Source organism: Scandinavium sp. (genome assembly GCF_032012665.1).
Taxonomy (GTDB): Bacteria; Pseudomonadota; Gammaproteobacteria; order Enterobacterales; family Enterobacteriaceae; genus Scandinavium.
Genome location: NZ_DALZVG010000001.1, coordinates 128,773 through 174,228, shown reverse-complemented (window position 1 = coordinate 174,228; position 45,456 = coordinate 128,773). Strand labels below are relative to the sequence as shown.

Sequence of the window (45,456 nt, the reverse complement as noted above, 5' to 3'; positions counted from 1 at the left end):
GCGTGGATGCCCTGACGAAGAAGGTCGCGGATCTGAACGCGATCCAGGAAGTAAACGCTAAAGCGCTGGCCGCTGCGAAAGCCGGAGACAGCAAAGCGGTTGCCGATCTGAAGCAGTCGCTTAGCGCGAGCCAAAGTGAAGTGGCCGGGCTGAAAAAGAACGTCAGTGAAAGCCAAATTTCAACAGAGGATCTGAAAAAACAGATAGCCCAGCTGACGGCTAACCTGTCCGAAGGCGCGAAGTCGCTGACGCAGGTTAAGCAGCAGCTGAGTGAGAGCCAGGCTCAGACTGCGGCGCTGACGAAGCAGCTGGCAACGGTGAATCAGTCTCAGGATCAAAACGCGAAGTCCGCGGTGCAGATGAAAGCGTCTTTAAAAGAAAGCCAGGATCTGGCGAAGGATCTGCTGGCGAAGAATGCGGATTTGATCGCCGAGGACAAGCGTAAAGCGGAGCAAATCGCATCGGTGCAGCAGTCGTTAGTGGAAAGCCAGAAGCAGCGTGAGGCAGCGGAGAAAAACTGGCAGGACGCCAGCGGGAAACTGAAAGAGCAGGAAAAACAGCTGGCCGCTCTTCGCAACCAGAAGCCAACTGCCGTCGACACGCCGGAGCCCAAATCGCAAAACGAAGTGCGTTCCTACGCGCTCGGCACGCTGTGGGGGCAGGAAGTGAACGGTGCGATGAAGAAGGTGAAATCCGATGGTATTCCCCTGGAGCTCTCGCAGGTTATTAATGGGGTCAGCGATTCGCTTAAGGGCCAGTACCGGGTCCCTGAGCAAAAAATCATGGATCAGCTGGAGGCGATGAACAAGCAGGTATTGGCTAAGAATCAGCCGGCTGAAAGCAGCAGAGGTCCTGATAAATTCCTTCAGTCTTTCAGCCAGAAGCCGGGGACCAAACGCGCTGAAATGGGCTATTACTACCGGATGCTGAACAGGGGAGAAGGGAAAATTACCGACGGTGACGTGGTGGCGATTTCCGTTAAGGAGAGCCTGGCAAACGGCAAAGTGATTAAGGATATGACGAAGACGGGCAAGGTGCTCGCGCTGCCGCTGGCAAACTTCCCGCCGCTGTTCTCATCGGCTATTCGCCAGATGAATAATAAAGGCAAGCTGAGGATGGCGGTACCGCCAGAGCTGGCGTACGGCGTGCAGGGTCGACCGCCGGAGATCCCGCCGAATTCAATCATGGTGTATGACATTACGGTGGTGGACGTGCGCCCCGGCGAGGGGAAATAAAGGTCTGTTCAGGCCCGGCTCTGCCGGGCTTTTTTATGCCGATTCCCGGGCAATCAGCTGGCCGGAAAGCGTGATGCGTTGGGTCTGTAACTCAGGCTCTTTCAGCTTGCGGATAATCACCCCGGCAGCCTGACGGCCGGTCTCTTCGCTGGCGGAGGAGACATAGGTAAACGACGGTGAGGTGAGATTCACGTGCAGCATATCTTCGAAGCCTATCAGCGCCACCTGCTGAGTCAGAAACACGTCCTTCCCGATAGTTCGCCCGACCTGATGAATGCCGTTGATGCAGCCAATCATGGCGTTCGGCGAATGGCAGAGCAGGGCGGTGATGGTGTTGTGTTTTTCCAGCAGCTGTCGGGTGGCAAGGCCTGCAGCCTGGGTATCGTCGTTACAGGCCGGAGCGAAGTCTTCTTTCCACACCATGCCATTTTGCGTCAGCGCGCTGCGAAACCCCTGTAGCCGCTGCTGGCGGATCAGGCAGTCGGCCTGGCCGCCGATGTAGCCGATGCTGCGGTGCCCACGTTCAATCAGATAGCGGGTGGCGAGACTTGCAGCCTGGCGGTTATCGCGCATCACCATGTTGCAGTTTTCTTCCATCAGCGACTGAGAAACGACCACTAACGGCAGAGGACAGTCGCGAATCAGCTCCGGCAGCGCTGCACGCGTGGTGTCAGACGCGAGATAAATAACGCCTGCCACGCCCTGCTGCTTAAAGGAGAGCAGACAGCGTTCGAGGCTTGAATGATCGTCAAGCGGCTGGCCGAGAAAGACCATATATCCCTGTTTTTCCAGCTCCTGAACGACGCTCGCCATCACCTTGATGGAAAAGCTGTCGCTGAAGTCGCGCAGGATAAGGCCAATAAGATTGGAGGTATTGGCGCGAAGGTTTGCTGCGGCAACGTTATGCACATAGCCGAGTTGAGTAATAGCAGCCTGAACTTTCTCGATGGTGGCGTCGGAAATCTTTCCCTTCTGGCGCAGGACCAGCGAGACGGTTGAGACGGACACGCCCGCCTGCTTCGCCACATCAATAATGCTGACTTTTTTCAAACCTGCTCCCTGAAAAACCGCCCTAATCAGTCAGTTAAAACACCGTCTCCTGCACAGGCAGGAGACGGTGGACAGCGTAACATTTTCCGCTTATTTGCCAATCATCGTCGACATGGTTTGTGCGATAAATTGCGCTCTGGCACCAAAAATCACCTGAATACCTTTGTCGCCGACAAACACCACGCCGCGCGCGCCGACGGCATTGAGGCCATCTTTATCGACGATGTCACTCTTCGCCACTTCCAGACGCAGACGGGTGATGCAGGAACCGACGGAGTCGATGTTCTGTGCGCCACCCAGCAGGCCGATGATTTCGGTAGCCAGTTCGGTGTCCGTTTTGTCATTGGCGTTGGCGGTCACGCTGGTGCGACCCGGCGTTTTCACGTCAAAGCGGCGGATCACGAAGCGGAAGGTGAAGTAGTAAATCAGGCCCATCGGGATGCCGATGATCACCGCGCTCAGGAAGTTGGTCTGGTAGCCGTTGAACGATGGCAGGATGCCGAACGACAGGTAATCGATGAAGCCCGCCGAGAACGACTTAGCGATGTGCGCATGCATCAGGTACATCGTCATATAGGCCAGACCGGCCATGATGGCGTTGAAGACGTACAGCACCGGCGCCACGAAGATGAAGGTGAACTCTACCGGCTCGGTGATGCCGGTCAGGAAGCAGGTCAGGGCCGCAGAGAACAGGATACCGGCGGCAATTTTTTTGTTCGCCGTGTGTGCTTCGTGGTACATCGCGAGACACGCCGCAGGCAGCGCGAACAGCATCAGCGGGAATTCGCCCTGCATGAACTTACCGGCATTCTGGTAGCTGTCGCTGCTGAAGGACTTCACGCCTTCTTCCAGCATTTTGAACCAGATGGTCTGGTCGCCGTGAATCACCTGGCCTGCCTGAGTGGTGTAATCGCCAAAGGAGTACCAGAACGACGGATACCAGATGTGGTGCAGCCCAAGCGGGATCAGCGCACGTTCCACCAGGCCAAAGATAAAGGTTGATGCCGCCTGATTGTCGCCGTTTACCACCACGGAAAGCGCGTCAATGCCGGACTGAATGTGCGACCAGATGTACGGCAGCAGCAGGCCCATAATGAAAGAGAGGAAGGCGGTAGCGATAGCCACGAAGCGCTTGCCGGAGAAGAAGCCGAGGAATTCCGGCAGCTGCATCTGGTGGAAGCGGTTGTAGCACCAGGCCGCCAGCACGCCGCAAATCAGGCCGCCGAAGACGCCCATTTGCAGCGTCGGAATGCCGACCACCATCGCATATTTCCCGCCCTGAGAAGCCATTTCCGGCGTAATGCTCAGCACTGTGCTGATGGTGATGTTGGTGACGAACACCGAAACCGCCGCCGACAGCGCCGCAATGCCGGATTCGGACGCCAGCCCCACGGCGGAACCGATGGCGAACAGCATCGGCAGGTTATCGAAAATGACGCCCCCGGCGTTCATCATCAGCGGCAGATGGAACTTATCGCCGAACGCCAGCAGCAGACCGGCGGCGGGCAGAAGCGAAATTGGCAGCATTAAGGCGCGGCCAATCATGGATAGTTTTGACAATGATTTAACAAACCCTGAGAACAGACTCATGCTGTTTTCCCCCGACCTGAGATCTGAGATGCACTGATTACGTGCTGTTATTGTGAGTAGAACGTTTTAGTAGAACGTTCTACTTATCGTCTGAGAAGTAGCCAGGTTACGCAACTTAAATTTCACAACTGGTCATAGGATTTACTGATTTTTTTGAAGTGGATCTAAAAAATGTGCGGAAGGTGAGGGCTGAACAAACTGCCGGATGGCGCTGCGCTTATCCGGCCTACGGGGTAATACAGGCTTGAGAGAAATCGTGTGCCCCGATGGCGCTGCGCTTATCTGGCTAACGGAATCATGCAGGCTTGAGGAGAAACGTAGGCCCGGCAAACGCCGTGCCGCCGGGCAAAAAAATGCCGGATGGCGATAAGCGCTCATCCGGCATGCAAATACATTCTATTACGCGGTAACGGTAATGCTCTGCCCGGCAAAGCTCACGGTCTGCCCGGCGACGATTTTGCAGCGCTTGCGGGTTTCGACGGCGCCGTCAACGCTCACCAGGCCGTCGGCGATGACGTTTTTCGCCTGCGCGCCGCTTTCGGTCCAGCCTTCGAGTTTTAACAGATCGCACAGCTCAACGTGCGGGTGTTTGCCAAGTGAAAAAGTGGCCATTATTTTACTTCCTCTGGATCATGATATTCTTCGCACGCCTGCAGCGTGTTCTGGATAAGCGTGGCAACCGTCATTGGGCCCACGCCGCCAGGTACCGGAGTGATGTAAGACGCGCGCGCGGCGGCATCTTCAAAAATCACATCTCCCACCACTTTCCCGCTTTCCAGACGGTTGATGCCCACGTCGACCACAATCGCGCCTTCTTTAATCCACTCGCCTGGAATAAAGCCAGGTTTACCGACGGCCACGACCAGCAGGTCGGCGTTTTCAACGTGCTGACGCAGGTTTTTGGTGAAACGGTGAGTCACGGTGGTGGTGCAACCCGCCAGCAGCAGCTCCATGCTCATCGGGCGACCGACGATGTTGGATGCGCCAATGATCACTGCATTCAGCCCGTAGGTGTCGATATTGTAACGCTCAAGCAGGGTCACAATGCCGCGCGGCGTGCACGGGCGCAGACGAGGAGCGCGCTGACACAGACGGCCTACGTTATACGGATGGAAACCGTCAACGTCTTTATCCGGCGCGATGCGCTCCAGCACCTTGACGTTATCAATGCCCGCAGGCAGCGGCAGCTGAACCAGAATACCGTCGATTTCTTTATCGGCATTCAGAGTGTCGATAAGCTCCAGCAGTTCCGCTTCCAGCGTGGTTTCCGGCAGATCGTAAGAGCGGGAGATGAACCCGACCTCTTCACAGGCCTTGCGCTTGCTGCCGACATAAATTTGCGATGCAGGGTTGCTGCCAACCAGCACTACGGCCAGTCCTGGGGCGCGTTTTCCGGCGGCAATTCGCGCCTTCACTTTTTCCGCAACCTCAGAGCGTACCTGCTGCGCAATCGTTTTACCGTCAATAATCTTTGCTGCCATCAGAGAGAAGATTCCGTCTGTCGAGTTCGAAAGGGGGGATGCGCATATTTTGGCAGAAGCCAGGCGTGATGTCAGTCACCGTTTGCTTTTTTCTGCCGCCGGTCGCATCGGCCTGCAAAAGCCATATAAACGATAAGCTCTTTCCCGGTGAATAAGTATTGAACAGTCTTTTCCTAAGAAGTATTAGGACGCAGCTCATCAGAATCGCAGCCTTTATACGTATTTTGCATCAGGCGAAATGATTAATTTACTGCAACTGCCGCGGGGGTGTATTTCCGCCCAGTGTTGAAGGAACGACGAAAATTATATTCGGATAGTTTCTTCTCCGTGAATAATTAGATTAATCATCAAGGAAAACTCATGAAAGTTAGCAAAATCGCTGCGTCTCTGGTAGCAACTCTGGGCCTGGTTGTTAGCGCGGCTAATGCCGATACGGTCACCGTGAATGGCGGCAACGTCCATTTTAAAGGTGAGCTGGTTAATGCCGCTTGTGCCGTCAGCACGGGATCTTCCAACCTGACCGTGCCAATGGGCCAGTATCGTACTGCGGCGTTTGCTGCCGTGGGTGATACCTCCGCTAAAATTCCATTTGAAATCGTACTGAATGACTGCGATCCAGGCGTTGCTGCCACCGCAGCCGTCGCCTTCAGCGGTCAGATTGATGCAACCGACAAAACCCTGCTGGCGATTACCTCTGGCGATAACAGCGACACGGCATCCGGCGTCGGTATCGAAATCCTCGATAAGGCGTCCGCAACTCTGCCGCCAAACGGCAGCACTTTCTCTGCCACGCAGGATCTGATCAAGGGCACAAACACCCTGCACTTTACCGCTCGCTACAAAGCGACTGCGGCAACCGCAGAGCCTGGTCAGGCTAACGCCGACGCGACCTTCGTGATGAAATACGAGTAAGCGTACGTCGCGCTCAGGATGAGCCTTGCCTCAGGGAAGAGGCATGTTTTCAGCACTCACGGGAACAGAGAATGATTCGGACGTTAGCGCTGCTGGCCCTGCTGTTGGCCGCTTTTTCTGCTCTTGCGCACAGGGTTGTGGTTGACGGAGGCGGTCTCCATCTTCGCGGCGAGCTGGTGAACAGCGCCTGTGCCGTTTCCCCGGAAAGTCAGGATTTACGGGTCGAAATGGGGCAATACCGCAGCAACAACTTTGGTGATGTGGGCAGTTATTCCACGGTAACCGTACCGTTTACCCTGAAGCTTGTGGAGTGTCGCCGCGATATCGCAAGCCAGGTAGGCATCGCCTTTCAGGGCCTGAGCCCGGCGGAAGATCCGCAGGTGTTTGTTGCCACCGCCGGGGCAAACGGCATGCCTGGAAAAACAGGGCTGGGCCTCGCGCTGTTCGACAACCAGCAGCAGTTAATTATTCCCAACGCACCGCCTGACAGTTATTTATCAATACTCTCAGAAGAGATGGCTTTTCACTTTAGCGCACGCTATCGCGTTATTTCATTGCCGCTGGTGCCAGGGAATTTACTTACCGATGTCTGGTTTACGCTGGTTTATCCGTAAATCGTCAAACGGGCCAGGAAATAAGAAAACAGGTTGATGGGTTATGAATCGTTTAATCATAAAAACGCTTTTACTGCCGCTGCTTTTTCTGGCGGGGGCTATTTCTGCTCATGCAGAGGGTGGCATTGCGCTGGGTGCCACAAGGGTGATTTATCCGGCAGATGCGAAGCAGACGTCGCTGGCATTGAGCAACAGCAACAAGCAGGAACGCTACCTTATCAACGCGTGGATTGAGAATGCCACGGGTCAGAAAGAGAAAACCTTCGTTATCACGCCACCGCTGTTTGTGAGTGAGCCCAACAGCGAAAACACCCTGCGTATTATTTACGCCGGACCTGCGCTTGCGACCGACAAAGAGTCGCTGTTTTACCTGAACGTGAAAGCGATCCCATCGGTGGACAAACAAAGCGGCAACAGCCGTAACGTCCTGCAGCTGGCAATCCTTTCGCGCATCAAGCTGTTCGTGCGCCCGAAAAATTTAGCGGTGCAACCCGCACAGGCACTGGATACGCTGGCGTTTACCCGCAGCGGTACGAACGTGACGATCAAAAACCCATCGCCGTACTACGTCACGCTGGTGAACCTTCAGATGGCCGGCAAGAAGCTCGACAACGTGATGATCTCGCCAAAAAGCACGGCTACAGTCACGCTGCCGGGCGGTGTGCAGGGCGCACTGAGCTGGCAGAGTGTTAATGACTACGGTGCAATTACTCCGGCTCGTCGTGTGAACCTGTAATGACTGCGCTCACTCACTCTCAACGCCTACCGCGCCTGAAGTTGCTTACCCTTGCGCTTTCGGGCGTGACCCTGCTTCCTGGCGTACATGCGGAAAGCTACTTCAATCCGGCATTTTTGTCGGACGATACGGCGGGCGTGGCGGATCTCTCCCGTTTCGAAAAGGGCCATCAACAACCCGCAGGTGTTTACCGCGTGGATATCTGGCGCAATGACGAATTCGTTGGCACACAGGATCTTGAGTTTACACCCGCGGAAGGGACAAAGCCCGCAGCAGGCGGATTAGCGCCTTGCCTGACGCCTGCGTTGTTGAAGCGTCTCGGCGTCAATACGGCCGCATTTCCTGCGCTGGCGAAAGAGGATAAAAACGCCTGCGTGGCGCTGAAAAAGGCCATTCCGGGGGCCGAAGCGGCGTTTGATTTTGCCGCGCTGAAGCTGGCGGTGAATTTGCCGCAGGTTGCGATGTTCAACAGCGCTCGCGGCTATATACCGCCTGACGAATGGGATGAGGGTATTCCTGCGCTGCTCGCCAACTACAGCTTTAGCGGCAACCGCGGCAATGATGACGACAGCTACTTTTTAAGCCTGACCAGCGGCCTGAACTATGGCCCATGGCGTTTGCGAAACAGCGGAACATGGAGCTACTCCAACAGCAATAACCAGAAAGAGAATAGCTGGCGTAACGTCGCCACCTGGGCGCAGCGCTCGATTGTGCCATGGAAAAGTGAAGTGGTGCTGGGCGACAGCAACACCGGCAGCGACGTGTTCGACAGTGTTGGTTTTCGGGGCGCACGGCTTTATTCCTCAGACAGCATGTACCCGGACAGCATGCAGGGCTTCGCCCCAACGGTACGCGGGATAGCCCGCACCCCGGCGAAAGTCACCATCCGCCAGAACGGCTTTGTCGTTTACCAGAGCTATGTGCAAAGCGGGGCGTTTGCCATCAGCGATCTGAACCCGACGTCGTCGAGCGGCGACCTCGAAGTGACGGTAGACGAAAAAGATGGCAGCCAGCAGCGCTATACCGTGCCGTACTCTTCCGTGCCGCTGCTGCAGCGAGAAGGGCGCTGGAAATACGATCTGGTCGCCGGGGACTATCGTTCAGGCAACAACCAGCAGGAGACGCCATTCTTCGCGCAGGGCACGCTGATTACGGGCCTGAACGAAGGATATACCGTCTATGGCGGCACGCAGCTTGCTGAAAACTACACGGCGCTGGCTATCGGATTGGGTAAAAACCTGGGCGACTGGGGCGCGGTTTCGCTGGATGTCACCCATGCGCATAGCCGGTTAGTCGACGACAGCACCCACGACGGACAGTCGGTGCGTTTCCTCTACGCTAAATCGCTTAACACCTTCGGGACTAACTTCCAGCTGCTCGGTTATCGCTACTCCACCAAAGGGTTCTTCACGCTCGATGACACGACGTGGAAGAACATGAGCGGTTACCAGTACAGCGACAAAAGCAATGACGACGGCGTGCCGGACATTATCAGCTACCACAACCTGACCCAGAATAAAAAAGGGCGCTTCCAGGTCAACGTCTCGCAGTCGCTCGGTGATTACGGTTCGCTCTACCTTTCCGGCAGCGAGCAGACCTACTGGGGAACTGACGACACCAACACGTGGTATCAGGTTGGCTACTCTGGCGGCTGGCGCGGCGTGAGCTATGGGTTGTCGATGTCCTGGAATCGCTCTATCGGCATCTCGGGCACGGACCGCATTGCCTCCTTCAACCTCTCGGTACCGTTCAGTGTCTTCAACAACGGCGCCGAGCGCCGTAACTCCGCCTTTGACCGGGCCTATGCCACCGTCACCGCCAGCCGTAACAGCGACGGTGACGACAGCTGGCAGAGCGGGATCAGCGGTACGCTGCTTGAGGGCAGTAACCTCAGCTACAGCGTGATGCAGGGCAACGCCAGCGGTCGCGGCTACACCGGCAGCGCGAGCGCTAACTGGCAGGCAACCTACGGCACGCTCAGCGGGGCATATAACTATGACCGCGATCAGCACTCCCTGAACTGGCAGGCGTCGGGCGGCATTTTGGCTCATGCCGATGGCGTGACCTTCAGCCAGCCGCTGGGGGATACCAACGTGCTGATCAAGGCGCCGGGCGCAAGCGGCGTCAGCATCGAAAACCAGACCGGGGTGAAAACCGACTGGCGTGGCTACGCTGTGATGCCGTACGCCACGGTCTACCGCTATAACCGTATCGCGCTTGACACCAACACCATGAACAACAGCACTGATATCGAAAACAACGTCAGCAGCGTGGTGCCAACCGAAGGTGCCGTCGTGCGCGCGGCTTTTGATACGCGTATTGGCGTGCGAGCGCTGGTCACCGTGCGGCGCGGAACGCAGCCGGTGCCGTTTGGCGCCATCGTGCGGGAAACCGCCAGCGGCGTGACCAGCATGGTGGGCGACGATGGACAAATCTACTTAAGTGGTTTGCCGCTCAGCGGTGAGCTGTTGATTCAGTGGGGCGAAGGGCCGGGTGCACAGTGCCGGGCACCGTATTCCCTCCCCGAAAAGAGCCTGCAACAGGCGATCACGCTCACGGAGGTTCGCTGTGATCAATAAGGTTTTCTCTGTTCTGCTGTTAGGGGGCGTGTTGCTCTCCACTTCGGCCTGGGCGACGGTATGCCGCAACGTCAATGGGGTGCCAACGGATGTGTTTTACGATTTAACGGACACCTTCACCAGCGCGAATAACCAGGTGGGGCAAATTGTTACCCTCAGCCAGAAATCGGGCTGGGTGGGCGTGCAGGCGGTTTGCCCGAGCGGCACATCCGGCACCACCACCAAACGTAGCTACGTCACAAGTTTTCCGGTGGTCAGCACGGAAAATAACTTCAAATACCTCAAGCTTAACGATTATCTCGATGGCGCGATGCAAATTACCGACAGCTCAGCGGGCGCTTTCTGGCCACCGGCCAACTACATTCAGATGGGATCGCACCCGAATGTGCCTAAGCAAAAGCCCTTTCCGGTGAATGATTCGAAGCTGATTTTCCGCCTGAAGGTCACCAAGCGCTTTATCAATATGGTGGTTATCCCAAAACAGACAATGTTCACCGTTTATGTGACCACCAACAGTGGAGATGCGCTGACTACACCGGTCTACACCATCAGCTACAGCGGAACGATTAACGTGCCGCAAACCTGCGAAATTAATGCCGGGACCGTGGTGCAGTTTGATTTCGGCGACATCGGTGCGTCACTGTTCAGCCAGGCCGGGGCGGGAAATCGCCCGGCAAACGTGCCGCCACAACAAAAAACGGTCGCCATCAAATGCACTAACGTAGAGTCTCAGGCCTACCTGAGCATGCGCGTGGAAGCGGAGAAAACGCAGGGCAACGCGATGGTGTCTGATAACGCGGATCTGGGCTTTATCGTGGCAGACAGCAGCGGTAATCCGCTGACGCCGAACAACATCAGCAGCAAGATCCCGTTCCGCCTCGATGCAAACGCACAGGCGCAGGTGGCAATTCGTGCCTGGCCCGTCAGCATCACGGGCAACAAACCGGCGGAAGGCAAGTTTACCGCGCGGGGGTATCTGCGAGTCGACTATGACTGAGGGCCAGGCAATGAAGCATCCGTTTATTCGACTCGCGCTGATCGCAGGCTTGCTGAGCAGCCAGGCGCACGCAGACAACTCGCTGGGCGAAGTGAACATTGAGCTGTCAGGTAACGTGGTGGATTACAGCTGCGTCGTGGAGGCAGGCGACAGTGATAAATCCGTCGAGCTGGGGCGCTGGCCAACTAAGCAGCTACGGAACTCGGGAAGCACCACATCGCTGGTGCCGTTTACCCTGAGCCTGACGGGGTGTCCGCCTGGCTCGGCCTCCATCACATTTACCGGCAAAGGCGATCCCAGCGATCCGACGCTGCTTGGCCTGAACAGCAGTAGCGTAGCAAGTCGGGTGGCGGTGGAGCTTCGCGACGCCGATCGCAGCCGGTTACCGCTTCAGCAGGCCAGCCGGACGGTGGCTGTTGACGATCGGGGCAACGCCAGGCTTCAGTTCTACGCCAATTACATTGCCACCGCCGACGACCCGCAGCCTGGCAGCGCCGATGCCGACGCCACTTTCTTAATTAATTACAATTAATCCCTTGATTGCTTCCTGCTAATTTAGCAGGAAGCAATCGTCGCCATTAAACCAGCTCGTGTGATTTGGCGTAATCAATCAATTCTACAATGGTATGCACCCCGAGTTTCGAGAAAATATTTGATTTATGGGCGCTGATGGTTTTATTGCTGAGTAATAATTGATCGGCGATTTCTTTATTTGTCAGACCATTGACCAGATAGCGAAGGACCGTTACTTCACGATTTGAAAGCGGCAGTTCGTTCACTTCTCCACGGCGTGAAGAATTACCACTGAGGAAATTAAGGGTGTCGGCCGGGAAAAAGGAATAACCGGAAAGCAGCATTTCAACCGCTTTGTAGATATCATTGTAATCCTTTCTTTTACTGACAAAACCATTCGCGCCAGCCCTGATAGCTCGCCCCGCGTAATACTCTTCTGACTTAGATGCTAAAAATAAAACCTTGGTCTGAGGACTGATGTCATTGATTCTTTTTAGCAGCATAAAGCCATCGGTGCCGGGGAGCTCAATGTCGATGATGACCAGATCTGTTTTGTTTTTTCTTACATAATCAATAACTTCTCTTCCATCTCCGGATTTCAGAGCAACGCGGATATCACTGTTCTTGCGTAACAGAACCTCTATCGACATCCTGACGATAGGTTGTTCATCCATAATAACAACGGAAGCAGGTTTCATTTTCTATTCCTCAGATTATGTATACAGTTTTTAGAGTTCAGGCCGAACTCTTGTGCCAGCGTGGGGATGTGTTGTAAACGTCTCTGAAATACCCGGCGTCGCGCCAGTGAGCAACACATATGGGAAAACGAAAAACACGTTCCGGCTGGCTGTTCAGTCATTCGTAAAAACGGTGGGTTATCTCAGTTAATACTGTGAGTTATTGAGTATCATCCGCTGGTTTGATGAAGGCTTCCTTTGGTTGGCTAACGACGGGTTATTCCTCTTAGAGATATTATCTCGGACGGTATTTTTGCTAAATTTATTATTAATCTCAGTGCTGCTGATTATACCGTTTAATGTTTTCGGAAAAACCCTCTGAAAACGATAAATAACTTTACGAATTATGATGTTCTGAATGCGATCGGCCAGGAATTTTCTTTTGGCGGGAATTTCTGCGGTTGCTGAATTTGTTAACGGGATGTCTGCATGTCATCATGAAAAACAAAACAAGCGACTGCTTGTTGCCGTAATGTAAATTTTTTTGCAATTTGTTATGCACCAAAACGCATCATCTTAGTGCTGAAAAAGTGTGTATAAATAATAAGTTAGCGTCATTCCCATTTTCAGGCACGGTCAAATCGTGGTCGGCGTCACAGGCAGGTATTTCTGCTGCCGTTGCAAACATCTGCTGCCTTAAAAGGCTCGTCTGCTCACACTCTGCTCGACGATCTCACCTGCAAAGGCCGGTAAGATCTTATTAAGCAGCAGCAAAAACCATAATCTCAGGAAAAAGTGTGCCTTCCTTTCACCAGCAGGCAAACTCCAGGAATAGTTACAATTGTATTTTATTGGTTAAAAAATAACGCTCTATTAACTTTTATTTAAGTATTTTCTTAGTGATAACCAGGCTTCAGCAGCTTATCCCGAGTGATGGCGATCGTGAAGGGCGCTGACCCGTTGTAATACACGCAACAGCTGCTGACGGTGGTTAAGCTGTAGTAAAGACAAAATGCAGCCGACGCGGTAAACGATCCGGTGGTAGGGCCGGATTTGTAGACGGGCAATGTGGCTCAGCGAATGGCCTTGCGCCATCAGCATCAGCACGCTCCACTCTTTGGGTTTAAACAGGCGAACCTGCGCGGGTAAAGCCTCCACGGTACGTTGTAAAGCTTCCCGTGCCAAAGGCAGCGCAAGTCGTTTTTCAATCAACCGGCAGCGTAAGGCCGATTGCAAAAATTGCTGCGTCACCGGATCCAGTTCCGGTGTTATCAGCACCATTTCCACCGCCGGGTAGCGGCGCTGCAAACTCCGAAGATGGTCCAGCAGCGCCAGTACAGGCATTTCCCAGCCTTCGAGATCGACAATCAGATACAGCGGCTGGATCTGCTGGACTGCGGCAAGCGCCTCATCAATATCTGCATAAATGCGGCACAGACAGAGCGGAACCGGGCTGTGGCGAATGCCAGAGGCCAGATAGCTATCTCGCGTGACCAGAATACGATGATCGCTGTAGTGTGCAGTGTGGTTAAGCAACGCACCGCGTTCAACCAACGTGTTGTGCGGCAGAGACAGCGAATATCCCTGAAATTCCATAATGTTTCGCCGCCGTCTTTCCCTGCGTAACATCACACGCATAGTTTCCCTCCCGGCACGTCCGGCATACGCTCGCCACCTTTACTGTTCTATCGGCACGAATGGAAAATGATTGCCTGACAGATGTCGGGCAAAGTCTATGTCATTGGTGTATGACGGAATCCATTGTTGTCATAAGGGAAATCTGAAGGTACCAGGCGTTGCTTAAACCGTAGACGGATTTTTCGTAGCGGAAGGGCAGATTAGAGAGTGTGTTTAAGCTTTAATCAGCTGATGCGGCTTGTTGCGGGGAAGAGTGACGCTGAAGTGTGCTTTGACGGTGAAAGCCATTGACTCACCCGGCTTTGACCGTATAATTCCAGGCGTTCCACACCGCGAAGTTCACCTTCTCAGTGCGCCCTTAGCTCAGCTGGATAGAGCACCGGCCTTCTAAGCCGTAGGTCACAGGTTCGAATCCTGTAGGGCGTGCCACTTCGAAGTAAACAGACGTCAACCGACGTCTTTTTTTATGCCTGAAATTCAGCCCTGAAAAGAGGGCGTTACCATTCGTGCACAATCAGCATGCGGTCTTCTGAGATCCGGACTTCGCTGATACGAGGCGGCAGAGGCGGGGCGACGATGGTTAACGTGACCTGAATTCCCCCTTGCTGGGAGGCAAGCGTAGTCTTGAAGGGTAAAAAAAACAAAACGGCGAGCAGTAATTTCTTCATTGTAAATTAATAAGCAAAAAGTCGGACAGGGTTCAGCATCAACAGGGCGGGCGACACAATAGCCTAAAGCGAAGCGAGAGAAAAAGAGAATTTGGTCTTTTTTAATACGATGGCGGCGGGCTGAGCAGGATTAAATCCGATCTGAAAGCGTTTTTACTGTTGGTACAAGAAGCTAAGCCCCTGTTCAGGCTTAGCTTCATTTTACTCGTCAATTCTTCGCAAATACCCACACATCCTTTTCAGGCAGTGACAGATGGCAATGCTGCGGGTCGCGAACTTCGTTGCCGTAGGCGCGGATCACGAAGTCATCGCCGGAGGTGCGGAACAGGTATTCCCAGCGATCGCCCAGGTACATGCTGGTGAGCAGCGGCAGTTCGAGCTGATTTTCTCCCGGCCCATCGACTAGCGCCACGCGCTCCACGCGAATCACCGCCGTACCTTCCTGTCCAGCCTGCACGCCTTCTCCTGCCTGGCCCCACAGTGTCCAGCCGCTGCCTTCAATGCGTGCTTTGCCGTCGCGCACTTCGGTGACTTTGCCGTGCAGGCGGTTGTTGCTGCCCATAAATTCTGCCGTAAACAGCGTCTTCGGCGAGCCGTACATCTCCTGCGGCGTGCCCTGCTGTTCAATTTTGCCGTTGTTGAGCAGCAGGATGCGATCGGAAATGGACATCGCTTCGTTCTGATCGTGCGTCACCATCAGCGCGGAAAGTCCAAGCTTGATAATGAGCTCCCGCAGGAACACGCGGGCCTCTTCGCGCAGCTTGGCGTCGAGGTTGGAGAGCGGTTCATCCAGCAGGATCACTGGCGGGTTATAAACCAGCGCACGGCCAATCGCCACGCGCTGCTGCTGGCCACCGGAAAGCATATGCGGATGGCGCTTGCCAAGATGCCCGAGCCCCAGCTGATCCAGCACCGCCTGCACGCGCTGGGTGATCTCTTTCGCGGGCACTTTACGCAGCTTCAGCGGGTAGGCCACATTCTCAAAAACGGTTTTGTGCGGCCACAGCGCGTAGGACTGAAACACCAGCCCGAGATTGCGCTCTTCGGCGGGGATCTCGCTGCGCGGCGTGCCGTCGTACACTTTGTTTTTCCCGATGACGATCGACCCTTGGGTTGGCTTTTCCAGCCCGGCGACCGCGCGCAGCAGCGTGGTTTTGCCGCTGCCCGAAGGACCCAAAAGGGAGACCACTTCGCCGCGCTTCAGGTTCATGGAGACGCCCTTCAGCACCGGGTTGTCGCCGTAGGTCAGATGCAGATTTTCAACCGCTAATTCAATCATGTAATTTCACTCCAAAACGAAGGGCAATCCCCAGACCGACGACCACCAGCAGGATATTGATAAATGACAGCGCTGCGACGATATCAATGGCGCCCGCCGCCCACAGGGAGACCAGCATCGAGCCAATCGTCTCGGTGCCGGGCGAAAGCAGGTAGACGCCGGTCGAGTATTCACGTTCGAAAATCAGGAACATCAGCAGCCACGAGCCAATCAGGCCATAGCGTGAAAGCGGAATGGTGACGTGGCGTGTGATTTGCCCGCGCGTCGCCCCTGTGCTGCGTGCTGCTTCTTCCAGCTCCGGCCCCACCTGGAGCAGCGTGGAGGAGATCAGCCTTAAGCCATACGCCATCCACACCACCGTGTAGGCCAGCCACACGCTGAAGATGGTGCTGCGAAGCCCTCGCAGCCAGACGATCAGGTTATCGCGCAGCCACTGCGACCACGGCATGCCCGAAAGCCAGCCTGATTTCAGGGCGTTATCGAGCCACATCGGCAGGAACAGGAACACCCACAGGAAAGCCAGCCCCGCCAGCAGCCCCGGCACGGCGCGCGGCACCAGCACGCTGTAGTCGAGGAAGCGGGTGGTGTTGTCCGGTTTACGATGCATGGCGATGCCGACAAACAGATAGCAGGCCACGGCCAGCGCGCCGCCAAACACACCAATCGCCATGGAGTTGACGATGGCCCTCAACAGATTGGGCTGCGCCCAGATGGTGTGGAAGGTACTGAGCGAGAGTTGATCCCAGACGGACACGCCCACGCCCCAGTTCGAGATAAAGGCGCGCAGCACCACCCCGAGCAGCGGCACGCCAATGGTGACCGTCAGCCAGAACGCGACCACGGCGCCCGCCACCCACCGCCACTTGCCAAGCGGCAGCGCACGCGCCTGAGAAGCTTTGCCTTTCATGGTTACAAAGCGGTTGGCGGTGCTCATCAGGCGGCGTTGCAGCATGACCAGCGGAATGGTGATGCAAATCAGCACCACGGCGACGGCGGCCATCAGATGATAGGAGGGCGTGCCGAGCTTGTTGGTGAGCTGATAGAGATAGGTCGCCAGCACCATGTTGCCTTCCGGATCGCCGAGCACCAGCATCAGGCCGAACACCTCCAGCCCGAGGAAAAACAGCAGCACGATGGCGTAGAGAATGGAAGGGCGCACCATCGGCAGGCTGACGGCGGTCATTACCTGCAAAGGTGATGCGCCGGAGATGCGAGCGGCCTCTTCCACGTCCGAGCCCACGCTGCGCAGCGCCGACGAAATATAAAGGTAGGCGTGCGGCACATGCGTCAGCCCGGCAATCACCACGATGCTCGACATGTCGTAGATGTTCCACGGCACGAAGCCAATCAGCGACTGCGCCCACAGCGACAGAAAGCCCACCGGCCCTGCGGCGACCACGTAACCAAAGCCGAGCACCATCGGTGAGACGAAAATCGGCACGAGGATCAGCGGCTCAATCAGCCGACGGCCGGGTAAATCCGTGCGCACCATCAGGAACGCCAGGATCCCGCCGAGCGGAATGGCGATGGCGACCAGGCCAAAGGCGAGAATAAAGCCGCTTTTCAGCGCCTTATAAAAATCCGGATCGGTGAAAATAAACCCGAACGACTCGAGGCTCCACTCTTTAGAAGGGGCAAAGAACGGTGCCGACAGGAAGCTCTGAATCACGATAAACGACAGCGGAACGTAGATGGCGAGCGTGGTGAGCAGCACCACGACGCCGCGCGGCAAACTTTGCCACTTTCTTGTTAATGCATTCATAGAAAATCCCTGGTCTGGCGGGGAGGCAGATCGGATGCACTGATATCGCCTTCTTATGTAGGCCCGGTAAGCGTCAGCGCCACCGGGCATTTATTGCCGGATGCGCTTCGCTTATCCGGCCTACAAAATCAATGCATTTTGCCGTAAAGGTTATTTCGCCGCGGCTTCGCGCCACTGTTTGATGTAGTCGAGGCGTTTTTTCGGCTGCAGGTACTCCAGCAGGCTTTCATCCACCGGAATCGGCTTCAGCGCGTTGCCGAGCATTTTGGTCATGCCGTCGATGTCGTTTTTCCCTTCGATATCGTTACGGATAGACGGAATATCTGCCTGGTTTGCCAGAATGCTTTGCCCTTTTTCAGACAGCACGTAGTCCAGCCACAGCTTCGCGGCGTTGGCATTCTGGGCCTGCGAGCTGATAAACGACACGCGGGAGAGCACGAGGGTGTAATCCTTCGGATAAGCGATGCCGAGAGAAGGATCGTTTTTCGCGCGGGCCTCGGCGTAGGATCCGAGGATATTAAAGCCAATCAGGTTTTCGCCGGAGGACACGCGTTCCATCATCGTGCCGGTGGAAGACTGCACTGCTAAGCCGCCTTTGGCGACGTCGGCGAGGGTTTTAAAGTAGTTCGGATCGGCTTTGAAATCCTGCACCGAGAGCATAAAGCCGAGTCCGGATTTCTCGATATCGTAGGTGGTGACTTTGCTTTTGAACTTGTTGGCCTGGCCGGCAATCAGCTTCGCCAGCGCGGCGTGGGAGTCCGGCACTTCGTTCGCCGGGATCAGGCGTTTGTTGTAGATGAACACCACCGGTTCGTAGGTGGTGCCGTAGGCTTTGTCGTTCCAGACCGCCCACTTCGGCAACTGGCCTTGTTCCGGCGACTTATAGGCCTGCGCATAATCGGTGGCAAGCTTCAGGGCGGTGTCCATCGACGAACTCCAGACCACGTCGCCGCTGCCGCCGCCCGCAGCCTGTTCGCTGATAAAGCGGTTATACAGCTCGGTGCTATTCATGTCGTTGTATTCGACTTTGATGCCGGGGTAGGTGGCTTCGAACCCCTGAATCAGCGGGCCTGCCGCTTTGGTGTCGGTGGTGGAATAGATAACCACTTTGCCTTCTTTGGTGGCGGCATCGACGACCTTTTGATAGTCCGCCGGGTAGCCCTGCGGCAGCGCCGCGATGGCAGAGGTAGAGAGAAGTACAGCAGCAGTAATCAGAGAGATACGGAAAGTGTTCGACATTATAGTTAACCTTTTAATTACATTTGATGAACTAATGGTCAACATAGCCAAAGATGAAGAGCAGACAAGAGGGCGGAGAAAGGGATGTGCCCGAAGTGTGATTTTCGGCGTCGTTTGGGGAATTAACACCATAAAAACCGCGGGAAGGGGTGAGAGATGCGTTAGTTTTACATCGTGTCACCTGTTGCTCGCTTTTTTTATTTTATTTGTTAACTTGCTAAGGCGAATAAGTAATGACTTTGGTATCACCGTTGTTAAGGTGAACTGTTCCTTCATTTACGTTAGTTGCATCACGTCTGGAGATTTCTGATATTTTATTTTCTAAGTATTATGTTACTATATGTGAAAGTCATAAATAGAAATTACTTATGGAACATTTATCAGAAGTAGGAAAAAGAGTTGAAAGATTACTTTACTCAAGTGTGATTATAATACTTGCTAGTTTCTTTTTTTATTTTTTATCTTCAGCAATTACGTCAGATAATAATGGTTTGAAAAAAGTAATGCTCGCCAACTTTGTTGATAGTATCAATAAAAATAGAGAGTATCTCGACATGGCGAAGATGCTTCAGGAAACATATAAACAGTATGCAGACGATAACAAAAAGAAAACAGAGGCGCAGAAAAAAGAAGAAGAGGACAAAAAACGACTTGAGATCAAAAACATTAATAAAACAAGAGCTAAACTCGGTTTGTCTGAGATTAACATTGATAAAAAGCTTGAAGAAAAACCAAGTTCCTATGATGGACTTGATATCAAAAATATAAACATTATTAGAAATAATTTAGGGCTTAAAAACTCTTCGACTATTGAAGGGGCAAGGGATGTATATAGTGAGTCTTACTATTCAATAATCTACAAAGATCTTTCTGGTGATAAAGGTTTTATGGATATATATCGAGGTAAAGTAGACTCACCAATTGACGAATTAATTAAAGATGCAAAGGATAGAATCAAAGATTTTGATAATGGTTCAGTTAAAGTCTTTGATGTAGATACTCCGATACAAATACCATTTTCTTTCGGAGATATGAAGTCCAAGGTTTCACTTTATAATATTGAAAATGTTGGGGTGATACTGATGCCAGTATTGCTGGTTATCTGGATTGGATCTATCTCGATGACCAGAACTAGAGAGATTTATTATATAAAGAAAGTGGGGAATATTGCGCAGTCATACCCTCACATCCTCAATATATATTATTTCATAGACAAAGATATGCTTGATACCCAGAAGGAAATAGATGATTTCAATCGCATGAGGATTGGGGATCCTGCAGTAATAAAAGCAAATAGATCAATTTCGATAGTATGTTTTTTGTTTAGGGGGTTAATGCTGGTGGCATTTTTGTTATTGATGACTGCTCCCTTTTATATAGGCGCACACAAAATCATGAGTAGTCTAAGTACGCTTAACTTATCAATATTATTTATGTGTCTGATTATTAATGTTATTCAATCCATATCGTTGATTATTTCAGAGTATTCTATTTGTGGCAAAATATTTTTGACTGAGGGTCGAGATAATGAATGTATATAAATTACTTTTGCTTTCACTTATTCTTGTCACGTTTAATGCCAACTCTTATACAGTTTTCAGTTCCTATGGTTCCTGTAAAATATGGAATGAATATTTCAAAAAAGAGAGTGATGATAAAGATGGTTTGTATCAATCAGGCTTACTGACATCTACTTTGATGGGGTGGCTTGCGGGATTTACCACAGCAGTTAACATGAGTACCGGGGAGGAGAATTTTCCAAATATAGATCTTTCAACAATGAAAGAATATATCCTCAATTATTGCAAGAAAAATCCAACGGGTGATGCGTATGATGCAGTTTTTGAAATAAGGAAGAAATTGAATAAATAAACTTATGATCCTTTTAGATGCAACGTAAAAAATATTAGCATTAAGCTAATCACATTTCTGAATAAGAGCGATTAGCTTAAAAAGCGAACCTTTAGGATTTGTGAGTCTATTGATTTATAGTGTTTTTTATAATTCTTAGTGAGGGATGTACCGAATTATAGATTGATTTACGCAAGCCTATTATTGCGCGTAAATAGTTATGTTATGCGAAATAACATGAAAGGTAAATTGGGAACAACATTGCCGGGGGGAATATTTAGAAAAAAATTAGTGAAATTTAACTGATTGGTTAATATATTTAATTTTAGAGAAAACTAACATCCTCTCGCTTAAAAATATTTACTTACCAAATCCCAAAACTCCCGGCCTATCAGCCGGGAGATTCTAACCACACAAACCCTCAGCTCCCCCCACGAATCAAACAATCATTGGGATTACGACGAATCACCGGGACATTACCGGTATCGTTCATCGGGTAGGGGAAGGTTCTGAGCCAGGTGGCGATCCTTTGTTTGTTCACATCGATAATACTCAGCCCCTCCAGGCAGCCCCACAGCTCGCGGGTGTTTTGCGGGGTGATGACGATACAGTCCGGCATCACGCGGATTTTGATTGGCATGCCGTCCAGAAATCCGGCTCTCGTCAGCCATTCTCCTGACAGGGGAATATACTGATGGCGGATCCGGGAATGCAGCTCGCAGCAGGCGGCGCTGGTTTCCGGGGTATTGGCTCTGGGGTGGATCGTTGCGGCGTCGGTGCTTTTTCCGTGCAGGCGACGGGCGTTCTTTTTGTGCGTCACCTCGGGAAAACGAGCATTCGTTTCTGAATCCTGAAGATCTGTTTGGGCCACGGTTGGATCTGGCATACACTTCTGCTCAGCCATAAATAACTCCTGTTCAGTTGTTTGTGGTTAGCGGCGTAGAGGTGTTCCACCACCTTTATGTCGCGTTTCTTAAACCCTTCTTTCTTTATTTCCTGTGAGTTCCTCTTGTCCGAACCTGACTTATTGCGCGCGTGGCTATTATACCTTGCTGGATATAAATACAGGCGGGGGGATTGCGGGCAAAGTTATTAAATGCGAGGGCGCTCCAGAGAAAAATGCAGGGGGAATGTAACTGTTGCAGGAATGGCTGAACGGTGGCCGTAAATACAATGCTTTGTGACGGGTGGCGCTGACGCTTACCCGACCTACGGGGAGCTATTTGTAGGCCCGTGCAAGCGCAGCGCCGCCGGGCGAGCAGGGCGCAGGCAACCTGATGTCCTTCCCCCAGCCTTATGGAGGGGGGGATTAAGTTAAGCGGGTTGGCAAGGAGTGTTCGTGTCTGGTTTTGGTGGGGATGTTTTGTACGTCCGCTCTGTGCCAAGAGCGAAAGTTGGAAGCATTCGTATGCTATAGGATATAGATGGTTATGCCACTGCTTATGTATGCCCTTTACTCTGAGAGTTAATTTACGCAAAATAGCTACCATTAGCTGCTAATTTACTCATTTCAGGGTCGGGTGAACATGTCTAACTGGAGAGATTCCAATTTTTTTATAGTAACGTCGTCTTGTGTGGCTGGTTTTTTGGCAGCCGCAACTATTACTTTTACATATGTTATCCCTCTGTATCAGAAACAAGATGAGAATACAATTAGTGAATTAAACGTAAAAATAAATGAGCAAGATAAACTTCAAAAGAAGGAGATTGATTCACTAAAAAATACAATTGATAAGCAACAAAAGAAATTTAGTGCCTTACAATTAAGTAATGAGAGTCTTGCTGCTGAAAATAATGATTATAAGAATCGGCTATTAACACTTTCAACATTATCCACGTTTCAGCATGGGCAGCCACTACCTATGGGCTTCTCAAGTATTTTGCCAGGGATGAGAATTAGTGATGTCATAAAGAAATATAATAAAGGCATACTAGATATTGACCCTCAAAGCAATGTTATTACCGTTAAAGTTAAAACTGGTGGCATTGAAGATATCATATACTCTACAGGATTAGATGACTTCCCTGAGATTATAACATCTATACTGGTAAGCAAATATAGCATAGAGAATTTATATAATGGTGAAGGTGTAGATGGGAATGAAAATAAACAGTCATTATTAAATTTGTTACAGGAGGTTTTAGGGCAAACAGAAGAATGTAGTGCTGGCGAGTATTTTTGGAAAATTGGTGATTATCGATATGTGTATTACAATGCTAAAATACCATATTTTTATCATATATTTTTTGGCGGCGTATATGCACCAGGCACATCATCAAAATGTTTGAAATTGATTAATTCACTATTTATCAAAGATAAATAAATTCCCCAGACTATTTCAACGTCCGCTTCTCGCTCATAGCGGACCTTGCCGTCTTAACACTCCTGCTTACGATAACTGCATCGTGGCTCAAACATAAATCTAAAGTAAACATCGCATAACCGGCAAACGTAACAGACACAAATGAATATCTATTACCTGAATGTATCGGCCTTCAGCAGCCAGAGAGGGAGATATTTGCCGATGAAAATGTTCAGCTTTTCAGCCTCTGTTCGCAGAACACATTCGATGTGGACCCTAAAACATCGACAAAACAACCCTCTCTGAAGCTGGCCGACTGGCCGTACGCCATCAGTTATTTATCCGCGCTGTTAGCCCTGCCGGCTTTGCGCACCGATATTAAATTTCTGCGCAATCATACCCATTACCACGATAACCGTCGCAAGCAGCAGGGTGTACACCACCTCGTTAAAATAGGTTCCTTCCCAGATCATGACGATGAACGCGGCGATGATCAAAACGATCACTGCGTAGGTCAGCCATGGAAACAGCCAGACCCGGAGCCGGATGTGCTTACCTTCTGCTTCAAGCTTGCGTCGCATGCGCAATTGGGAAAAGGCGATAACCAGGTACACCAGCAGAGCGATAGTCCCGGTGGCCTGCATCAGCACGTCATAGATATCCATCCACTGCAGGGCAGAAAGAACGACGGCCAGCAGAGCAAAAAAACTGGAGACCAGCACCCCGACCCACGGCGTGCCAGTGGTCCTGCCGGTAATTTGCATGACCCGGTGGGCATCACCCCGGCGGGCCATGGAGTGGAGCATCCGTGAAGTGGTGTACAACGCCGAGTTAAAGCAACTACAGACAGAAGTGAGAACGATGAAATTAACAACCAGTCCTGTGTAGGGGATCCCTAATGCGTCGAGGGCAACACGGTAAGAGCCCCAGGTGGAATCGCCCAGACGTGGATCATTCCACGGAACCAGGGCAACCACGATAAAGATGGATCCGATATAGAACAGGCAGACACGCCAGATGACGGACTTGGTGGTTTTGATGATTTCCTTGTCGGGGCTAGCTGACTCAGCTGCTGCAACGGTGACGATTTCTGCACCGAGGAAGGCGAACATCACCCCCAGCAGGGCAACCACCACCGACTTGCCGCCATTAGGGATAAACCCGCCGGTTGAGGTGAGGTGCGACCATCCAGAGGTATTACCCCACGGCCACAGGTGAACAATCGCAAGACATCCTAACGAAATAAAGAGGACGATCGCCACCACCTTGATCAACGCGAACCAGAACTCGAACTCACCGTAGCTACGCACATTCATAAAATTCACTACGATGAGTGAAAGTGTAACGATCAGAGCAAAACCCCATCCCGGCACCATCGGGAACCAGTTGTGCAGGATAGTGCCAGCAACATATGCCTCCCAGCCCATCAGCAGCGCCCAGAAATACCAGTAGAGCCAACCGATAGTAAAACCGGCCCAGCGACCAATCGCTCGATCCGCGTAGGTGGCAAAAGAGCCTGTATCAGGCTGGGCAACGGCCATTTCACCGAGCATCCTCATCACCAGTACCACCAGGATCCCGCCTCCCAGGTAGGCGAGAATAGCGGCCGGTCCGGCGAGTGCGATCGTTTTACCGGAACCGACAAACAGGGCGCCACCAATAACACCGGCAATCGACATCATGGTCAGATGGCGGGATTTAAGGCCGCCTTTTAACTCCCGGTTTGGCGCAGTCTGTTCTTGCCAGGTATTTAATTCGTCTACATTACTCAAAATGACAGGTTCCTTTGTGGGAAATCAGTACCGAGAATGAGAGGGATATCAGGTAGCTACGCCGAACCGTGCCTCATCAGTTATGCCGCGGATTGTTGTTAACATTTTTACAACAAGGCCTAGTTTTACTTCCCAGGAAACCCTGCAATCGAGTACCAATTTTGAATAAATGAAGGATCCAATTATGTTTTTTGGTGTTTGATCGCGTTCAGTGACTGACAGAAAGGTTTGTTTGATGAATCTTTGGAAATAGCCTGCTATTTCTGATGATGGCGGGGGCATATTCAGGTCAAGGTGACTTGATTTTATACATCAGGCGCTGAGCCATTTATCCCTGGCGTTGCGCCATTTACTTCATCAGCGATGAGCTCCCTGAAACGGTATTACTCACTTTTGCGAGCTTCACGGATGCTGCGAGCCGGTGGTTGACCGAACATACGCGAATATTCACGCGTGAATTGCGTCACGCTTTCGTAGCCTACGCCATGGGCAGCGGTGCTGATTGCAGCACCTTCCGCAAGCATACGTCTGCGGGCTTCTACCAGACGCAGCTGTTTTTGAAATTGCAGCGGTGTGAGCGTCGTGACGCTGCGAAAATGCGTGTGAAACACCGAAATGCTCATGCCCGCTGCATCGGCCAGCGTTTTGACTCGCAGCGGCCGGGCATATTGAGTCCGGATGATCCCGACAGCCCGGGCTATCCGGCGGGCATGGCTGTCCGTATTTCCCAGCGCGCGCACAGATTTGCCATATTGCCCCGACAGCAGCCAGTAATGCAGTTCGCGCACCAGCTGGCTGCCCAGCATCTTCAGCGCGTGCGGTCTGTCGAGCAATTTCAGCAGGCGCAACGCGGCTTCTGCAACATCTTCTTCGATCCGGCCAACCTTGACGGGCAAATCCGTAACGGTCTCCCGTTTTTCCATATCACCAACCAGTTCGCTAATCACAGCGGCGTCAAGCTCCACAACCAGTGAATAATATGGCGTGGTGGCGCTGGCGGTAATAACCTGGCTCACTGTCGGCACATCCATAGTAATCAGCAAAGACTCCCCGATGCCAAAATCAAACGTGTGACTGCCCATCGTCACTCGTTTGCGTCCTTGCAGCACAAGTGCGATCAGCGGCTTAGTGACAGCAAACTGCAACAAGGAAGGCGCGGTCTCGCTTAAGATGAATACCCCCGGAATGGGGGTCGTTGCCACACCTTCTTTGTTGAGGTGCGCGCGGGCATAGTTCCGCGCCACCGCCAGGAGCGCCGCAGTCGTCTTCGCACCTTCCGACTCATCAGCGTCTGAGGGGCATCCTTCTTCAGATAATCGGGGTATTGCCGTCATATTTTTAGGCTAAAAAATGTCATTTGAGTATGCACCAATCATAGTGCAGTTCTGGCTGATGAGACATTTCAAAATTATCAGGCAAGTTTTCGGTATTTTCGGGCAACCTGAAATGCGTTGTGATGGGTAGTATTTTATCTCCACTTATCAGGAGACATTTCATGACAACACTTTCTCTTGTGACCGGTGCCAGCCGCGGCCTTGGTCGAAATACTGCCCTGAGCATTGCCCGCCATGGCGGCGATGTAATCATCACCTATCGTAATGGTAAGGAAGCTGCGGAGGCTGCGGTAGCAGACATCCAGGCCCTTGGCCGTAAAGCCATTGCACTGCAACTGGACGTGAGCAACGTCTCCTCTTTTCCCGGTTTCGTGGCTGCCGTACGCGCTGCATTGCAGGACAACTGGGGGCGCGATACCTTCGACCATCTGATCAATAACGCCGGGCATGGTGAAATGGCCGACTTCGCAAACACCACAGAAGCGCAGTTTGACCTGCTCTTTGACGTCCACGTTAAGGGGGTATTTTTCCTGACTCAGTCGCTTTTGCCGATCCTGGCCGATGGCGGACGGATCGTTAATTTTTCATCGGGTTTGACCCGGGTATCGTTCCCCGGTTTTTCGGCCTACTCGGCTGCCAAAGGCGCGGTTGAAGTGCTCAGCGTTTATATGGCTAAAGAATTGGGCAGCCGCGGTATTACCGTCAACACCGTTGCGCCTGGCGCAATCGAAACGGACTTCCTGGGAGGCGCGGTACGCGACATTCCCGATTACAATAAAGCCTTTGCAGGTATGACTGCGCTTGGTCGCGTGGGAGTACCGGATGACATCGGTCCGATGATTGCCAGCCTGTTGGGGGAGGCAAACCGATGGGTTAACGGTCAGCGCATCGAAGTTTCGGGTGGGCAGTCGATTTAACCGCTCCGGGACAGCTCCCGCTTCGGCTGGACGCTGTCTTTTCCTGGTATCTGTCATAAGAGGTTTTACCCCACATTCCAAAACCTCCTGGCCCTGAAGCCGGGATAATCAGAGCCTTTGGGATGTTTTTAGGTACATAAAAACATCCCCGCACAGAGGACATTCTATGAGGGGATTTTATATTTATCGTTTCTTTATCATCGCCGCTAAATAGACCACTATTGAAACTATTAGTAGCGATGCTGTGCACAGGAAGAGAAAATAATACTTATCCCACGTATCACCGGGAATGACACTCGTATATCTTCTAATAAACCAATATAATTTAACCTCTGGCATTAAGACAAAAAGCGAAACAAAAACTGCCATATATAAAAAAGCTTCTCCAATCCATAATAGTACATATTGTATTGGTTTCATCAGTACACCTGTATTGTTCCAAAGGCAGTTAACGAGGCTGTTACTTGTTGTGTAGGTGTGTTGAGTAACGCATCACGTAACAACATAAAATCTGACAGACGAGGCAATGTAATACATCCTTCACTAACCCCCTTATAACCTGCTGGATGTAGTCGAAAGTACCCTCTCTCAACATCTCCGATAAACGTTAGATCATCTATCTGCGAATCCTGTCTGTACAGGGTAAACCATAGGGAACGATCGGAACCAGAAATAAATGATGCTACAGAATCTCTGATGCCGGTTATAATGCCGCCAGTACCACGCGTGACAATATAATAAAGATCTGGCGGTAATGGACCGATATCAGGTATAGCAATAGCAATAGCAATAGCATTAGCATTAGCATTAGCATTATTACGTGATATGCCTGTGCCAGAATAGGCAGGGAAAAAGCCTATCCGCGGGCAGCTGAGATTACTTAGTGCGCCACCGTTCAAGTGGAAGGTGCATCGAATCATCTTTCATTCCAGCTATCCGCGAAGATAATGTTACCGTCACAATGTTTCCATGTGATTTTCTCATAACGCAAAGATACGGCCTCCAGGTGATTATGCTTTTCAGTTGCCGGGTTTTTGCAATCATGCATCATGGGACAAATAGAGATTACTTTTACATTTTCCAGTAACATATTAAAGTACTCTTATTCTTGCCCTGAGTAATTAATCTTGTACCATTTGATTTCAACGCTTTTTAGCGTTTGTCCTTTTGCTACCGCTTTGTAGATGTAGGGGCTGGATGAATCAAATTCTTTTTGAAAAGTTAACGGTGCGTGTAAACGTGTCCCGGTGATCTTACCCGTTCCATTATCTGTAGGTAAATGCAGACCATGGCTAAAGCCAAGAACTTCAATACTCCCTTCCCGGTCGTGTACATCAACCGCTCCCTTAATATCAGCGCCGCCATCATCCTTTATCCATAAGTAAGCCGGAATTGCCATTCTTCTTTATCATTTTACGGTTGATAAAATGATAACCTCACACAAATAAAGAAGGTGTTCAATACAGGAAATTCTGAGAATGGCGCGTGTTCATTAATAACAAAAAATCGCATGGCAGTAGTTTTAAGGATTATATTAACTGGTTTGTTTTACATGTTTTAGTTATTTGATAGCGGGTGTATATGTCTACTTAGCCATAAAAACTCCTGTTAAATTCTTTGTGGTTAGTGGTGTAGCGATGTCCTACCTTCTTTTTACTGCGCTTCACAAATGCCTTTCTTTTTATTTGTTAGTATAAGTCTTATTTATTGTGTATGTGTTTATTATATTTTCTGGTTATAAATGCAGGCGATGTAATTGCTGGCAAAAATATTCAATGTGAGGGCTTTTCAGAGAAAAGTGCAGGGGAGTGTAATGATTGCAGGAATAGCTTAACGATGCCCGCAAATGAAATGCTCTGCCGGGTGGCGCTGCGCTTACCCGGCCTACGGGGCGCTATTTGTAGGCCCGGCAAGCATAAGCGCCGCCGGGCAATCAGGTCACAGTTTCGGTGTACCTGATGCTCTCCCCGGCCCTGTGGGAGAGGTTAAGCAATACGGTATTTACGCTTAACCGGTACTTTCATCAAGGTGAGTAAGTCGCCTGGCCATCCACACACGGGCTTGAAATTCGAGGTTGATGCCAAACTTAGTTTGCTTTGGCGTGATGAGAAATGGCGCTTTAATTATGAGCATTTTTAGATTACGAGACATAGCGTCCGATTCCGATCGCTATTGGTACAATGAAGTGGAGGACTTTTAACCGAAACCGGAAGCCTGTATCGGGGGAGGCTAATACTCGGCGGTAAAGTAAAACACCACTATCGCAGAAGATGGTGTTTTTGGAGGAATTTAACCGGTTTGTCTTAAGTCTGAATCAGGCGTTTAAACAAAAGCTGTTGTATGTCCTGCTTTTGAGCCAGGATAGCATGCGCAGTCACGCAGTTGCCTTCAACTGAATAAAGTACACGATATCCATCTGCGCTGTTGAACTCACGGTACCTGGCACATCCAATCTTTACCAGTTCGGGACAAATCTGGCATCCACTGGGAAACTGACCCACGGTGCTTTCGAACTGCTCAAGGATACCGGTAATGACCGGTCGAGGCTCAACGTCAGCACGGCGAAGAAAACTCACTATATGCTCGATGCAATGCTTTGCTGTGAGCGTGTACTCAAAAACTGGCGGACTTTGATCCTGATTCATTTACAAACCTTAATATCAGGCTGCGCCCTCACCAGTTGAATCCATCAAGCAACTGCTCTTTTGAATACGTTTTCCCTTCAGCCTTGTCCTTCTCTGAGAGAGTCAATAATTTCAAAAGTGCTATGGCGTTCTCTCGCTCCTGCTGCTGGTCATAAGACTCAATAACATAAGCCGGCACGCCATTCTGAGTGACCAGGATGGGTTCAGAAAGGTCGAGCGTAGCTGCGTTTTTTTTCACGAAGCTAATCGTTTCTACTTTCATCGTTGTCTTTATCAGTTATGGATTGAGGTTCAAATATAGACCATATTTGGTCCTTCGGCAAACGCTTCATTTTTGCGATATGCATATCCCTATATCCGAACCTGACTTATTGCGCGCGTGGCTATTATACCTTGCTGGATATAAATACAGGTGAGGTGATGACTGGCAAAGTTATTAAATGCGAGGGCGCTCCAGATAAAAATGCAGGGGAATTTAACGGTTGCAGGAATGGCTGAACGGTGGCCGTATATATAATGCTGACTGCCTGGACCATGCGGCCTGATGCCCTCTTCCCCGGCCCCTCTCCCACAGGGCGAGGGGAGCAAACATTAAAAAATCCTCTGAAGTGAGGATTTTTGCTATTTATTCCGCAGCATCAGGGCACTTCCGGTACAGCCTGCGAGGATGCCCGATATTGCCATACAGCATCTCGATGCTGATAAACCCGCTCTCCACGCAGTATTCCAGATAGCGACGGCTGGTGGTTTTGCTGATCCCGACGACGTCCACCACGTCATCCACGGACCAGTGCGTATCCGGATGATCGCTAAAGAAACGCTTAATTTTTTCCAGCGTATTGGGCTCGATCCCTTTTGTTGAAGGCGCTGAAGAGGATTCGCCCGCGGGCAGATTAAACATTCTGTCCAGCGCGTGCTGATCGACCACCTTCATCTGGCGTATCGCGTTCACCAGCAGCATAAAGCGCTCCAGCGACGCTTGTAAGCGCTGGAAGAAAACGGGTTTGATCAGATAATCAAACGCGCCGCTGCGCATGGCGCGGCTGCACGTCTCCATGTCGCTGGCGGCGGTGATAAATATCACCGAACATTCGTAGCTTTTCAGCAACGGGCTGTCGATAAGCTCCACGCCCTGGCCGTCCGGCAGGTAGTTATCCAGCAGCACCAGCCGCGGCCTGTGTTCGCTGATAAGCGCGTGGGCCTGTTCCAGCGAGGCCGCGATGCCCACCACCCGCAGGTGAAAATTCTGCTCAATGTATTCACGATGCAGCCCGGCAAGGTGCGGCTCATCTTCAACAATGACGACGTCAAGCGGTCTGGAATGCGTCATGAGTTAGCCCTGTCGTATTCGAAGCGTGGTAAGGGATAAACACTGAGAAAAGCGTGCCCTGTGGCGCGTTATCGCTGATTTCGATACTGCCGCCAGCCTGCTCAACGTAGCCTGCCACCAGGTAGAGGCCGATGCCGTGCTCTGCGCCCGCCAGGCTGTCACCGGCGGGTTTGCTGGTCACGCCCTGTTCAAAGAGGTGCGCTTTCATGGCGTCGTCCACGCCGCAGCCCCGATCGGCGACTTCAATCAGCAGCTCCTGATTACGATCTGAAATATAAAGCTCTACGGGGGCGCAGGGCGGCGGGGCGTTCAGCGTGGCGTCCACAGCGTTATCCACCAGGTTGCCGATAACGGACATCAGCGCCGTCTCGCTAATGCCAGGCGGCAGACGGGTCATCTGACAGGCCGGATCGAAGCGAAGCTCAATGCCTTTCTCGCGCGCGCTGACGTATTTCCCGAGCAGAAGGCCGCAGAGCGCCGGGGAGGTAAAGCGGGTCGAGACAAAATCCAGCGCCTGCTGCGCCCCTTCGGACTGCGCCTGAATATAGCGGATCGCCTCGTCGTAGTGCTGCATTTGCAACAGCCCGACCAGGGTTGCCGTCCAGTTCAGCTGTTCGTGGCGCATCATGCGCAGGTTATCCGCATAGCGTGTCACCTGGCTGAGCTGGCTGCTGAGGGTGTTAATGTCATTTTTATCGCGGAAGCTGAACACCCAGCCGTTTTCCCGCCCCGGCTCCAGCTCGATAGGCACGCGGTTGACGATCACCTGGCGCTGATTCAGCACGGCAATCTGGTCGTGGCGGTTGCCGTTTCCCGTTTGCTCAATAAAGCCGGGTGGCACATGCAGAACGTCCGCCAGCGGTTTACCGAGCAGCGTTTTTTCATCCTGCTGAATACTCAGCAGCTCCCTCGCGGCGCGGTTGATCAGGATAAGCTGCCGCTCCTCGTTGACGGCAAACACCCCCTCATACATCGCCTCCAGCAGCGCTTTTTGTTGCAGCACCAGCAGGGCGATATCTTTCGGCTCCAGGCGGAACATCTGCTTTTTCAGGTTGCGGCTGAACAGCCAGGAAAAGAGGAACAGCAACAGCAGCAGCGCGAGGCCGTAAAGCGCGGCCTGCCACAGCAGGTGAGCGTTAATATTGGCGATGTACGAGGTGAGATAGCCCACCGAAACAATGCCAATCACCTGATGCTGTGCGTTAAAAATCGGCGCCTTGCTGCGAAGCGACACGCCAATTCCCCCCTTACGCACGGAGATAATGGTTTTGCCCTGCAAGACTTCCGCGTTGTCACCGCCAATCATCGGCAGGTTCAGGCGCTCCGGCGATTCAGAGTGATAGAGATGCTGTTCGTGGGTATCGCCAATAACAATATAGCTGGCGTCGCTCTGTGCCCGCAGAGGCTGAATTAATTGTGCGATCCCGGCCAGATCGCGGTGCGCGACTTTGTCCGCCAGCCCCGGCATCAGCGCAATTTCGCTGGCCTGCACCCGCGCACGCTGGCCCAAATCGTGATGCAGCTGGCGGTCGATAAAATGAAAAAGAATCACGCCCAGCAGCGTGAGCAGCAGGCAGGAGAACAGCACCAGTGCAAGAAAGAGCTTCACCTGAAACGGGAATCTGCGTTTCATATAACCTGCGTAAAATTTCCGAAACGATGTCAGAGCCTGCCATCTGGCATCAGCGCCCGCAATCTTATGAAACCAGAGTTGTGAGAGGTAACACTTTCTATGAGGAGGGGGAGGGAAGGCGCACGGCTTATTGCTCAGCCGTGCGCAGGGGAAATCGGCTTACTTGTTTAATTCGGCTTTGGCTTCTGCCAGCTCTTCTTTCGCGTCCTCAAGCTTTTCCTGTTTCTTCTCGATTTTATCTGTCCGGCCCGTCGCTTTGGCTTCGTTCAGCTCCTGCTCGCGTTCGGCAACTTTTTGCTCTTTCTTGCGCACGTCGGCTTCGCGATCTGCGCGCAGGGAGGCATCGGTGCAGTGGGCGGATGTTTCCGCCAGCGCTTTCTCAAGGCCCGCAACGCGATAGCTGTTGTCATGCGCTTTGGCATAGTCGATCTGCTGCTGAATCTCTGCTTTTTTCGCTGCACAGCCCGTCAGGCCGGAATTTGCCAGCGCAGATGCAGCAGGAAGGGCAATCAGTGCCAGCGCCAGCGCCGTGTTTTTTGTCATCAGGTTAACATTCATGGTTTCTCTCTCCTTGTGAAGTTTATTAAGCGACATCTTACCTGCAAGATCTTAATGAATGCTTAAATCAACCTTAGAAAAAGCGGGGATGATTCATTTTTTAGCCAACCCTTGACCCTCAACAAGAAAGCCCGCGCGTATCTCTCGCATAATCACCGCCGTTTTTCCTCTTACTGGTGTGATGGAATGGTAAATCAACTGAATCTGAACTGGCCTGAGTTCTTAGAGAAATACTGGCAAAAGCAACCCGTCGTGTTGAAAAATGCCTTCCCGAACTTCGTTGACCCGATCACGCCGGACGAGCTGGCGGGGCTGGCGATGGAGCCGGAGGTGGACAGCCGCCTGGTGAGCCATAAGGACGGTCAATGGAGCGCGAGCCACGGCCCGTTCGAGCAGTTTGACGATCTCGGTGAAAGCGGCTGGTCGCTGCTGTGTCAGGCGGTGAACCACTGGCATATGCCTGCGGCGGAGCTGGTGCGTCCGTTCCGCGTGCTGCCGGAGTGGCGTCTGGACGATCTGATGATCTCCTACTCCGTGCCGGGCGGCGGCGTGGGTCCGCACATCGACAACTATGACGTCTTTATTATTCAGGGCATGGGCCGCCGCCGCTGGCGCGTGGGCGATGCCATTCCGATGCGTCAGTTCTGCCCGCATCCGGCGCTGCTGCACGTCGATCCGTTCGAGCCCATCATCGACGTGGAAATGTCGCCGGGCGATATCCTCTATATCCCGCCTGGATTCCCGCACGACGGCTTCACTTATGAAGATACGCTGAACTATTCCGTGGGCTTCCGTGGGCCGAACGGACGCGATCTGATCAGCAGCTTCGCCGACTACGCACTGGAAAACGATCTGGGCGGAGTGAACTACGGCGATCCCGATCTGACGGTTCGTGACCACGCAGGCCGCGTAGAAGCGCACGAGCTTGAGCGCCTGCGCACGATGATGGTTGAGATGATTAGCCAGCCGGAAGATTTCAGGCAGTGGTTTGGCCGCTTTGCCAGCACGCCGCGTCACGAGCTGGATATTGCCCCGGCAGAACCGCCGTACTCACCGGAAGAAGTGCTGGATGCGCTGCAGGGCGGTGAAACGCTGACGCGCCTGAGCGGTCTTCGCGTGCTGAATGTTGACGGTAAGTTCTTCGTTAACAGTGAAGGCTGGAACCCCGCGGATGCGCAGGCGGCAGATGCGTTAAGCCGTCTGACCGAACTCAGCCAGCACGACCTCGGCGACGCGCTGGAAAATCCGGCGTTTGTTGAAGAGCTCACGGCGTTTATCAATCAGGGTTACTGGTTCTTCGACGAGTAATTGTTGAGGGGCGTGCCGTCTGATGCCCTCTCCCCAACCCTCTCCCACGGGGAGAGGGAGTAAAACCAAAGCTCCGTACAGTTCCCTCTCCCTTCGGGAGAGGGTCAGGGAGAGGGGAAAATATACGATCAATTCGCTGAAACCGGCCTTCTCGTCAAATCCTCACCTTCTGCATCATCTGCCGTAGCATGACGTCTCTCCGCCAGCAGGCGGCAAATCTCCGCGTGCTTCTCTTCCGTAAAGGTAAAGCGTGACATAAAGCCCAGACGAATCAGCGAGCCAATCGCGGGCAGCAGGCAGATGCCGAAGAACAGCCCGTTCAGCACCGCGTCGCTCTGGCTTTGCGCCTGCGGTATGTAGCCAATCATCGTCAGGAACACGCCAATCAGCCCGCCGCCGACGGCCACCGACATCTTGCCGGTAAAGGTCTGCCCGGAAAACGTGATCGCTGCACAGCGCTTATGGGTGTGGTACTCGGCGTATTCGATGGTGTCAGCAATCATCGACGACGTCAGTATGTTGGTCATCATCACGAAGACGGTGCTCAGGCCCAGCAGCAGGAACAGCACCGCCGTGTGGTGATAGCCCGCAAACCACATCACCACCCGTACCGCGATATCCAGCCCACAGAGGATCATAAACAGCTTCCGCTTCTGCATTTTTCGCGTCAGCATCGGTGCCACCAGGCACACCACGGCCGCCACAATCCCCATCAGGCCAATCACCATTTGCAGGCTGGCGTCGCCCATGTTGTAGATGAAGAAGTAGATATAAATGCCGTTGGCAACGTTATGAAACACGCAGAAGAAGAACGACAGCAGGATAATAAACAGCGGCTTGTTCTGCTTCAGGTTGTGGAAGGTATCGCGAATGGTGACCTTTTCCGGGCTTGGCGGCACGCGCTCTTTAATTTGCAGGAAGCCGTTGAGCATCAGCGGCAGGCCGACCAGCATCATCACCAGCGCCGCCATAAAGTAGCCTTTGTCGTTGCTGTACTGTGAGAAGAAGGCCGCCAGCTTCGGGAAGAAGATATTGGCGCAGGCAATGCCCGCATTCACGCCGAGCATCGCCGCGGTGACCGCGCGGGTGCGCTGCCCGGAGTCGTTAGTCATCACCGACGACATCGACCAGAACGGAATATCGGAAATGGCATACAGGGTACCCCACAGAATGTAGGTCACGCCGGCGTAGAGAATTTTGGTGGTGGTGTCGGCCTCGATTTTATAGAACGACAGCAGCGTGACGCCGGTAATCAGCAGCGGCGCAATCAGCATAAAGTGGCGGAACTTACCGAAGCGGCTGTTGATGGTGTCCATGATGCTGGCGAACAGCGGATCGTGGACCGCATCCCAGGCGCGGGCAATCAGGAAAATGGTGCTGGCGGCAAGGGCGGAGATGCCCAGCACGTCGGTGTAAAAATAGTTGATGAACGAACCCACTAAACCAAAGCTAAAACACTGACCTAAACCATAGCCAAAATAGGACCACAACTCGCGAGACGGTATTTTCATTGTATTTGCCATAGTGCGTACCTTAAAGCCCGGCGGCGAACCGCCGGGGCGCTGACATCATTTTTTATGGACGGGCAGGGTGCAGGCCGATTTTGCTCAGCCTGCGGACCAGGCGCATTTCGGCCTGTGAGAACGGAATACCGTTCTCTTCAAACACGTCGTGGAACCACAGACGGCAGTAGTCCGGCGAGTTCGTCATCACCACCGGCCACGGCAGCCAGGTCTGCGTCTTACCGCGCACTAATCCCCACTGATACGGCGCAACGTTGGCGGCGTGCATCAGCGGTAATTGCTCTTCGATGGTGCTGCCGACGTGGCGGGCCAGCCATTCGGTGCAGAACATCGGGCGGTCGAGCTGTTCCAGTTGGTGGATGATGGCAACCATCCGCGCGGTGTTGGTGTAAGCGTGGAAGCTCACCACGTCCGACAGCTCAAGCGCAGTTTGATCCAGCGGATGCTGGTAGAACGTCTCGCCTTCTTCTTCTGCCGGCAAGCGCCACGCGCAGACGGTGAGCGGCTGCTCCGGATCCTCTTCGCGAACCCATTCGAAGGCTTTACGCATCAGCTCGTGGGCGTACGCCTCCAGCTTTTCGTCATACTGCACCTCAACGGTGCCGGTGGCGAAAATGCCGCGGTTGCCGGGTTCGTTGTAAAGATCCCACAGCAGCACGCGCTTATCGCTGCGGAATTCGCGCACGATGTCGCGCACGTAGCGCTCAATCTGCGGCCACTCATCGGGATCGCACACTTTAGCGCGCCCCGGGCTCGCCGCCGCCTGGCTGTTGTGTTTGCCCGGTACCGGCGCTTTTTGCGGGCCGAGGTAGGGCTCATCGCCGGAAAAGCCGCAGTCGTCCATCAGCGTCAGCATGGTGCGGAAACCGTGGCCGTCGGCAATCTGTAAAAAGTGGTGGATGCGTTCGATCAGGCCGTCGCGATCGTGCTCCCAGACGATAAACGGCAGATTGATGCGCAGGCTGTTGTAGCCCGCCTCTGCCGCCCAGCCCAGTTCGCGCGCAATGGTCGGCGCGTCGAAGGTCTCCTTCTGCCAGATATCCGTCCAGTTCACCGCCGTAGAAGGCAGATAGTTAAAGCCGCACAGCCAGCCCTGCTGCTGATACCACGCGTTTGCCTGCTGCTGCGTCCACTGCTGTTTCATGCTCACCTCAATAGCTGATAATATTTAGCTAATAATTATTAGTTGGGGGATAAATGAGCAAATGCGAATGCGCAGAAAAGCGAGAGGCGTCACAAAGTTCAGCCGTCCGGCGTAAAGAAACGTGACCGGAGGCGCATGGCGCTGCCGAAAAACGAAGAGGGCGGGTATGATGTTGATTCTGTTAGCCGCAGGGCAGGGAATATGAAGCGGAAAAATAAGGTCACGATGAACGACATTGCGCGCGCTGCCGGGGTTTCACAGGCTACGGTGTCGCTGGTCCTCAACCAGTCGCGCAATATTAAACTTAGCGACGAGACGCGTCAGCGGGTGATTGCCGTGGCGGGCGAACTCGGCTACGACCGCCTGCCCGCGATCCACTCACCGCACAATCAGGAAGAGATTGCGCTGCTGATTAGCTCTCTGCAAAGCTATGACCCGTTTCTTGACGCCATCAGCCAGGCACGCGAAGCCGCCTGGCGCAGCGAAGTGCTGCTGACGGTCTACGACTACGGCGACGACAGCGAACTGGCGCTGAACATCATTCGCCAGCTGGAAAAGCGCAACTGCGTGGGCATTATTCTGGCCTCGCCGGTGACCTGCGTGGCGGACATGAGCGCGTTTCAGGGCTGTACGACGCTGCCGCTGGTGCTGCTTAACCAGCGCGATCCCGACTCCCCGCTGCTGCCGTCGTTTGTGCCCGATGACTACGCCAACGCCTTCCAGCTGACGCGCCATCTGCTGAGCCAGGGCGTTACCCGCATCGCGCATATTACCGGTGAAAGCTGGATGGAGGCCTCCCGCCAGCGCCTGGCTGGCTATCAGGCGGCGCTGACCCAGGCGGGCATTGAGCCGAAAGCAGAATGGGTGCAGCAGACCAACTGGCAGTTCAACGAGTCGTATCAGGCGACGGTGGCGCTGCTGGCGCTGGACGAGCGCCCGGAGGCCATTTTCTGCGCCAGCGACTGGCTGGCTATCGGCTGCTATCAGGCTTTGTCGACGCACGGCGTGAACATCCCGCAGGATATGCTGGTGGCGGGCTATGACGATCAGAAAATTTCAGAACAGATGACGCCGCCGCTGACCAGTATCCAGCTGCCCTACGGCGAGCTGGGCCGCCTGGCGGCAGAATATCTCTGCAACGCCGAAGACGCGGCTTCGCATTTAACCCTGGCTGGGCGTCTTAAAATAAGGCACTCAAGCGGGCGTTGAAATGCCCGGTGACGGCTTTGCCTGACCGGGCCTGCAGAATGCGGAATTTGTAGGCCCGGCAAGCTTGCGCCGCCGGGCAATAAGGGGGAGAGTTACTTCTGGCTACAGCCCGCGCACTGCTTGTTCTGGATCTGCTGGAAGAAGTCGTTGCCTTTGTCATCCACGAGGATAAACGCCGGGAAGTTTTCGACTTCAATTTTCCAGATGGCTTCCATACCCAGCTCCGGATACGCCACGCACTCAAGGCTCTTAATGCTCTGCTGCGCGAGAACCGCTGCCGGGCCGCCGATACTGCCGAGGTAGAAGCCGCCGTGTTTGCTACACGCATCAGTTACCTGCTGGCTGCGGTTGCCTTTGGCGAGCATCACCATGCTGGCACCGTGGGACTGCAACAGATCTACGTATGAATCCATGCGGCCTGCGGTGGTCGGGCCGAGAGAGCCTGACGCATAGCCTTCCGGGGTTTTTGCCGGGCCCGCGTAGTAGATTGGGTGATCTTTCACGTACTGCGGCAGCTCTTCACCGTTATCCAGCAGCTCTTTGAGCTTCGCATGAGCCATATCACGCGCCACGATAATGGTGCCGTTCAGCGACAGGCGGGTGGAAACAGGATGGGCGGAGAGCTGTTTGCGGATCTCGCTCATCGGCTGGTTCAGGTCGATCTTCACTACGCTGCCTTCGCCCTGCTGGCGCAGCGCTTGCGGAATGTACTGGCCCGGATTGGCTTCCAGTTTTTCAATCCAGATCCCGTCACGGTTTATCTTCGCCTTGATATTGCGGTCCGCCGAGCAGGAGACGCCCATGCCAATCGGGCAGGACGCGCCGTGGCGCGGCAGACGGATCACGCGAATGTCGTGAGCGAAGTATTTGCCGCCGAACTGTGCGCCGAGGCCGAGGTTCTGCGCTTCCTGCATCAGCTCCTGCTCAAGCTGCACGTCGCGGAAGGCCTGACCGTGTTCGTTGCCTTCGGTTGGCAGGCCGTCGTAATAGCGGGTAGACGCGAGCTTCACGGTTTTCAGCGTGGCTTCTGCGGAAGTACCGCCAATCACGAAGGCGATATGGTACGGCGGGCAGGCTGCGGTACCGAGCGTACGCATCTTCTCAACCAGCCAGTTTTTCAGTTTGGCTGGCGTAATCAGCGCTTTGGTTTCCTGATACAGGTAAGTTTTGTTGGCGGAGCCGCCGCCTTTTGCCATGCACAGAAACTTGTATTCATCGCCGTCGACGCTGTAGAGATCGATCTGCGCGGGCAGGTTGGTGCCGGTGTTGACCTCTTTATACATATCCAGCGGGGCGTTCTGGGAGTAACGCAGGTTGTCTTCGGTGTAGGTGTTGTACACGCCACGCGCCAGCGCGGCTTCGTCACCGCCGCCGGTCCAGACGTTCTGGCCTTTTTTACCCATGATGATGGCGGTACCGGTGTCCTGGCAGGTCGGCAGTACGCCTTTAGCGGCGATCTCCGAGTTGCGCAGGAACTGCAACGCCACGTATTTGTCGTTGTCGCTGGCTTCCGGGTCGGTCAGGATTGCCGCAACCTGCTTCTGGTGAGAAATGCGCAGCATGAAGGATGCATCGTGAAATGCCTGCTGCGCCAGCAGGGTCAGCGCTTCAGGCGCGACTTTCAGCACCTCCTGACCGTCAAATTCAGCCACGGAAACGTGCTCGCGGCTCAGCAGATAGTAATCGGTTTCGTCTTTGGCGAGCGGGAAAGGGGTCTGATACACAAACGGTTTATTCGACATACTCAACTCCATAATAAACTTTGCCCGTGACCTGGTTGCGTCAGGGGGAGTTTGAAATGATTGATTCCGGAATCGTTATTTTTGCCTGATGGCGCTTTGCTTATCAGGCCTACAACCTCAAAGAATGATGCGTTTGTAGGCCCGGTAAGCCTGCGCCACCGGGCATTTGTGACGTTGTCTTAGAACATCATCGACATCCACGGATAGCCAATCAGCAGCAGGGCGGCGAGGAAGATGGCCCCGAAGATGGTACCCAGACGCCAGTAGTCTTTGGTTGGCAGATAGCCACTGCCGTAGTAGATAGGGCTTGGGCCGGTGCCGTACGGGGTGATGATCCCCATCACGCCGAGCGAGGTCACCATCAGCAGACAGAACACTTCCATATTCATGCCCGGAATGGTGGAGGCAATGGTCAGCATGGCTGGCAGCAGCGCGGTGGTGTGCGCGGTGGTGCTGGCAAACAGGTAGTGCAGCAGGTAGAACGCCAGCAGCAGCACGATGGTTGCGGTGCCCGGAGAGATGCCGCCCATCAGCGCGCCACCTTCTTTACCCAGCCACGCAATGAAGCCGGTGGAGGAGAGGCCATCAGCCAGTGCGACCAGCGTTGCGAACCACACGAAGGTGTTCCACGCCGCTTTGTTGTTGGTGATATCGTTCCAGTTCAGTACGCCGGTCCACAGCATCAGCACGATAACCAGCAGGGCGGCCATCGCCGGTTCAATAAAGTCGGCGGCGAAGATCCACATCATCAGCGCACAGCAGACGAACACCAGCAGCAGGATTTCGTTGCGCGACAGCTTGCCGAGTTTTTCCAGCTCACGGGCAGCCCACAGCGGCACTTCGTTGTTCACTTTCACTTCCGGCGGGTAGAACCAGTAGGCCAGCAGCGGCATCACCAGAATCAGGATCACGCCGAGCGGCAGGAAGGCGAGGAACCACATGCCCCAGGAGATATTCAGGCCGACGATGCTTTTCACCAGCGCCAGCGCCAGCAGGTTCGGCGCCAGGGCGGACAGGAACATCGAGCTGGTGATACAGGCCGCGGTGATCGCCACCCACATCAGGTAAGAACCGATTTTACGCGCGCTTGGGTCGTTCGGTTTTGAGCCGTACAGCGGTGGCAGGTTAGCGATAATCGGGTAGATGGTCCCGCCGCTACGCGCGGTATTGGACGGCGTAAACGGAGCCAGCAGCAGGTCAGCGAAGGTGATGGCATAACCGAGCGTCAGGCTGCGACGACCGAGGTATTTCACCAGAATCAGCGCCAGACGGCGACCAAACTGGGTTTTGTCATAGCCTGCGGCAAACATAAAGGCACCGAAGATCAGCCACACGGTGGAGTTACCGAAGCCGCTCACCGCCCATTTAAAGGAGGCAGATGCCAGCTTGAACTTCGGCTCCAGCATCTGCTCCGGGCTGAACAACAGCCACTGGCTGCACAGGGCGATGACCACCACGCCGGTCAGGCCAATCACGGCACCCGGCAGCGGTTCGAAGATAAGACCGACAATCACGCCCACGAAGATAGCGAAATAGTGCCATGCGTACGGCGGCAGGCCTTCCGGGACCGGCACGAACAGCAGCAGCACTGCGACGATAATCGGCAGCGCCATCATCAGCAGGCGGTTTTTATTTCCGGCTTTTGCACCAGCGGCAGGCGCTGGTGCGGGGGTTGCAGTTTTGTCTTTCATAGTGAGACTCGACAAGTAGTTAAGAATTCGGTTTGCCGTTCTGAATCACCCGATCGTTTTTTTTAGTTTCTAAACTTACTTTAATTATATATAACGATCGTGAGGCTATTCAGATATAGCGATTTAACGCATTAAACGGTGCGCTAAATTAGATATTTTGGTTATTTATATATTGCGCTTTCAGTACGCGTTGCAATTGATCCAGATCAAAAAAATGAAATAACTGGACGCTTTATTTTGTTTTTATATAACCACTCAGGGGTGTGTGGTTATTTAAGAAAATAATGGATAAATGTTAATTTATAAAAGCAGTGATGATGACGTTTAAGTTTGATTGTTGTGTGTTATATATTGATATTTAGGTGTTTTTTATGTCGTCGGTCATGCCGTTTTATTGTTAATGATGGTTGTGTAATTGTTACTTTCTCTGGCGGTGATGTAAATATCATATTTTTATTTGCTAATACTGTAGTGGTATTGATGTTATGGCAGGTATTAAATAGTTTTATAACTAACGTAATACCTTTAGAAACTAAATAAAGTATTATATTAGAGGCATGAAATCGGACCACTTAATAAAACGAATAAAGCGCCCGTCACCGAATTCTTAAATTTCAATTTTAAAATCTGGAGTTCCATTATGACCAGTAATGAACGCATTCTGAGCCCCTTCACTCTGCCAAACGGCACCGAGCTGAAAAACCGTTTGTTAATGGCGCCGATGACCACCTGCACAGGCTATTTTGACGGCACCGTGACCAGCGAGCTGGTGGAATACTACCGCGTGCGTGCGGGCAGCATCGGCACCATCATCGTTGAGTGCTGCTTCATCGACGATCTCGGTCTCGCTTTCCCGGGCGCTATCGGCATCGATAATGATGAGAAGGTAGCAGGCCTCGCCAAAATCGCCACAGCCATCAAAGCCGAAGGCTCAAAGGCTATTTTGCAGATTTACCACGGCGGTCGCATGGTCGACCCGAAACTGATCGGCGGTCGTACGCCGGTAGGCCCAAGCGCCGTCGCTGCTCCGCGTGAAGGTGCTGCAACGCCCGTTGCGCTGACCACGGAAGAAGTGGCGGGCATGGTCACCAAATTCGGTGAAGGCGTGCGCCGTGCCATTCAGGCCGGTTTCGACGGTGTGGAGATCCACGGTGCGAACACTTACCTGATTCAACAGTTCTTCTCGCCGAACTCCAACCAGCGTACCGACGAATGGGGCGGCAGCCGCGACAACCGCGCAAAATTCCCGCTGGCGGTGCTCGACATCACGCATAAAATGGTGCGCCAGTACGCCGACGACAGTTTCATCATCGGCTACCGCTTCTCGCCGGAAGAGATGGAAGTCCCGGGCATCCGCTTTGACGACACGATGTTCCTGCTGGAAAAACTGGCGGCGCGCGGTCTGGACTATCTTCACTTCTCGCTCGGCGCAAGCCTGCGTTCGTCCATTGTCGATACTCAGGATCCAACGCCGCTGATTGAAAAATTCTGTGCGCAGCGTTCTGAAGTGCTGGCGCAGGTTCCTGTGATGGGCGTCGGCGGCGTAGTGAACGCGAAAGATGCCGAAGAAGGGATCGATCACGGCTACGACCTGATTGCCGTTGGCCGCGCAACCATCGCTTATCCTGACTGGGCGGAGCGTATCGCCAATGGCGAAGAGCTGGAGCTGTTCATCGACAGCACCCGGCGTGAAGCGCTGAACATCCCGGAACCGCTGTGGCGCTTCTCGCTGGTGGAAGCGATGATCCGCGACATGAGCATGGGCGAAGCCAAATTCAAAGCGGGCGTGTTCGTTGAGAACGTGCAGGACGATACCCACGAGCTGGTGATCAACGTCAGCCTCGAAACCGACCGCATTGCCGATATCGAACTGGTGTCCGGCCCGTCGCAGGTCGAATTCGTGACCAGCTTTGAAGAGATCAAATCCCGCATCCTGGACGCCAACACTCCGCACGTTGATGCCATCTCCGGTGCGACCAGCCAGAGCGAAGCGGTGAAAAAAGCCGTTTCCAAAGCGATGGTGAAATCCACTAAAGCGCGCGTGGCGGAAGAGGGCGGCGATGAGCTGGCGCCGAAAAACTACGACGTTGTGGTTGTCGGCAGCGGCGGTGCAGGCCTGGCGGCGGCGATTCAGGCGCACGACGAAGGAGCAAGCGTGCTGATCGTTGAAAAAATGCCAACCATCGGCGGCAACACCATCAAGGCTTCTGCGGGTATGAACGCCGCGGAAACCCGCTTCCAGCGCGTGAAAGGCATTCAGGACAGCAAAGAGCTGTTCTATGCTGAAACCCTGAAGGGCGGCGGCAATAAAAACAATCCGGAGCTGCTGCATCGCTTCGTAGAAAACGCGCCGGAAGCCATCGAATGGCTGGCTCGTCGCGGCATCATGCTGAACGATATCACCACCACCGGTGGGATGAGCATTGACCGTACTCACCGCCCGCGTGATGGATCGGCGGTCGGCGGCTACCTGATCAGCGGCCTGGTGCGCAACGTCACTAAACGCGGTATCGACGTAATGCTCGACACCTCCGTGGACGACATTCTGTTTACCGACGGTGAAGTGAGCGGCGTGCGTCTGCTGACCGAAGAGAAAGAAACCGTGCTGGTGCAGGCGAAAAGCGTCGTTGTGGCAACCGGCGGCTTCAGCGCTAACAGCGCGATGGTGGTGAAATACCGTCCTGACCTCGAAGGCTTCGTGACTACCAACCACAAAGGTGCGACCGGCGGCGGTATCGCATTGCTGGAACGTATCGGTGCGGGCACCGTGGACATGGGCGAAATCCAGATCCACCCGACCGTTGAGCAGAAAACCTCATACCTGATTTCTGAATCCATCCGCGGCGGCGGGGCGATTCTGGTGAGCCAGCAGGGCGAGCGTTTCTATAACGAAATGTCCACCCGCGATAAAGTCTCTGCGGCAATCATTGCCTTGCCGGAACACTTCGCTTACATCGTCTTCGATGAGCACGTGAGAGCGAAAAACAAAGCGGCGGATGAGTACATCGCAAAAGGTCTGGTGGTCAGCGCCAGCTCACCGCGCGAGCTGGCGGCGAAGCTGGGCATGGACGAGCACGCTTTCCTTGCTACGCTTGAACGCTACAATGGCTTCGTGGAGAAACAGCACGATGACGATTTTGGCCGCACCACCGCGCTGCGTGCGCCAATCAACGAAGGGCCGTTCCACGCTATCCAGATTGCGCCAGGCGTGCACCACACCATGGGCGGCGTGACCATCAACACCGATACCGAGGTGCTGAACGCTGAGTATCAGGTTATCCCTGGCGCCTATGCGGCGGGCGAAGTGGTCGGTGGTATCCACGGCGGCAACCGCATCGGCGGGAACGCAGTAGCGGATATCATTATCTTCGGTACGCTGGCGGGCCATCAGGCTGCGGTGAGAGCGCAGCGGTAAAAGCGGCGCTGGCGGTGAGATTTCCCCCTCACCCCGGCCCTCTCCCTCAAGGGAGAGGGAGAAAACCAGACTGGCGCTGTTATTAATTGCGTGCACAATCAGTCCCCTCTC

At 53.3% G+C, this 45,456-nt stretch carries 37 protein-coding genes, 1 tRNA gene and 1 pseudogene; 15 read left to right on the top strand and 24 right to left on the bottom strand.

Annotated features, from left to right (window positions below; all coding sequences use genetic code 11):
• A partial coding sequence (locus tag RTU33_RS00785; protein ID WP_312624641.1) for an FKBP-type peptidyl-prolyl cis-trans isomerase occupies window positions 1-1,235 on the top strand: 1,235 nt, incomplete at its 5' end.
• Window positions 1,236-1,268: 33 nt separating this feature from the next.
• Here RTU33_RS00785 and malI read toward each other — a convergent pair.
• The 4 genes from malI to folD form a co-directional block, all read right to left on the bottom strand.
• Window positions 1,269-2,285 (bottom strand): Mal regulon transcriptional regulator MalI, encoded by a 1,017-nt coding sequence (malI, locus tag RTU33_RS00780; protein ID WP_312624640.1) that lies wholly within the window; start codon window positions 2,283-2,285, stop codon window positions 1,269-1,271.
• Window positions 2,286-2,375: 90 nt separating this feature from the next.
• Window positions 2,376-3,875: a PTS transporter subunit EIIC gene (locus RTU33_RS00775; RefSeq protein ID WP_312624639.1), complete on the bottom strand. Its 1,500-nt coding sequence runs from the start codon at window positions 3,873-3,875 to the stop codon at window positions 2,376-2,378.
• A 399-nt stretch (window positions 3,876-4,274) separates the two neighbouring features.
• Window positions 4,275-4,487: a ribosome-associated protein YbcJ gene (gene ybcJ, locus RTU33_RS00770; protein WP_312624638.1), complete on the bottom strand. Its 213-nt coding sequence runs from the start codon at window positions 4,485-4,487 to the stop codon at window positions 4,275-4,277.
• Window positions 4,487-5,356 (bottom strand): bifunctional methylenetetrahydrofolate dehydrogenase/methenyltetrahydrofolate cyclohydrolase FolD, encoded by an 870-nt coding sequence (gene folD / locus RTU33_RS00765; RefSeq protein WP_312624636.1) that lies wholly within the window; start codon window positions 5,354-5,356, stop codon window positions 4,487-4,489. Before folD ends, ybcJ begins: the two co-directional genes overlap by 1 nt.
• A gap of 360 nt (window positions 5,357-5,716) precedes the next feature.
• Between folD and fimA the strand changes: the two genes are divergently transcribed.
• The 6 genes from fimA to sfmF all read left to right on the top strand — a co-directional run bounded on the left by fimA (window position 5,717) and on the right by sfmF (window position 11,726).
• On the top strand, window positions 5,717-6,268 hold the full coding sequence (gene fimA / locus RTU33_RS00760) for a type 1 fimbrial major subunit FimA (RefSeq protein ID WP_312624635.1): 552 nt from the start codon (window positions 5,717-5,719) through the stop codon (window positions 6,266-6,268).
• Window positions 6,269-6,339: 71 nt separating this feature from the next.
• Window positions 6,340-6,882, top strand: coding sequence for a type 1 fimbrial protein subunit FimI (gene fimI, locus RTU33_RS00755; protein WP_312624634.1), 543 nt, complete (start codon window positions 6,340-6,342; stop codon window positions 6,880-6,882).
• Between the two features lie 43 nt (window positions 6,883-6,925).
• Window positions 6,926-7,618, top strand: a complete 693-nt coding sequence (gene fimC, locus RTU33_RS00750) for a type 1 fimbria chaperone FimC (RefSeq protein ID WP_312624633.1) — start codon at window positions 6,926-6,928, stop codon at window positions 7,616-7,618.
• Window positions 7,618-10,197, top strand: a complete 2,580-nt coding sequence (locus RTU33_RS00745; protein WP_312624631.1) for a fimbrial biogenesis usher protein — start codon at window positions 7,618-7,620, stop codon at window positions 10,195-10,197. Before fimC ends, RTU33_RS00745 begins: the two co-directional genes overlap by 1 nt.
• Entirely contained in the window at window positions 10,187-11,194 is a 1,008-nt protein-coding gene (gene fimH, locus RTU33_RS00740) for a type 1 fimbria D-mannose specific adhesin FimH (RefSeq protein ID WP_312624629.1), read from the top strand. The genes RTU33_RS00745 and fimH overlap by 11 nt, the downstream gene beginning before the upstream one ends.
• A gap of 10 nt (window positions 11,195-11,204) precedes the next feature.
• On the top strand, window positions 11,205-11,726 hold the full coding sequence (gene sfmF, locus RTU33_RS00735) for a fimbria assembly protein (RefSeq protein ID WP_312624627.1): 522 nt from the start codon (window positions 11,205-11,207) through the stop codon (window positions 11,724-11,726).
• Between the two features lie 46 nt (window positions 11,727-11,772).
• On the opposite strand, the gene fimZ is transcribed toward sfmF, so the two are convergent.
• Both fimZ and RTU33_RS00725 read right to left on the bottom strand, forming a co-directional pair.
• Window positions 11,773-12,405, bottom strand: coding sequence for a fimbria biosynthesis transcriptional regulator FimZ (gene fimZ / locus RTU33_RS00730; protein WP_312624626.1), 633 nt, complete (start codon window positions 12,403-12,405; stop codon window positions 11,773-11,775).
• Between the two features lie 900 nt (window positions 12,406-13,305).
• Window positions 13,306-13,980, bottom strand: a complete 675-nt coding sequence (locus tag RTU33_RS00725; protein WP_312624625.1) for a hypothetical protein — start codon at window positions 13,978-13,980, stop codon at window positions 13,306-13,308.
• Between the two features lie 394 nt (window positions 13,981-14,374).
• Here RTU33_RS00725 and RTU33_RS00720 point away from each other — a divergent pair.
• Window positions 14,375-14,451, top strand: a tRNA-Arg gene (locus tag RTU33_RS00720).
• A gap of 68 nt (window positions 14,452-14,519) precedes the next feature.
• Here RTU33_RS00720 and RTU33_RS00715 read toward each other — a convergent pair.
• The 4 genes from RTU33_RS00715 to RTU33_RS00700 all read right to left on the bottom strand — a co-directional run bounded on the left by RTU33_RS00715 (window position 14,520) and on the right by RTU33_RS00700 (window position 18,970).
• Complete coding sequence (locus RTU33_RS00715; RefSeq protein WP_312624624.1) at window positions 14,520-14,690, bottom strand: hypothetical protein; 171 nt, start codon at window positions 14,688-14,690, stop codon at window positions 14,520-14,522.
• 208 nt (window positions 14,691-14,898) lie between these two features.
• Entirely contained in the window at window positions 14,899-15,969 is a 1,071-nt protein-coding gene (locus RTU33_RS00710; RefSeq protein WP_312624623.1) for an ABC transporter ATP-binding protein, read from the bottom strand.
• Window positions 15,962-17,731 carry an iron ABC transporter permease gene (locus tag RTU33_RS00705; RefSeq protein WP_312624621.1) on the bottom strand — a complete coding sequence of 590 codons (1,770 nt, stop codon included), beginning with the start codon at window positions 17,729-17,731 and terminating at the stop codon, window positions 15,962-15,964. The genes RTU33_RS00710 and RTU33_RS00705 overlap by 8 nt, the downstream gene beginning before the upstream one ends.
• Window positions 17,732-17,881: 150 nt before the next feature.
• On the bottom strand, window positions 17,882-18,970 hold the full coding sequence (locus RTU33_RS00700; RefSeq protein WP_312624620.1) for an ABC transporter substrate-binding protein: 1,089 nt from the start codon (window positions 18,968-18,970) through the stop codon (window positions 17,882-17,884).
• Between the two features lie 368 nt (window positions 18,971-19,338).
• Here RTU33_RS00700 and RTU33_RS00695 point away from each other — a divergent pair, with 368 nt between their 5' ends.
• Together RTU33_RS00695 and RTU33_RS00690 are read left to right on the top strand one after the other, a co-directional pair.
• Window positions 19,339-20,511, top strand: a complete 1,173-nt coding sequence (locus RTU33_RS00695) for a hypothetical protein (protein WP_312624619.1) — start codon at window positions 19,339-19,341, stop codon at window positions 20,509-20,511.
• Window positions 20,498-20,842, top strand: a complete 345-nt coding sequence (locus RTU33_RS00690) for a hypothetical protein (protein ID WP_312624618.1) — start codon at window positions 20,498-20,500, stop codon at window positions 20,840-20,842. Before RTU33_RS00695 ends, RTU33_RS00690 begins: the two co-directional genes overlap by 14 nt.
• A gap of 400 nt (window positions 20,843-21,242) precedes the next feature.
• Here the strand turns inward: RTU33_RS00690 and RTU33_RS00685 are convergent, their stop codons facing one another.
• Window positions 21,243-21,725, bottom strand: a complete 483-nt coding sequence (locus tag RTU33_RS00685) for a SymE family type I addiction module toxin (RefSeq protein WP_312624617.1) — start codon at window positions 21,723-21,725, stop codon at window positions 21,243-21,245.
• A gap of 622 nt (window positions 21,726-22,347) precedes the next feature.
• Here RTU33_RS00685 and RTU33_RS00680 point away from each other — a divergent pair.
• Complete coding sequence (locus RTU33_RS00680; protein WP_312624616.1) at window positions 22,348-23,145, top strand: hypothetical protein; 798 nt, start codon at window positions 22,348-22,350, stop codon at window positions 23,143-23,145.
• A 329-nt stretch (window positions 23,146-23,474) separates the two neighbouring features.
• Here the strand turns inward: RTU33_RS00680 and RTU33_RS00675 are convergent, their stop codons facing one another.
• On the bottom strand, window positions 23,475-24,896 hold the full coding sequence (locus RTU33_RS00675) for an amino acid permease (protein ID WP_409438210.1): 1,422 nt from the start codon (window positions 24,894-24,896) through the stop codon (window positions 23,475-23,477).
• Window positions 24,897-25,279: 383 nt separating this feature from the next.
• Complete coding sequence (locus RTU33_RS00670; RefSeq protein WP_312624615.1) at window positions 25,280-26,140, bottom strand: AraC family transcriptional regulator; 861 nt, start codon at window positions 26,138-26,140, stop codon at window positions 25,280-25,282.
• A 251-nt stretch (window positions 26,141-26,391) separates the two neighbouring features.
• On the opposite strand from RTU33_RS00670, the gene RTU33_RS00665 reads away from it, so the two are divergent.
• A complete protein-coding gene (locus RTU33_RS00665) occupies window positions 26,392-27,147 on the top strand; it encodes an SDR family oxidoreductase (protein ID WP_312624614.1) in 756 nt (251 codons plus the stop codon).
• Window positions 27,148-27,566: 419 nt separating this feature from the next.
• On the opposite strand, the gene RTU33_RS00660 is transcribed toward RTU33_RS00665, so the two are convergent.
• The 7 genes and pseudogenes from RTU33_RS00660 to RTU33_RS00630 form a co-directional block, all read right to left on the bottom strand.
• Entirely contained in the window at window positions 27,567-28,067 is a 501-nt protein-coding gene (locus RTU33_RS00660) for a DUF2778 domain-containing protein (RefSeq protein WP_312624612.1), read from the bottom strand.
• Window positions 28,064-28,546 (bottom strand): annotated as a pseudogene (locus RTU33_RS00655) (Hcp family type VI secretion system effector). Before RTU33_RS00655 ends, RTU33_RS00660 begins: the two are co-directional and overlap by 4 nt.
• A gap of 904 nt (window positions 28,547-29,450) precedes the next feature.
• Window positions 29,451-29,792, bottom strand: a complete 342-nt coding sequence (locus RTU33_RS00650) for a type II toxin-antitoxin system RelE/ParE family toxin (protein WP_312624611.1) — start codon at window positions 29,790-29,792, stop codon at window positions 29,451-29,453.
• A gap of 28 nt (window positions 29,793-29,820) precedes the next feature.
• Window positions 29,821-30,054 carry a type II toxin-antitoxin system Phd/YefM family antitoxin gene (locus RTU33_RS00645; RefSeq protein WP_312624610.1) on the bottom strand — a complete coding sequence of 78 codons (234 nt, stop codon included), beginning with the start codon at window positions 30,052-30,054 and terminating at the stop codon, window positions 29,821-29,823.
• A 363-nt stretch (window positions 30,055-30,417) separates the two neighbouring features.
• Window positions 30,418-31,122, bottom strand: a complete 705-nt coding sequence (locus tag RTU33_RS00640; protein ID WP_312624608.1) for a response regulator — start codon at window positions 31,120-31,122, stop codon at window positions 30,418-30,420.
• Window positions 31,100-32,755: a sensor histidine kinase gene (locus tag RTU33_RS00635; protein ID WP_312624606.1), complete on the bottom strand. Its 1,656-nt coding sequence runs from the start codon at window positions 32,753-32,755 to the stop codon at window positions 31,100-31,102. The genes RTU33_RS00640 and RTU33_RS00635 overlap by 23 nt, the downstream gene beginning before the upstream one ends.
• A gap of 159 nt (window positions 32,756-32,914) precedes the next feature.
• Entirely contained in the window at window positions 32,915-33,313 is a 399-nt protein-coding gene (locus RTU33_RS00630) for a DUF1090 domain-containing protein (protein WP_312624604.1), read from the bottom strand.
• Between the two features lie 186 nt (window positions 33,314-33,499).
• On the opposite strand from RTU33_RS00630, the gene RTU33_RS00625 reads away from it, so the two are divergent.
• The gene (locus RTU33_RS00625; protein WP_312624603.1) at window positions 33,500-34,621 is read left to right on the top strand and encodes a cupin domain-containing protein; all 1,122 of its coding nucleotides are present in this window, start codon (window positions 33,500-33,502) and stop codon (window positions 34,619-34,621) included.
• Between the two features lie 128 nt (window positions 34,622-34,749).
• On the opposite strand, the gene RTU33_RS00620 is transcribed toward RTU33_RS00625, so the two are convergent.
• Both RTU33_RS00620 and RTU33_RS00615 read right to left on the bottom strand, forming a co-directional pair.
• A complete protein-coding gene (locus RTU33_RS00620) occupies window positions 34,750-36,144 on the bottom strand; it encodes an MFS transporter (protein WP_312624602.1) in 1,395 nt (464 codons plus the stop codon).
• A 52-nt stretch (window positions 36,145-36,196) separates the two neighbouring features.
• Window positions 36,197-37,288, bottom strand: a complete 1,092-nt coding sequence (locus tag RTU33_RS00615) for a cellulase family glycosylhydrolase (protein WP_312624601.1) — start codon at window positions 37,286-37,288, stop codon at window positions 36,197-36,199.
• A 201-nt stretch (window positions 37,289-37,489) separates the two neighbouring features.
• Here RTU33_RS00615 and RTU33_RS00610 point away from each other — a divergent pair, with 201 nt between their 5' ends.
• Window positions 37,490-38,497: a LacI family DNA-binding transcriptional regulator gene (locus RTU33_RS00610; RefSeq protein ID WP_312624600.1), complete on the top strand. Its 1,008-nt coding sequence runs from the start codon at window positions 37,490-37,492 to the stop codon at window positions 38,495-38,497.
• A 92-nt stretch (window positions 38,498-38,589) separates the two neighbouring features.
• Here RTU33_RS00610 and fumA read toward each other — a convergent pair whose 3' ends face one another.
• Window positions 38,590-40,239 (bottom strand): class I fumarate hydratase FumA, encoded by a 1,650-nt coding sequence (fumA, locus tag RTU33_RS00605; protein WP_312624599.1) that lies wholly within the window; start codon window positions 40,237-40,239, stop codon window positions 38,590-38,592.
• A 179-nt stretch (window positions 40,240-40,418) separates the two neighbouring features.
• Entirely contained in the window at window positions 40,419-41,930 is a 1,512-nt protein-coding gene (locus RTU33_RS00600; RefSeq protein WP_312624598.1) for an anion permease, read from the bottom strand.
• Window positions 41,931-42,570: 640 nt separating this feature from the next.
• Here RTU33_RS00600 and RTU33_RS00595 point away from each other — a divergent pair.
• A complete protein-coding gene (locus tag RTU33_RS00595; RefSeq protein ID WP_312624596.1) occupies window positions 42,571-45,345 on the top strand; it encodes a flavocytochrome c in 2,775 nt (924 codons plus the stop codon).
• Window positions 45,346-45,456: the final 111 nt, after the last annotated feature.

Coding starts and splice junctions, on each gene's coding strand:
- RTU33_RS00640 (WP_312624608.1), bottom strand. CDS start 31,122: ATGACGCATTCCAGACCGCTTGACGTCGTCATTGTTGAAGATGAGCCG.
- RTU33_RS00660 (WP_312624612.1), bottom strand. CDS start 28,067: ATGATTCGATGCACCTTCCACTTGAACGGTGGCGCACTAAGTAATCTC.
- RTU33_RS00630 (WP_312624604.1), bottom strand. CDS start 33,313: ATGAATGTTAACCTGATGACAAAAAACACGGCGCTGGCGCTGGCACTG.
- RTU33_RS00725 (WP_312624625.1), bottom strand. CDS start 13,980: ATGGAATTTCAGGGATATTCGCTGTCTCTGCCGCACAACACGTTGGTT.
- fimA (WP_312624635.1), top strand. CDS start 5,717: ATGAAAGTTAGCAAAATCGCTGCGTCTCTGGTAGCAACTCTGGGCCTG.
- RTU33_RS00715 (WP_312624624.1), bottom strand. CDS start 14,690: ATGAAGAAATTACTGCTCGCCGTTTTGTTTTTTTTACCCTTCAAGACT.
- fimZ (WP_312624626.1), bottom strand. CDS start 12,405: ATGAAACCTGCTTCCGTTGTTATTATGGATGAACAACCTATCGTCAGG.
- RTU33_RS00745 (WP_312624631.1), top strand. CDS start 7,618: ATGACTGCGCTCACTCACTCTCAACGCCTACCGCGCCTGAAGTTGCTT.
- RTU33_RS00615 (WP_312624601.1), bottom strand. CDS start 37,288: ATGAAACAGCAGTGGACGCAGCAGCAGGCAAACGCGTGGTATCAGCAG.
- RTU33_RS00620 (WP_312624602.1), bottom strand. CDS start 36,144: ATGGCAAATACAATGAAAATACCGTCTCGCGAGTTGTGGTCCTATTTT.
- RTU33_RS00600 (WP_312624598.1), bottom strand. CDS start 41,930: ATGAAAGACAAAACTGCAACCCCCGCACCAGCGCCTGCCGCTGGTGCA.
- folD (WP_312624636.1), bottom strand. CDS start 5,356: ATGGCAGCAAAGATTATTGACGGTAAAACGATTGCGCAGCAGGTACGC.
- RTU33_RS00710 (WP_312624623.1), bottom strand. CDS start 15,969: ATGATTGAATTAGCGGTTGAAAATCTGCATCTGACCTACGGCGACAAC.
- RTU33_RS00705 (WP_312624621.1), bottom strand. CDS start 17,731: ATGAATGCATTAACAAGAAAGTGGCAAAGTTTGCCGCGCGGCGTCGTG.
- RTU33_RS00635 (WP_312624606.1), bottom strand. CDS start 32,755: ATGAAACGCAGATTCCCGTTTCAGGTGAAGCTCTTTCTTGCACTGGTG.
- sfmF (WP_312624627.1), top strand. CDS start 11,205: ATGAAGCATCCGTTTATTCGACTCGCGCTGATCGCAGGCTTGCTGAGC.
- fimC (WP_312624633.1), top strand. CDS start 6,926: ATGAATCGTTTAATCATAAAAACGCTTTTACTGCCGCTGCTTTTTCTG.
- RTU33_RS00680 (WP_312624616.1), top strand. CDS start 22,348: ATGTCTAACTGGAGAGATTCCAATTTTTTTATAGTAACGTCGTCTTGT.
- ybcJ (WP_312624638.1), bottom strand. CDS start 4,487: ATGGCCACTTTTTCACTTGGCAAACACCCGCACGTTGAGCTGTGCGAT.
- RTU33_RS00665 (WP_312624614.1), top strand. CDS start 26,392: ATGACAACACTTTCTCTTGTGACCGGTGCCAGCCGCGGCCTTGGTCGA.
- RTU33_RS00645 (WP_312624610.1), bottom strand. CDS start 30,054: ATGAAAGTAGAAACGATTAGCTTCGTGAAAAAAAACGCAGCTACGCTC.
- RTU33_RS00690 (WP_312624618.1), top strand. CDS start 20,498: ATGAATGTATATAAATTACTTTTGCTTTCACTTATTCTTGTCACGTTT.
- RTU33_RS00775 (WP_312624639.1), bottom strand. CDS start 3,875: ATGAGTCTGTTCTCAGGGTTTGTTAAATCATTGTCAAAACTATCCATG.
- RTU33_RS00650 (WP_312624611.1), bottom strand. CDS start 29,792: ATGAATCAGGATCAAAGTCCGCCAGTTTTTGAGTACACGCTCACAGCA.
- RTU33_RS00610 (WP_312624600.1), top strand. CDS start 37,490: ATGAAGCGGAAAAATAAGGTCACGATGAACGACATTGCGCGCGCTGCC.
- RTU33_RS00700 (WP_312624620.1), bottom strand. CDS start 18,970: ATGTCGAACACTTTCCGTATCTCTCTGATTACTGCTGCTGTACTTCTC.
- fimI (WP_312624634.1), top strand. CDS start 6,340: ATGATTCGGACGTTAGCGCTGCTGGCCCTGCTGTTGGCCGCTTTTTCT.
- fumA (WP_312624599.1), bottom strand. CDS start 40,239: ATGTCGAATAAACCGTTTGTGTATCAGACCCCTTTCCCGCTCGCCAAA.
- RTU33_RS00625 (WP_312624603.1), top strand. CDS start 33,500: ATGGTAAATCAACTGAATCTGAACTGGCCTGAGTTCTTAGAGAAATAC.
- RTU33_RS00685 (WP_312624617.1), bottom strand. CDS start 21,725: ATGGCTGAGCAGAAGTGTATGCCAGATCCAACCGTGGCCCAAACAGAT.
- RTU33_RS00695 (WP_312624619.1), top strand. CDS start 19,339: ATGGAACATTTATCAGAAGTAGGAAAAAGAGTTGAAAGATTACTTTAC.
- RTU33_RS00595 (WP_312624596.1), top strand. CDS start 42,571: ATGACCAGTAATGAACGCATTCTGAGCCCCTTCACTCTGCCAAACGGC.